This window comes from Streptococcus suis (assembly GCF_024509555.1).
GTDB classification, from domain to species: Bacteria; Bacillota; Bacilli; order Lactobacillales; family Streptococcaceae; genus Streptococcus; species Streptococcus suis_AD.
On sequence record NZ_JAMWEL010000018.1, the window covers coordinates 1 to 47,996 of the forward strand.

Here is a 47,996-nt window from a genome sequence, read left to right on the forward strand (position 1 = left end):
GGTTTCAGGAACTTTGAAAATTTTAAAAAACGTATTTTGATTGCTTTGAACATAAAGAAAGAGAGAACGAACTTCGTCCTCTCTAGGTGTTAGCTTTTCATCTACCCACTACAGTTGACAAAGAGCCTATATATCTCCCTTGCACTTAATATATCTATTGTAAGCGTTTATGTAAAAAAATACCAGTTTTTTGACTGATATTTTTAGTCTATTTTCACCCTTTTCAATCGCAGAGCGTTTAAGAGGACGGAGACTGAGCTCAGGCTCATAGCTGCTCCTGCTAGCATGGGATTGAGCAGGGGACCGCCAAATAAATGAAGAATCCCCATGGCAACTGGAATGCCCAATACATTGTAGGCAAAGGCCCAGAAGAGATTTTGTTTAATGGTGCGCATGGTTGCTCGGCTGAGCGTGAGGGCTCGCGGCACGTCTAACAAGTCACTCCTCATCAAGACCACATCTGCGGACTCGATAGCCACATCGGTACCAGAGCCAATGGCTAGACCCAAATCTGCCTGTGCCAAAGCAGGTGCGTCATTAATGCCGTCTCCGACCATGGCCACTCGCTTGCCTTCTGCCTGCAAGATTTGGACCTGACGGGCCTTGTCTTCTGGCAGGACATCGCTAATCACGCGGTCAATGCCGACTTCTTGTGCAATAGCCTGAGCAGTTTTCTCGTTATCGCCTGTCAGCATGACCACTTCCACTCCTTGCTGACGCAGTTTGGCGATGGCTTGACGACTGGTGGGTTTTACCGTGTCAGCTACGGCGATAAGTGCCAGAAGCTGTCCTGCTCCTGCTAGATACATAGGAGTTTTGCCTTGACTGGCTAATCGCTCTGCCTGCTGGCTGGCAAGTGTAGTATCCACACCTGCCTCCACCATTAGCTTGGCATTGCCAAAGAAAATGGTCTGCTCTGCTATTGTCACCGACAAGCCTCGACCAGCATGGGCCTGGAAGTTGGTCGTCGGCAAGAGCTCCAAATCTGCCTGCTTGGCCGCATCCAGAATGGCCTGACCCAGAGGGTGCTCTGAATTCTGCTCGCTGCTGGCTGCCAGCTGGAGTAGTTCCTGCTCTGTCCGATCCGAGAAGGAAATCAGGTCTGTCACCTGCGGCTGACCTTGGGTGATGGTGCCTGTCTTATCAAAGACCATGACCTCAATCTTGGGCAGGATTTCCAAGGCTTGACCGGACTTGAAGAGGACGCCGTTCTCCGCCCCCTTGCCCGTACCGACCATGATTGCCGTTGGGGTCGCTAGGCCCAGTGCACAAGGACAGGCGATGACCAAGACCGAAATGGTGATGGACAGAGAGAAAATCCAGGAATGTTGCCCCAAGAGCAACCAAGCTAGGCCTGAGAGGACCGCAAGCCCCATGACAATGGGCACAAAGACCGCCGACACCTGATCGGCCAGCTTGGCAATGGGGGCCTTAGAGCCCTGTGCTGCCTCAACCAACTGGATAATCTGAGCCAGACTGGTGTCCTGACCCACACGGGTTGCCTGGAAGCGAAAGGCACCGGTCTTATTGAGGGAGGCACCGACCACCTGATCTCCGACAGACTTGCTGACGGGCAGACTTTCACCTGTCAACATGGACTCATCGACAGTCGATTGCCCCTCAACTACAACACCGTCCACCGCAATTTTTTCACCCGGTCGGACGATGACAATATCACCCACAACCACATCTTCTAAGGCCACCTGCACTTCCTGTCCATTACGCAGGACCTGAGCCGTCTTGGGTGCCAAGTCCATGAGGTGCTTAATGGCCTCTGACGTTCTCCCCTTGGACACGGCCTCCAGATACTTGCCTAGGGTAATCAGAGTCAAGATAACCGCCCCCGACTCGAAGTAGAGCTCTGGGTGCCCACCATGGGACATCACTACCTCGTCTTGGGCGATTAAGGCAATCATGATAAGGCCTTGGGCAATAGCAGAGCTGGTACCAATGGCAATCAGGGAGTCCATATTGGGATGACCTGCTAGCAGGGTCTGAAAGCCCTTGGTAAAGAAGCTTCTTCCAAGATAAACCACTGGTAAAATCAGGATAAACTGAGCCAAGGCAAACACCATAGGTTCATGTAACCACTGGGGCAGGGGCAAGTTAACCATGGGACCCATAGCAATATAAAGTAAGGGGAGGGTGAAAACTACTGACCAGATAAAACGAGTCCAGAGGCTGGCAATTTTCTCATCCTGCCTGTCTGCCACCTTTTCCTGACTCTTTACTTCTGGCTTGATAGCCTTGTAGCCAGCCTGCTCAACAGCAGACAAAATTGCAGCCGCATTCAAGCGGTCCTTGTCATAGGTGATACTGGCCTTTTCTGTCGCAAGATTAACAGCCACTTCTTCTACACCAGCCAGTTTCCCTAGCGCCTTTTCTATCGTCATAGCACAGGAAGCACAGGTCATGCCTTCAATGGCATAGGTTTCTGTGATAAGATTGCGAACCAAACCATAACCTGCCTTTTCAACTGCTTGAGCAATGTCGCTCAGGCTCAAGACATTTTCATCAAAACTGACACTCAATTTTTCAGTTGCCAGATTGACGCTGGCTTCTTCTACTCCTTCCAATTTCCCGATAGCTTTCTCCACTGTCAGAGCACAAGAGGCACAGGTCATGCCTGCTATACGAATACTTTCTTTTTGCATGATAACACTCCTTTTGACTACGTTTGTAATCATATTATACAAAACCTGACTACATTTGTAAACGAATTTGTTTTGAAAAAAGAGAGATTGCCCTCTACTTCTTTCTTGCTAACATGGTCGCAAATCGCATCTTAAGGAAATTACCATTCTCATCACGCTTATGAAGTTGACCAAAATCTTCATTGTACTTGACCAATTCCCAGTCACGATAGTATTCCTTCAACTCCCCTGCTCCAAAGGTAAAGGAGAAATTCATAGGACAAGGGGCATCTTCCGTATCCATGGCTGCTACAATTAAGTTATAACCACTCGGTCTTGTTCGTTCCTGCATATTTTGGATAATGGCGGGTACACGGTCACGCTCCAAGAACATGAAGACCACAGTTGAGATAATCCAGTTGTAGTCCTGCTCCAGACTGGCTGAGTTGATGTCATAGGTCCCAGCCTGCAAATCCAAATCTTCAGCTTCCTTGACCTGCAGAAGTGTCTGGATACTCGGCACATGCTTATCAACTGCCGTCACCTCAAAACCCTGCTGAGCCAAGTAAAGACTGTTACGACCATGACCGCAACCCAAGTCCAAGACCTTACAAGGCTCGATGATTTTCAAGGCCTCCAAGACCTCCGAATGCGTCCGTGTGTAGTCGTACTTTTTGGCAAAATAGTCTTCTGGTTGACAGAAAAATTCCAAGAAAAACTCCGTATCTTCTGTCAACAGGGTCACCCTATGCCAAGCCTGTGGCTCAACAAAGGGAATCTCATCTGTTGGACCATAGACAAATTCTCCCAAAATCTCATTGTCATCAGAAATCGGCTCAAACTTGAGCTGGCCCTTCAAGACCTTGATTTTGGCCCAAGTACCTACCTTGGTATTGTGCTTGGTCAAAAAGTGCTGGGGAACCGTCTCCTGATTCCAAATAGGCATGCGTTTGTAAGGAACTAAAACTGTCATTATCTCTCCTTTTCGTCTACAAAACTTAAAACGTGTTTCTAGTCTATCACAAAGAAAATTGGAATTCAAATTGATTTTTTTCTTGACTTAAAGTGAACTCCAAGGTGTATAATATTTTATATCAATCAGAAAGGACATTTCCTTGTAAATGTAAGTGTATAGTAAATATGAAAGCAGCAATATATGAAAAATCCGGCAAGATGACCCTTGCAGAAATCGAAAAACCAAGACTTCAAGCCAAAGATGATGTCATTATCAAGGTCGTTCGTGCCTGTGTCTGTGGGTCGGACCTTTGGCGTTATGATGAAAATGTACCACATGAACATGGTGACACCAACTCTGGTCATGAGGCAATCGGGATTGTAGAGGAAGTCGGTGAGGACATCACCACCCTTATTCCTGGTGATTTCGTAATTGTACCCTTTACACACGGTTGCGGACACTGTGATGCCTGCCGTGCTGGTTTCGACGGTACCTGTGACAACCACCCTGGTGCACAAAACTTTGGTAATAATTACCAGTCACAATACATCCGTTTCCACTACGGGAATTGGGCCTTGATTAAGGTGCCTGGTCAGCCGATTGATTATTCAGAAGGGATGATTAAATCCCTCTTGACCTTGGCAGATGTCATGCCAACTGGCTACCACGCAGCTCGAGTAGCAGATGTCAAACCTGGCGATAAGGTGGTTGTCATCGGTGACGGAGCAGTGGGACAATGTGCTGTCATTGCTGCAAAAATGCGCGGAGCTTCTCAGATTGTCATGATGAGCCGCCATGCAGACCGCCAGCAAATGGCTCTGGAATCAGGGGCTACTGCCATCGTAGCAGAACGGGGCGAGGAAGGCATTGCCAAGGTCCGTGAAATCCTAGGTGGCGGAGCGGATGCCGCCCTCGAATGTGTCGGAACAGAAGCTTCTATTGACCAAGCCATCGGCGTCCTTCACAATGGTGGTCGAATCGGCTTTGTCGGTGTGCCACACTACAACAACCATGCCCTTGGCTCAACCTTTGCTCAAAATATCATTATCGGTGGTGGCTCTGCTTCTGTCACAACCTATGATAAGGAAATTTTGCTCGATGCTGTTCTCAAAGGCGACATCAACCCAGGTCGAGTTTTCACCCAAACTTACAGCCTAGACAATATTGACCAAGCCTACAAAGACATGGCCAACCGTAAAACCATTAAAGCAATGGTGACGGTGGATTAAGATAAATAATAAGCCCCAGATAGTCTCGAAACTGCCTGGGGTATTTGTTTTCCTATCACAAAAAAGACCAGGATTTCTCCCAGTCTATCGACTATTGATAGCCTTCATGGTTCGTTTGATGTCACGGTCTTGCTCACGGCGTTTGATGGACTCTCGTTTGTCGTAGTCGTGCTTCCCTTTGGCAAGCCCAATCAAGACCTTGGCAAAGCCGTCCTTGATATAGACCTTGAGGGGCACCAGAGTCATCCCTGTCCCTTTGACCTCATTGCCCAGAGATTCGATCTGCTTCTTCCGCAAGAGCAACTTGCGGGTCCGCGTTGGCTCCTGGTTCCAGATATTGCCCTCATCATAGGGAGCGATATGAACATTGACCAACCAAGCCTCGCCCTGCTTGATTTGGGCAAAGCCATCCTTAAGGTTAATCCGCCCCGCACGAATAGACTTAATCTCCGTCCCCGTCAGGACCATCCCCGCCTCCACTGTATCGACAATGGTATAGTCGTGGCGGGCTTTTTTATTCTGTGCAATCACATTGCCCTCACCCTTGGCCATGCCTATCTCCTTTTCTTCTTGTTCTTTTTAGCCATTTCTTTGTAAAATAGTTTCTTTTTCTTGTCTTTTTTGCCACTTTTTGACTTGTGGTCTTTTCCAGACTTGTGATGTTTGCTGTCGCGACCAGCGGCTTCTTGTTTGTGGTGCTTGCCCCGTCCTCGCCCTGACCGATCATCACGGTCACGGTTGGAGTGACTAGCAGTTCTCCTCTTGGCTTTCAGAGCTTTTTCCACAATATCCAGCTCGGACGGCACGTGGGCAAAATCAATCTCCCCTGTCATCTTGTCCGCCCGCGTTAGCTTGATACGAATTGGCTGACCAACACGGAAGACCCGACCAGATTTCTCACCCTGCAAGGTCAGAGTTCGCTCGTGGAACTGGTAGTATTCGTTGAGGTTGGTGATGTGGATCAGACCTTCAACCGTATTTGGTAACTCGACAAAAAGACCAAACTTGACTACGCTAGACACGACACCATCAAACTCTTGCCCGACAAATTCTTGCATGAACTCTGCCTTCTTCATGGCTTCGACTTCCCGCTCTGCCTCAATGGCACGGCGTTCTAAACTGGACGAAGACTTGGCAAGCTCAGGTATAACCTGCTCAAAATGCTCTGCTTTTTCCGCAGGATTGTGACCATAGTCCCGCACCATGCGGTGAACCAGCAAATCGGGATAACGGCGGATAGGGCTGGTGAAATGGGTGTAGAACTCTGCACCCAGACCGTAGTGGCCGTGGTTGTGCTCCGAGTAGCGTGCCTGCTGCATAGAACGCAGCAACATCATGTTGAGGACATCCGCATAGGGTTCATCCTTGACCCGCTCCATGAGATCCTGAAGGGCGTCCTGGCTGATAGAGCTGGCCGTTCCATAGACCGTCAGACCAAAGCTGGTCGCATAGTCGATGAACTTCTGTAACTTGTCTGACTTGGGCTCCTCGTGGATACGATAGATGAAAGGCAGGTCCAACTTAGCAAAATGCTCAGCAACGCACTCGTTGGCAGCCAGCATGAAGGACTCAATCATCCGCTCGGCAATACCTCGCTGGCGCAGTTGAATATCGACTGGCAGACCATCCTTGTTGACGATGATTTTGGCTTCAGCTGTATCAAAGTTGAGAGCCCCACGCTTATAGCGCATGGCTTCTAGCGTCTCATGGAGTTTGACCATGAGCTCAACACTTGGCACGATTGCCTTGTATTTGTCCAGCTTTTCCTTGTTACCTGCAATCATGTCATTGACATCGGAATAGGTCATGCGGAAGGTGGTTTTGATGACCGTCTGGCCAATCCAGTGCTTGACTACCTTGCCCTTGCGGTCAATTTCCATAATAGCCGACTGGGTCAGGCGATCCACATTTGGATTAAGGGAACAGATACCGTTTGACAGGCGTTCTGGCAGCATTGGTACCACACGATCGGTCACATAGACAGAAGTCCCACGCTTGACAGCTTCCTGGTCCAAGGCTGAGCCTTCCGTCACATAGTAGCTGACATCGGCGATATGGACACCCAGTTCCAGATTGCCGTTCTTGAGCTGCTTGATATGAACCGCATCATCCAAGTCCTTGGCATCTGCACCGTCGATAGTAAAGATGATCTCATCTCGCAGGTCCAAGCGTCCTTCAAAGTCTTTCTCAGACGGACTTTCTGGTACACGATTAGCCTCTGCCAAGACTTCATCAGGGAATTCCGACACGATGTCCATGGATTCCAAAACTTCCAAGACATCGATTCCCACATCGTCCTTGTGGCCCACTACGTCCCGAATGGTCGCAACAAAGTGGTCCCGTTTCTTATTGGGATAAGCTTCGATATCAACTTTTAGGATTTCCGTTCCGGTCAATACCAGAGGTGACTTCTTGATATAAATCTTCTGAGCGATTTTCTGGTTTTTAGACTTGATGTAGCCTGCATATTCTGGCTTGTCTTCGTCAAAAACAATTAAGCCCACCGCTGTTTTCAGGCTATGTTCCAAAATATCAATGACTTCCGCTTCCGCAGCTGTCCCCTTGAGTCTGTCCGCCACTTTCTTAATGGCCACTTCCACTCGGTCACCTTCGATAGCAAAGTTAACATCGTCACGGCTGACAAAGAGGTCATCTTCTTCTTCATCAACGGTCACAAAGCCAAAACCTGACTTGTGGGCACGAAAAATACCCTGTAAGGTTACCTTGTTTTTGGACACTTTTGGAACTGGCAGAGCAATTCGACCCGCATTGTCAAAGACAATCTGACGGCTACCTTCCATGCTAGAAACCAGCTTGACCAAGTCTGTAAAGCTCTTAGCAGAACTGGCTCCAAACTGATCTGCCAGCTGATCCATGGTCACAGGACCAACTTCTTTAATATAGTTAATAATATCGTTTTTCATTTTAATGTTTACCAAGATGCTGAGCTCAAGCCTAGCACCGCTCCTCAAAGTTAGTGTCAATATCTCAGCGCAGTGGTTGATTGGCTTTAACAGTCCAGTGGACTGTTAAAGGTTGGAGATAAGATTTGCGAAGTAAATCTCAGCAATTCGTATTTTACACTCCAAATCTGACCATTACGGCTGTTGCGAACAAAGTTCGCTCTATTTCCAACCTCAAAAGGTTCACCGAACCTTTTGAGCTGTGCGGAGGTGGGAGTGAAACAGTCTGGGGATAGACTGTTTCAGCTCAACAACTGGAAACAAGGACTTGTTGTCGAACTCTTCTATGAATGGTAGAGTTCTTTCCCACTCCCATTTCTCTTAATGTTGCTTAGTTTTTCTTTTATTAGTTAGACAAGAGAAGAAACTGCATGTCTGCATTTCCCAATTTCAACTTTCAACCGTCGCCACTATTTTTACATTTCACAGTTCTGGCCTACTCCTAAAAAAATAGACCAAGAACTAGTCCCAGTCTGATTTATCTATTTACTTGAAATGATAACAAGTGCTAGCGCATCCAACATCCATAGGAAAATCAGAATAGCCGTAATACGTTGCATCACAGCCTCAAAACCACGCGCCTTAGTACGCTCAAACAAGGCTCCGCTCGTTGAATCAAAGACGTTGCTAGATTGGTTCTTAGCTGGTTGGATAAAAATCACCGCAATCAAAATAACAGATAAAATCAAAAGAATGGTTAATAATAGTTGATACATATGATTTCACTTTCTACAATAACTTAGCATATTATACCACAAAACCTATTTGGTTTCAAGGTGAAGGGTTACTTTTCTCTCTTTTGGACAGTATTTCAAAACCTCAATCTTATCTGGATGGGTCTTGGCATTCTTACTGGTCAGATAGTTTTTACTCCCACATTCTGAACACTGCAAATTGATTTTAACTCTCACGAAACATCCCTTACTTTCAAGTAATTTCTAAAATTGGTCAAGGACCAGAGTAAATTGAACAAGACCAGACCACTAGATAAGTAAAATACCCAGTCATAGCCCAGTTGAGCAGCCACCGCTGACCCCATCATTGGCCCCACAACAGAACCAAGATTATTAAATAGTTGGTTATAGGAAAAGATTCTAGAAATACCTTCCTTGGGCGTCAGCTTGGTCAAGAGCGAATTGACAGACGGCAATAGGGCTCCTGTTCCAAAGCCATATAGGAAACGTAAAAGTCCAAGCTGAAAAGGATTTTGAGCAAATACACAAAGAACATTGATGATCAGGCTATAGGTCAAAGCCATCAATAAGAGCCTATGATTACCAAATCTATCCCCTAATTTCCCCAGATAGCCAGAAGTCACTAATGAGGCCATTCCAGGCAGGGAAATGATAAAACCAGCAACAAAGAGCAGGTTGTCCGTCTGACCCAGATGCCGTACATAAAGAGTCAAAATCGGCACCACTGCCTGAGCAGCCGCAATGATAATCATGGAAGTTATAAATAGCCCTACCAACATCTGCTTGTCCTTGACCTGACCAAAGACCTCTTGAACGGACATAGCATCACCTTTTTTGACAGGGACAAAATCTTCACGAATATAGAATACTGTCAGTACAACCACCAGAGCATAGAGCAGACCAACCAGCAGAAAGACATTGTGGACACCAACCATCTCCGCCAGAATACCGCCTAGCGTTGGCCCAATCAAGTTTCCCGCTACTGCCCCTGTTGACAAGGTCCCCAGAGCATAGCCTGTTTTGTCCTTTGGCACCTGACTAGCAATCAAGGCCGTCGCATTGGGAATGTAACCTGTAAAGACACCGTTCAAGACCCGCAAGACTATCAACCAAAAGACATTAGGCACAAAGGCCATTCCTCCCATGGTAAAAATCATGGCAAAAGCCGCCCGCACCATCATGGGCTTGCGACCGTAGCGGTCTGCCAAACTGCCCCAGATAGGAGCCATCACTGCCGCCGCAAAGGCATTGGCCGAAACCGCCAAGCCAGCATAGTATTCCACCTGACCAGCTCCCACTCCCAGCTCCTCCACGAAGACCGAGATAAAGGGCATGACCAAGGTAAAACTAGCTCCAGCTAAAAAATTCCCTAGCCAAGCCACCTTCAGATTCTGCTGCCAATATCGACTACCGTCGTCCATCCTTCATTTCCTCCAAACCTTTGGCCACCTGCATCAAGGTTGCCTCTACTGCTCCCCTATTATCAATCACCACTTGGGCTTTGCCCCGTTTTTCCTCTAAAGAAAGCTGAGCAGCCAGACGATTTTCTGCATCTTGAACAGATAAACTATTGCGTTTCATGAGCCGTTCCAACTGCTGCGCTCTATCGACATAAACCAGCCAGACTTCATCTACTTCCCCGCTATAATCCGCCTCGTAGAGCAGGGGAATATCCATGAAAACAACTTGCTCCGTCTGCTTAAGGGCATCCCTTCTGTTTAACAGCTCCTGCCTGATAATTTGGTCCTGCAGGTCAGACAGGCGAGCCCGCAATTTACTATCCGCAAAAACAGCCTGCCCCAGCTTGACCCTGTCTAAATTTCCATCTGCCGACAAGATGTCTTGACCAAACTCTTTCAGCAAAACCTGATAGAGCTTACCACCCTTAGCCTGCAATTCATGGACAACCGCATCCGCATCAATGACTGGATAGCCTTGTTCTCTCAGAAAAGCTGTAACGGTTGATTTTCCAGAGGCAATGCCCCCTGTTAGACCGATAACTTTAGCCATTTTTCACCTGACACTTGGGACAGAAATGTGTCCCCCGTCCGCCCAACTGGATTTTGACAATCTCCGTCTGGCAACGGGGACAGGCCTGTCCTGTCTTTCCGTAAACTTGTAAATAATCCTGCATGGTCCCATCCATGCCCAAGGCATTTTTATAGGTCCGAATGGTTGAGCCACCTTTTTCGATTCCCAGTTGTAAAACTGCTATGGTGGCTTGACGGAGGCTAGTTACCTGCTCTGCTGCTAACTGACAACTGACTTGAGCAGGGTGGACTTGAGCTCTGAACAAGACTTCATCGACATATATATTGCCCAAACCAGCCACTAAGGACTGGTCCAAGAGATGAGCTTTTATGGGCTTTTTCGACTTGGCTAACTTGACTGCAAATTCTTTTAAGTCAAAATCCGCCTCCGTCGGCTCAGGACCAATTTTTCGACTGATAAAATAGGCATCCACATCTGCCTTGCCCAGCAGTTCCATTGTGCCAAACTTGCGGACATCCTGATAAACCAAGATTGAATCGTCCGTAAAGGTGAAAAAGGCATGAAAATGCTTGTTAGCAGGCACCTGATCAGGAAAGAAATTGTACTTACCTTCCATCCGCAAGTGGGAAATAAGGACATGATCCGTCAGGTAAATCAAGAGATACTTACCCCGACGAGCCACATCTAAAATCTCCTGACCAAGCAAGTCCTGACAGAACTCATCCACACCAGTCTTAATCATGGGAGCATATGTCACCTCCACCTCGGCGATGACCTTTCCCTTTACCAATCGATTCAAACCTCGACGAACCGTCTCAACTTCAGGCAATTCGGGCAATGTACGATACCAAGAGCGTAAAAAGCGACTGAAAATTAGGAGAGCGACGCTGTGTGGCTTGCATACAAGGAGCTCTATCTATTTTCCGAGCTTTTAGCTCGGGTTCAAGTACGCAAACACTCGTCCTTTCTAACAAAATTACAAAGCAAATAAGTACCTGACCAACGGTGCAGTGGCACCTAGGTCTCGATTAAGATTTTCACATTGGCCTAGGCGAGTTCAAGGAAACACCTAATCGGCTTTCCTATCTTATTTACTAATTTAAAGATTTCTCTATAACGCAGTAAAAGCCTTTCGGCTTTTCTGCTAACTATTTCTAGGTGACCAGCTGAAACAGTCTATTCCAGACTGTTTCACTCCCCGAACCTTCCTCGCTTTCCCATTTTCAAGCTCGGGTTAAAAACGTCCCCCGGACGTTTTTAATACTCTTTCTCATTATAACCAAAATCGGCGAGGTCGAGTTTTTTGTCACGCCAGTTTTTCTTGACCTTGACCCAGGTTTCGAGGAAGACTTTGTCGCCCAACATCAATTCGATATCGCGACGGGCCATGGAGCCAATTTTCTTGAGCATAGCCCCTTGCTTGCCGATGATGATGCCTTTCTGGCTATCACGCTCTACCATAATCGTCGCTCGGATATGGACCTTGTCGGTAAATTCATCACGTTTCATGGACTCGATGACAACGGCCACAGAGTGCGGAATTTCCTCACGAGTCAGGTGTAGAACCTTCTCCCGAATCATCTCAGATACCAAGAAACGTTCTGGGTGGTCAGTGATTTGGTCCGCAGGGAAATATTGGAAACCTTCGTCCAGATTTTCCTTGAGAATTTCCATGAGGCGATTGACATTGTTCCCTTGGGTAGCAGAAATAGGCACAATTTCCTTGAAGTCCATCTGTTGACGGAAATCATCAATCTGTTCCAAAAGTTGGTCTGGATGAACCTTATCAATCTTGTTAACAACGAGAATAACTGGAACCTTGGCTTGTTTGAGGCGTTCCATAATCATGTCGTCACCCTTGCCTCGTTTTTCATCGGCTGGCACCATAAAGAGGACCGTATCCACTTCACGAAGGGTGCTATAAGCAGACTCCACCATGAAATCCCCCAAAGCCGTCTTAGGCTTGTGGATTCCTGGTGTGTCAATGAAGACAATCTGCTCTTCTTCTGTCGTATAAATTCCCATAATCTTGTTACGGGTTGTTTGAGCCTTATCGCTCATAATGGCAATTTTTTGCCCCATTACATAGTTGAGAAAGGTTGATTTCCCAACGTTTGGACGACCTAAAATCGCCACAAAACCTGACTTAAATGTCATGTATTCTCCTTATATTCTAAAAAATAAAGTCCCAAATTTTCGGCACAAAGATAATCAAACCTGTCAACAAGGCAAATCCTGACACAAACAAGACTGCCCCTGCTGCCATATCTTTTGCATTCTTTGCCAACATGGAAAAATGATAGTCTGACGCCAAATCCACCACATTCTCAATAGCCGAATTCACAATTTCAAAAGCGATAACCAGACTGATGCTAAGCAAGAGGAAGAGCCATTCTGTCACAGATACTTGGAAAATCAATCCCGCAAGTACAACTAGGACAGCTGATGCCAGGTGCTTCTTCATATTGCGTTCTTCCTTGAAAGCCGTCACTAAACCTGTTACTGCAAATTCTAGACTAGCAATCAGTTCTCGGTTCTTCCAGCGATTTTTTGAATTATTCTCTTGTAAGTCCATAGGCCGTCAAAATTTCTTCTTGTAAACCAAACATTTCTGCCTCTTCTTCTGGCGTATAATGATCATAGCCATTAATATGCAGAAAACCGTGTACAGCTAAAAAGCCCATTTCGCGCTCGTAGCTGTGTCCGTAATCTTCAGCTTGCTCACGCGCTTTATCGATAGAAATATACAATTCACCAATATAGGCATCGAAATCTTCCATCATCTCAGCCAATTCAGGATTGTCCAGTAAGTCTTCCTCATCAAAAACAATCTCCGACTCTGGCTTATACTCTAGACTAACGACATCTGTAGGACGGTCGATGCCTCGGTACTCCAAGTTAACCTCATGGACACGTTTATTATCCACAAAGGTCACAGCCATTTCCTTATTTTGCTTGCCAATTTTTTCGGCAGCAAACTGGAGCAATTCCGTAATCTGCTCCTGCATTTGAGCAGAAACCTGCCCTGTTTCATCAATCATTTCAATATACATCTTCTTACACCCCTCTATGTTACTCCTATTATAACATATTTGACTAGAAAGCCAATTTTTTATGATATAATAAAAATAGACCATATTATTACAGGAAGTAAGCATGCTAGTAAGTGAAAAAAATATTTCATCTATCATTGAGTCAAAACTTGATCAAATGACAAAATTAGAAAAGGAAATTGCAACTTATTTTACGAATTTAGACCCCTCAAGTGCAGACCTAAGATTGGAGTCTACCGTCACCCATCTTCATATTTCCCCATCTGCCCTGACTCGTTTTGCCAAAAAATGTGGCTTCTCTGGCTACCGTGAATTTGTCTTCGCTTTTCAAAATAATCAAGAATATGTCAATAAACACTTTGAGAGAGTACAAAACAACCTCACCAAAAAAGTATTGCTAGATTACGAGCAGATTATTCAGTCGACTAATAGTCTGATTGATGAGCAAAAATTAGAAGACGTTGCCAAGATGATTGATAAGAGCAAACGGGTCTACTTTTATGGTATTGGCAGCTCTGGTCTGGTCGCCATGGAAATCAAGTCCCGTTTTATGCGATTGGGTGTAGTTTGTGATGCCATTACTGACAAAAATAATATTATCTGGACAACCAATATCTTGGACAGCCATTGCTTAGTAATCGGACTCAGTTTATCCGGTCAGACCAAAGAAGTCATGGAACACCTAGCCATAGCTTCTGAAAAAGGCGTTCCCACTGTGTTATTAACTACAAAACCATCACAGCCATTACCTCTACAACAAGTGATTCCTGTCGCTTCTGTCCATCAGATTAACCATGGAAATCGCATTTCACCTCAAATACCCCTCCTCATCATGCTGGACATCATTTATTCCTACTTCCAATCAATTGATAAGGAACGGAAGGAAAATATTTTCAAACAATCTTTACGGGAATGATGCCTGCTCCCAAATAGAATCAAATACCCAAGGAAGACAAAACGAACAGAGATTGATTTTTCAATATCAATCTCTGTCCGTTTTTTTTATTACTTATTGAAAAAATGTGCTACCCACTAAATAATCAAAAATATAGTCATTAACTTTCACATGCATGGCATCATGACCATAGTCCGGCATGATTTTCATTTCTCTTGGACCTGCGAGTCGGTTGTAAATGGCAAATTGAGTAGAAGGTGGACAGACACTATCCTCCAAGCCTGTCACCATAGCAACAGGACAGGTAATCAAATGAGCCAGGTTTTTCACATCGATATAAGACAAGGTCTGTAAAACCGCATCTTCTGTCTCGTGAAATGGATCAGAAAACTTGAAATATCGGAAGAGTTCATCATAGGCCTCGCTAGTGTTTCCTAGTTCCAGCACCCGTTTAAAGTCAGAAAGGAATGGGTAGATAGCCACCGTTTTTCCAATCCGTGGATTGAGAGCTGCCGAAACTAGTGCCAAGGCTCCGCCTTGAGATCCTCCATAAGAAACCAGACGCTTCTTGTCTACAAAGTCAAGGCTGGCAATAATTTCCACCAGTTGATAGACATCCAAGTAAACATCCTTGTAAAAGAGGTGGTCGGGACCCTGCAACATACCACGAATAACCTGGCCTTTGACAGTCATCCCATCAAAGCGACCGTGGTCTTGAGAATGCCCCGCCTGGCCTCGAACATCCATAGCAACAACACCAAATCCCGCTGCGACAAACTTAAGTAACTCTGTCCAATCAGGACCTTGTCCTTGGTAACCATGGAAGTAAAAGAGGACAGGAACCGGCTGTTCAGATTTGGGAAAGAGGCATTTAGCAAATACCTTGGAACCATTGGTCCCTTCAAACCACAAGCTAGAACAAGTTACCTGGTCTAGGCCACACTCCTTGTCCACAAATTGATGAACAGGCAAGCCTTCTAGCTTATCTTTTTCAGCCTGCCAAAATTGATCAAAGTCTTCTGGTATCTCATGACGACCTCGGTAGTCCTGCATCTCCTGCAGGGACATTGTATCAATCATAGCTACTCCTATCTCAGACCTTGCTTTTGTTGGAAATGATAGAAGGCACCCAGCATACCAGCAGCATTCTCATGCTCTGCAAAGGCCAATCTTGTCTGATCAACCAGACTCGGTAAGAGATGGCGTTTAAGGGCTTCTTGTAAAATCGGAGCAAGATACTCTTTCTGAGCCATTATTCCACCACCTAGAATGACAATTTCTGGATTTGTCACATAACAAATAGTAGCTATCCCTTTACCCAAATAATCTGTAAGTTGATGAATAGCTGCCTGACATTTCCGATTTCCAGCTTTCGCTTCTTCAAAAATTCGCAAACCATCCCATTCAGATACAGAATCTCCATGCAAGTCTGCCACATGTTGAACTAAGGCTGTCGTAGAGGCTATATCCTGAAAAGCACCTTCAGCAAGAGGCAGGTAGCCGACTTCACAAGCGGCATTGCTAGACCCATGATAAATTTCTTTATTGATCAGCAAGCAACCTCCAATGCCCGTGCCAATGGTCAAGCAGAGACTAATCTGGCAATCCTGACCAGCACCTGAAATCCCTTCTGCTAGACCCGCACAGTTTACATCATTTTCAATCTCACAAGGAAGACCGAAACTTGTTTCAATTTCAGACTTAAACTGGGTACCAGCATAGTTTGGAATTTGTGGTCCTGAGTAGAAAATCTCTCCCTTGTCAGGGTTAACCATCCCAGCTGAAGAAATGGCTACACCAGACAGGGGGGCTTGGGCATGGAAATCTGCCACTAGTTTTTTGACTGTCGCTAGGATATGGGGACCACCCTTGTAGGCTTCCGTGTCCATCTTGTAACTTTCAAGAATTTGACCTGCTGCATCTAGGCGGCCATATTTAATCTGAGTTCCGCCAATATCAATGGCAAGATAGGTTTTCATAGACACCTCCTAGGCACCAAATCTTTCCTTGGCATCCCGAATGACCTGAGCTGCTTCTTGAGCAATGACCAAGTCTGCTTCCGTCAAGGCTGTCAGAGGTTCACGAACAGAACCAATATCCAAGCCATCATTGATACGGATGACTTCCTTGATGACAGCGTACATATGACCATGACCGGATACCAGTTTACCAATAATAGTATTGATAGTCGCCTGCAATTGACGGGCTGTTTCCAAGTCCTTGTCCGCAATCAATTGATTCAAACGCAGGAAGAGTTCTGGCATAGCGCCATAGGTACCCCCAATTCCACCTTTCGCCCCCATGAGGCGACCACCTAAGAATTGCTCATCTGGACCATTGAAGACTACATAGTCCTCGCCACCAAGGGTTACAAAAGTATCTATATCCTGAACCGGCATAGAGGAATTTTTCACCCCAACCACACGTGGATTTTTCAACATTTCCTTATACAGACTTGGTGTCAAGGAAACACCTGCCAGTTGCGGAATGTTGTAGATAATGAAATCGGTGTTTGGTGCAGCTGCACTAATGCCGTTCCAGTAAGCAGCGATACTGTACTCTGGCAAACGGAAGTAAATAGGTGGGATAGCTGCAATAGCATCAACACCCAATTCTTCCGAATGGCGCGCTAGCTCCACGCTGTCCTTCAAATTGTTGCAGGCCACATGGTTGATGATGGTCAATTTGCCCTTGGCAACTTCCATGACCGCTTCAAGAATTTGCTTGCGGTCTGCCACACTTTGGTAAATACATTCACCAGATGAACCGTTGACATATAGCCCTTGAACACCCTTGTCAATGAAATACTGAACCAGGGCTTTTACACGTTCTGAACTAATCTCACCAGCCTCGTCATAACAGGCATAGAAGGCCGGGATAATTCCATGATATTTCGATAAATCTTTCATTCTAATTCCTTTTTAACTGTTTTTATTCTTGACCCAAATTCTCTAATAAATAGAAAGGATAGGCCAGCGTAGGCAAAAAATAGCAGACAAACCAGACCGATTAAAAATGTCAGGTCTGAATAAAAGAGGATAGCAGCTACAAGTAGAAAGACCAGACCAACCATAGCCGTCAAGGACAGCATATTCCCCAGGCATAAAATTCCTTTTAGGAATAAGTCTTTCAACTGCAAATCAAATCGACTGGCTAACGGGTAGATATAGACCCAAAGTAACTGACTAAAGAGCAGGATGGCAATACAGCTTGCACGAAAACTGTCAAATACCAGACCAGCCTGTCCCCAAATCAGATATAGATCCAAGAGGCAAAATGTCGTTAGCCCAATTTCTACCAGTGACAAGACCAGACCCTGTTTCCACTGGCGACCAAAATGACCCCAGTAGGTCGACCAGACCTTGACTTTCCCCTCTTCATTCATGTCCCATAAACTCGCTTGGAGGGCTAGTTTGGCAATTCCCAAGGTAAAAAGAGGAAGACTTGCCAAAACAGTTAAGCCATTTAAGAGCATGAGATCAAAGAGTTTTTCTACCAGTTGCCATGCTGGATGATTGGCATCAAACAAGGACTGAACCAGTGTTCTACCACCCTTTCCTTTCATTTACATCTTCCCCTTTCTATTTTAGTTGAAAACTAATCGTCTAGTAAGACTTTAATGACAAACTTGCGGACAGTCTTTTGTCCACCTGCCCATTGGTTTGGCTGATGAACCTCACCAGGTAGGAAAATGGCAAAGTAATTCCCATCAAGTAGGCAATCCACCCATTTTTCACTCGGAACAAAACCGATATCACTTGTTGGATCAAAACCAGAATCTTCTCCAACCAGACGACAACCGTAAGAAATTTGTTCCTGTCCACTGATAACAAAATGGATATCTGCGTAGGAACGATGGTATTCAAATTCCTCCTTGAACTCTTCTGAAAGAGTATTTTCCTGAAGGAAATAATAGACATCCTGACCAGCTAGTTCATACCTGCCTAGGTCCTGCTCGCGAAAATCACCCTTTTCCAAAACAGCCAAGGCAAGATCCAAGTTGGGATGTAGTCCCTTATATTGTGAACAATTGTCAATATGATCATAAATCATAGTTCTATCTCCATGAATTAGCCAGATTCTTATCCCTTAACTGCTCCCATGGTGATACCTTGAGTAAAGGATTTTTGGAAGACAAGGAAGACAGTAACAATTGGTACTGCAGCCATTGCCGCTCCCGCCATGATAACACCATAGTTGGTTGCCATTTCAGCCTGCATAGTTGCAACACCTAGCGAAATGGTCAAATTCTGACGTGAAGTCAACATAACCAACTGCATGAAATAGTCATTCCAAGAGTTGATGAAGGTAAAGATAGCCAAGGCTGCAAAACCTGGTTTGACAATTGGAAAGGCAACATTCCAGAAGGTTGACAGCTCACCACATCCATCAATCTTAGCAGATTCCAAGAGCTCTGTCGGAATATTTTCTGAGAATTGCTTCATCAAGAAAACCCCGAATGGCCAGCCAACTAGTGGTAGAATCACCGCTGCTAAGGTATCATGAATACCCATAAAGTTGATAATCCGTACCAGAGGTACAAGCACAACCTGTTTAGGTAAAGCCATGGCTGCGATAAAGATTGAGAACAAAATCCGCTGTCCATAGAAGCGTTTCTTAGCCAATACATAACCTGCTAGAGAGGATGTTGAACAAACCAAAATCATGGTCGCCAAGGAGATAAAGACTGAGTTCCAAAGCCATTGCAAGGCTGGGTTTTGGACTGTCAATTTAGTAAAGTTTTCCATGGTTGGCTGGGTTGGCCACCACTGAGGCGGAATCACAATGGTATGAGGTTGTGACTTAAAGGCACCTGTCATAATCCAATAGAAGGGGAAGATGAAAAGGATGGTCAACAAGAGCAAGATAATCGTTGAAATAACACCAAAGGGTGTAATGGTTTTCTTTTTCATAGTTTCCTCCTTTCTAGTATTCCACATCATTACCCAAAATCTTGAATTGGGCAAAGGAAATCAGTGCAATCATAACTGCCAGGAAAACACCCATGGTATTTGCATAACCATACTCAGACAACTTGAAGGCTTTTTCGTACAAGTAGTACATGAGGGTGGACGTTGAATAGTTAGGTCCACCTGAGGTCAAGAGCTGAATAAGGGCAAAACATTGGAAGGAGTTAATGGTAGTAATAACTGCGATGTAAAGAGTGGTTGGTAAGAGGCTTGGCCATTTGATTTGCCAGAAAACCTGATGTTCGTTGGCACCGTCCACACGCGCAGCTTCTACCAAGGAATTATCAATATTTCCAAGAGCTGCAATGTAAAGAATAATGGGCTGACCAACTGAAGTTGTTAAGAGGATAATGATAATGGCTAACAAGGCCCACTGTTTATCCCCTAACCAACTGATATTTTGTTCAATAAGGCCGCCAGATTTCAAAACGAAGTTCAAGATACCTGACAGGGGATCGTAAATCCATTTCCAAACAACCGTTACAGCAACGGAACCCGTTACAACAGGCAGGAAGAAAACTGCACGGTAGAAGGAACGAGCGATGACATTCTTTTCATAGGTCTGCGAAGCGACAAAGACTGAAAAGAAGACAACTACTGGCACTGAACCAACCACGATAATCAATGTGTTAATCAGAGATTTGATAAAGATCGGATCATTAAACATCCGTACATAGTTATCCAGTCCAACAAAGGTGAAATCTGTCATGGTATAGTTAAAGAAACTGGTGACAAATCCCATGATCATTGGAGCTAGTACAAAAATGGTGAAGAAAATGAGAATAGGAGCCAAGAAGGTATAGGATACAATGGTTTCCCGCATTCTAATCTTATTTATCTGCACTTAGAACACCTCAATTCTATTCGTAATCATTCTTTATGAAAATCAAAATACCTACTGAAAAAATAATTCTTGATTTTCACAAAGCATGAAAGGAATGGCTCCTTTTCCATATCTATTGAATAGCTAACAGAGAAAAGGAGCCTCATTCAATTCATTTATTTAATCGTTGCGTTTGCTTGCTCAGTGAATTCTTTCAAAGCTGGTTCTGCTTCTTTCTCGCCATTTGATACAGCTTGAAGCATTGGGAACCAAAGAGTTCTCATTTCAGCAAATCCGTCAATGGTGTTGTAGTATGGTGAGTAGTAGCCAGTCCACTTATCAATCATAGCCATGCGTTCGTCATCATAGAGAGCACCAAATGAAGTACGAACTGGGAAGGCACCTGTACGAACAACGTTCTTAGGCCCCCATTCTTTGTCATCTGCGATGAACTGGATGAATTTCTTAGACGCTGCTACACGAGCTTCGTCGCCATTATTAAAGACTGCAAAGCCGTTTACAAGGTATTCAAGAGCTGCTTTACCATCTTCAGATGGGAATGGTACTTCAAGAACTTCTACTTTAGATGCTTCTAACAATTGTCCTTGGATACCGTTTTGAGCAGGCCCCCAAAGGATAGTGTAAGATGTTTGACCATTTGCAAAGTTTTGGATGTCATCGCCACCTGCGTATTGAGAGCCATTCATCATGTAGCCGTCTTTAATCCAGCCAGCTGCCTTATCCAAGGCTTTGATCATTTGTTCAGAATCAGTTGTATACTTAGTTACGCCTTCGTCTGTGATGCTACCACTGTAAAGGTTTGCCAAGAAGGCACGAGTACCTTGGTCACCACCTTGACCGTTAGAGAAGAGGGAACCTGGGTTGTAGCCTTTGTCTTTCAAAGCTTTGATAACTTTTTCAAAGTCGTCTGTTGTCCAGCCATCTTTGACAAGATCAAGAACACCTGCGTCTTCTAGCATGGCCTTGTTAAATGCCATATAGAAAGGTGCAGAGCTGAGTGGATACATGTAGGCAGTATCACCAGCCTTAGATGCTTGAACAATATTTTGGTTTGCAACATCTTTGACAAATTCATCTGTGAAGAGGTCATTCAACTCAGCCAATTTGCCATTTTTTCCGTAGGTAATGATACGACCTGGTGCATCAAAGAGGACGTCTGGAGCAGTACCTGCTTCGATAGCAGTTGTAATTTTTTCAGGACCAGATGTAAAGTCGATGGTTTCCAATTTTACAGTGATGTCTGGGTTTGCTTCCTCAAAAGCAGCAATAATTTTTTGCTCATAGGTACCAACACCATCTTCTGTATTTTCTTGCGTGAAGACTGGGAAGGCCCACCAAGTGATCTCTGTCTTACCAGAAGCACTAGAATCAGCAGTTTTTTCAGCACTAGTATTGCTTGAACTGCTACCGCACGCTGCAAGTGACAAAACTGCCACACCAGCTAACAATGAATGTATGATTTTTTTCATCATTCTTCTCCTTTATTTTTTGCTTCCCCATATGGGGGTATTAGACTGTGTAACTATTTTTTCAGAGCCTGGATAAACCGCTCTGCTATTTCTTTAGGACGGGTAATAGCTCCGCCAACGACAATACCCGCCACACCCAACTCGTGAATGGTTTTGGCTTGATCTGGATAGTGGATTTTTCCTTCTGCGATAACATCAATCCCTGCTCGACAAAGTCGATCAACCAGCTCAATATCCGGTCCTTCTTCTTGTCGGCTATAAGATGTGTAGCCTGATAGGGTCGTTCCAACAAAATCAATTCCAGCCTCGTGGGCTACAACGCCTTCCTCATAAGTGGAAATATCTGCCATGAAAAGTTGGTTTGGATATTTTTCCTTAATACTCCTAATGAACTCTTCAATAGTCAGACCATCAAATCTTTCCCTTCTGGTACAATCCAGGGCAATGACTGCAATGTCTAGTTCAGCTAGCTCGTCCACTTCTCTCATCGTTGCCGTAATGAAAGGCTCTTGAGGAGGGTAATCTCTCTTGATAATTCCGATAATCGGTAAATCGGTTACCTCTTTTATTTCACGAATATCTCGGACACTATTGGCTCGAATACCTACGGCACCTGCTTCTTCTGCCGCCTTCACAAGCAAAGGCATAATTCCACCCTCTTCCCTATATAAGGGTTCACCAGGCAAGGCTTGACAAGAGACGATTATCCCACCCTTGATCTGCTTGATTAGGTCTTCTTTAACTAGTTTTGCCATTATTTCTCCTTTCTGTTTTAAATAAAGATAGCGCTTACAATATTAATTATATAATATATTGATATTTTTTCAATAGTTTTTTATAAATAAATTTAAATTTCTATTTTATCAAAAAAATAGTCTCATTCTGAAACTACTTTTCAATCCATTTTTTTTGAACACTAAAAAACCAGGTGAGGTATGACCTCAACTGGTTTATCAATCTCTATCATCTCAGAATTAGCTTACAAGGCATATGGTTGCAATTCTGGATTGATTGGTGTATTGATTAAATTATTAGCGTAATTACACAAAGTCGCTAGGCTAACACCAAGTACAACATCCAAGGCACCCTCAGCTGTATAGCCAGCTTGGAAGAATTCCTCAAGCAACTGGTCCCCAATCTTACCTTTTTCATGAATAACTGCCAAAGTAAAGCGTGCCAGTGTATCCAATTTCGCATCTGCCTCAATAGGTGTCCCCTGACGAAGAGCCTGTAAAATCTCATCTGGCATTTTAATCTGCTTGATAGAGATGGCTGTATGCCCCGCTACACAGAAGCCACATCCATTAGCAACCGCTGCTGTGATTTGCACGACTTCACGTTCAGTCGGTGTCAGGCTGTTACGACGGTTGATGCCACCAACTGTCTGATAAGTTTCCAAAGCGGCTGGAGAATTAGCCAGAAGTCCAATTAAGTTTGGAATGTAGCCACCATTATTTTTCTTGACCGTTTCCAAATTTTCTCTCAAATCAGGTCTAACAGTGTCCAAGGTATGAATAGGGAAAATTGCTTGTGTCATAGAAAACTCCATTTCATGCTTTTTTACATCAAGTCATCAATCCTGACTTCCATGATATAGCACTATCCTATCATACCTCTAAAAGGTTTGCTAATATATTTTAACTATCATTCCAATAAAGAAAAACTATAATTTATTGTTTCCTAAACCCTAGATTGAATCTCATGCATCTGGGCATAGACGCCTCCTTGTTCAATCAGATCCTCGTGTCTGCCACGTTCGATAATGCGACCTTGGTCCAAGACCAAAATCTGATCTGCGTTTTGAATAGTAGAGAGGCGGTGGGCGATGATAAAGGTCGTCCGCCCTTCTTTGACAACTTCCATAGCGTGCTGGATAATCTCTTCTGTCTCCGTATCGATATGGGAAGTCGCCTCGTCCAGAATCAAGATTTTTGGATCGGAGTAAAGGGTGCGAGCAAAGGCAATCAGTTGCCGCTCACCGCTGGAGAAGGCTGCACCTTTTTCGACAACGGGCTCATCCATGCCTTTTTCTAATCGAGCCAGCATGGGCCCTGCTCCGACTTTTTCAAGCGACTGGGCAATCTTCTCCCTATCCGCCTCTTCCTCGTTCATGGCTACGTTGCTGGCGATTGTACCAGTGAAGAGATAAGGATCTTGTAGAACAATTCCCATGTGACTCCGCAGGCTCTCCCGTGAAGAATCACGGATGTCTTTCCCGTCAATCAAAACCCGTCCCTCCTGAGGATCGTAGAAACGATAGAGAAGGTTCATAATGGACGACTTGCCCGAGCCTGTGTGGCCGACCAAGGCAATGGTTTCCCCCTTGTCTGCCTGAATGACAATATCCTTGAGAATAGGCTTGCCAGCTTCATAGGCGAAGGTCACTTGGTCAAAGACCACCTGACCGTCTGTCACCATCAATTCAGCACTAGTATCAGACTCCGTTTCTTCTTCCAAGAGGCTCCTGACTCGCTTGCCTGTTTCCACAGAACGCAGGAGGTTGGGGAATTGCTGGACAAGATGCCCCAAGGCAATAAAGACCCCTTCGATATAGTTGATATAGACGAAAAGGCGGCCAGGTGACAGGTCCGACTGTCCCTTGAGAAATTGGTAGCCCACAATGGTCAAAATTCCTGTGATGACCAGATACTTTACAAGCTCGGTCAAGTTCCAGGTCGCAATGGACTGGGCCCAGATAATCTTATTATCCGCCCGCCGCATCTTGTCGGTCGTCGCTTCAAACTCCTCCATGACCCGTTCTTCCTGACCAAACAGTTGAATCAGGCTAGCACCATTCATGGTTTCATTGACCTGGGTATTGACATCACTTCTGGCATCATAGAAGTCCTTCATCGGATTGTCTGTCATCTTCTTATAACCGTACTGAATCCCCATATAGAGGGGAATCAGCACCAGAAGGACAAGACCCAAGGTCGCATTCATATAGAAGAGAATGCCATAGGTGAAAATCAGACGGACGATGTTGTTAAAGACATTGACCAGAGTACCATAAAACTGGGTCCGCAAGGTCTCCGTATCATTGACAATCCGTGTGGCAATCTTACCAGCAGGTTTGTCATCAAAGTAGGAAATGGGCAGCCGCTGCATGACATCGTAGGCTCGATTCCGCAACTGCTCCGCAATGCTATTGGCACAGTACATGAGCATCCGCATAGAAGCATAAAACCCCAAAGCTCCAGCCGCATTCATCAGCATATAGCGTCCCAAGTCCTGCAAAAAGACTGCTTGATCCAAGACCGTTCCCTTACTGATAGCTGTCAAAGGTCCGTCAATCAAGCCCTGCAAGATCAGGGGAGCAAAGCGGACCAGGGTAGAAGCCAGTAGATAGATAGCCACCGCCGCCATAAAGAGCCACTTGACCCGCTTGATTTCTTTTAATAAATAACCGATAACGCTCATTCTTCCCCTCCTTCCTGGCTTTGTTGGCGTTGGTATTGTTCATAGTACCAGCCTTCTTGGACTAGCAAATCAGCAGGCCGTCCTTCCTCGACGATCCGCCCCTCATCCAAGACCAGCACCCAGTCCGCATGGTTGACAGCAGACAGACGGTGGGTCACGATGACATTGGTTTTACCCGCACGTTCTTTTTGAATATTTTGGATAATCTGGCGTTCTGTTCGAGCATCGACTGCCGACAGAGAATCGTCCAGGATCAGCAGATCTGGCTCTCGCAGGAAGGCTCGGGCAATGGAAATCCGTTGTTTCTGACCACCAGAAATGGACACGCCCCGCTCACCAATCATGGTGTCCAGACCGTCACTCATCCGCTCCAAGTCCTTGGTAAAGGCTGCCGTGGCAATAGCTTTCTGGATGTCCTCAGGACTGCTATCCAGCTTGCCCAGAGCAATGTTTTCGCCAACCGATTTGGAAAAGAGGATATGCTCTTGAGGAACGTAGCCGATTTTTTCCTCGATAGACGAGCGTTCAATCTCTAAAACAGGCTGACCGTTAATAGCAAATTCTCCCTGGCCGACTGGATACTGACGGAGCAACTGACGGACCAAGGTGGTCTTGCCTGAGCCAGTCTTTCCAACGATACCGACTGTCTGACCAGCCGTCAGAGTCCAGTTAATGTCCGAAATGCTGGCCCGTTCTGCCTGTGGGTAGCTAAAGCTGTAATCCTTGAAGGAAATGCTAGTCAGCTCTGCTATTGCCTCCAAACCGTCCGCCTCCAAGTCGTCGCCTGTCTCAATGAGCTCCTGCAGCTTCTCAAAGGATGTCTTGCCTGTCTGATAAACCAAGATGAAGTCAGCCAAGGTCCAGAAGGGCTCGAGGAGGGAGCTGACATAGAGCTGGAGGGCGATGACTTGACCAAGACTGAGGTCGCCATTTTGCAGGGCATGGGCTCCTAAGAGGAGAACCGCCGCATTGGACAGGGCCAGAAAGACCGTTGCTAGCGGATTATAGAGAGACTGAAGGGAGGTGATGCGGTTACCACCTTGAGCCAGTCGTCTGGTCTTTTCTTGGAACTTAGCCTCCTGACTAGCCTTTTTGCTGTAAGCCCTCGTTACGCGAATCCCCTCAACCACTTCCAATACTTCTGTGTTAAGTGCCGCAACGGCATCACGGTTTTCATCAATAGCCAGGTCCTGCTTCCGTCCGATGAGGAAGATACAGGTTGCCATTGCAACCATTGGCAAAATCGCCCAGAAGGAAATCTTCCAGTCAATCAGAAACATGGTCGGAATGATAAAAGCCAACATACCACCTGCATAAACCACAATCATGAGGCCGTAACCCACCATTTCCATGAGCCCATCCACATCCGTTGAAAAACGGGTCATGATATCGCCTGAGCGAAATTTTTCATAAAAAGGGGTCCGCATGACGACCATTTTTCGAAAGGCCCGTTGTTGCATCTCAAACTTGAAGTTGACCGAAGCCTGAAAGAGCTTGAGGTGCCAGATAAAAGCCATGGCGTAGTTGAGCAAGGTTACCAAGAAAAGCAGGGTCATATCCTGGACCAAGCGGGATTCTGTCAATCCTTGACTGGCCAAAGTATCCACCATCCGCTGAATAATCTGGGTTGGTACCAAGAGCGTGGCGTCATATATAATCAAAGTCACAGCAACCAACAAGTAAAGCCACTTGTGCTGCTTGACATAGTCAAAAATTAATCGAAACATATAATCTCCTTCTTCGATAGCCTTTAAAAAATCATCCACCTTCAGCTTTTAGACACAAAAAGGCCCGGGATGAATACACTCCAACCCGGGCACCCTCAAGTCCGCAAAAAGAAACTAAGGTGTCAGCTTAGAAAGGAGTGGTTGCTGAAAAAATGCTACTGTCTTTACAAGCAATTGTTTCATGATGTTCTCCTTTCTTTTCTAGTTTACTACCTTGTTCCTATTCTAACATACTGAAACCATCTGTCAAGCTATTTTCCCATTTATAGAAAACTTTGCTTTATCAAACTATTCAGCCTCCCATTCCCCAGACCCGAACAGACTTCTAGCCTTACTTCATACCAGCTAGATCATGGTTCTAGTTCTCACTAGTTATTTGGGGCAGACATAACAAAAACCCTTGTCTATCAAGGGTTTTCGACGTTAATTTATGCTAGTTGCCGGGATTGAACCGGCGACCTCATCCTTACCATGGATGCGCTCTACCGACTGAGCTAAACCAGCATTACTATACTAGTTTATCATATATTTGATATTTGTCAATACTTATTTGAAAATATTTAAAAGTCTTCAGCCAATCTATCAGATGCACCACGTATTTTTCAATCACAGATTTGCTCAGTTTAGCAAAACAAGTTTTTCCTAGAATTTTCTGACATTTTTAAACTTTTGTGCTATACTATTGTTATATATTTCACAAAGGATTGATTATGCAACTTGAAACACTAAAAATTGGGTATAGTTACACCATTTCCAAATGTTTGGCTCAAGAGGATATTCGACGACATCTAGCCCATCTGGGTTTGAAAGAGGGACAAGAAATCCGCTTGATTTCAAAGACTAAGACCAATGCTATTATTCAGATTAAGGCCAGTCGTTTGGCACTGGACCAGGCAGTCATTGAAAGTTTAGTCCTTGAGGAAATTTCAGATAAGCAAGAGCCACTCTCCCTCGATCAATTACCGATTGGAAGCTCTGCCAAGGTTCTAGAAATCTGCGCAACTGGTGCCCTTCGCCGTCGCTTGATGGACATGGGTCTTACCAAGAACACGCAGCTATTTCTCAAAAAAGTTGCCCCCCTCGGTGACCCTATCGAAATCACCTTACGTGGCTACGAGCTGACCCTACGTAAATCCGAGGCACAGATGGTGCAGGTCCGTCTGACGGAGGAAGTAAAATGATAAGCCAAATCGCCCTTGTAGGTAATCCCAACAGTGGAAAAACAACCCTTTTTAACCTCTTGACAGGTACCAACCAGCGTGTCGGAAACTGGCCAGGAGTGACGGTTGAGAAAAAATCAGGTCTGATAAAACATCGCAAACATCTAGTTCTACAGGATTTACCAGGAATCTATTCCCTTTCACCCTACACAACTGAGGAAGCTGTTGCCAGAGATTATCTGATGACTGGCCAGCCTGCTGCTATTCTCAATGTCGTTGATGCGACAAATTTGGAACGCAACCTCTATCTAACCCTGCAATTATTAGAAATGGGTCTTCCTACTGTTATCGCCCTCAATATGACAGATGCTTTGAAGAGTCAGGGAAAAACGGTTAACAGTGACCAACTCGCCTATCAACTAGGAGTTCCAGTTCAGCCAATCAGTGCCTTAAAGAAACTAGGCATTCCCCAACTCCTTCACGAAGTTGAAAAATGTAGCCATCAGCACATCGAACCAATCTTTCCTCAGTATGACAAGCAATTTGAAGCTGCTTTGTCACAAGTATTTGACCTCTTGCCCGACTCCATCCCAGACCATCAAAAACGCTTCTATGCGATTAAGTTACTGGAGCAAGATCCGATTATCTTGGAGCAATGTCCTTTAAATCAACAATCCCTACTCGATTTACAGGAAATTATTACGATTTTGGAAAAAATATACGCAGACGATATGGAAGCCATCATCGTCAATCAACGCTACCAGCTGATTGAGAATATCGCTGAGCTAGTCACCAAAGAGAGCAATACCAGCTTTAACCTATCTGACAAAATCGACCAAGTTGTCACCAACCGCTTTCTTGCCCTACCTATCTTTGCGATTGTCATGTGGCTGACCTACTTCCTCTCTATCCAAACTGTCGGAACCATGGGAACAGACTGGGTCAATGATGTCTTATTCGGTGAACTAGTTCCAAACTATATCCAACATTATCTGAATGTTTTTGACATTGCTGATTGGCTTCAATCTCTGGTGCTCGATGGAATTGTGGCCGGCTGTGGAGCCATACTCGGCTTTGTTCCACAAATTTTTGTTCTCTTTTTCTGTCTTGGAATTTTAGAAGACATTGGCTACATGAGCCGCATTGCCTTTGTCATGGATAGGATTTTTAGACGCTTTGGCTTATCTGGAAAATCGTTCATTCCCATGCTGATTTCCACTGGCTGTGGTGTTCCAGGAGTCATGGCCAGCAGGACCATTGAAAATGAACAAGATCGAAAAATCACCATCATGACAGCTACTTTTATGCCCTGCTCTGCCAAACTTCCCATCATTTCTTTAGTTGCCGGAGCCTTCTTCCCAGACAATCCCTGGATTGCCCCAAGTGCCTATTTTGTCGGCATGGGAGCCATTGTTCTATCTGGTATGGCCCTTAAAAAGACCAAGCAGCTGGGCGGAGTAGCTAGTCCCTTTATCATGGAATTACCCTCCTATCATCTACCAGAAATTAAAACTGTCGGCCGCTATGCTTTCGACAAGGCTCTGAGCTTTATTAAGCGGGCTGGAACCATCATTTTCGTAACCAATATCGTCATATGGCTTGCTAGTTCCTACAACTGGGGTTTGCAGATGGTTGAAACAGAGGAGAGCATTCTGGCTTCTATTGGACGCAGTTTCTCCCTCTTCTTCCAACCGCTTGGATTTGGCAATTGGCGGGCAACTGTTGCGGCCATCACAGGACTACTAGCCAAGGAAACCGTCATTGCCACCTTTGGTATTCTCTACCGATTAGGAGAGACTACTGAAGAAAATCCTGAACTCTGGGGACTGCTACAGCAAGATTACACTGCCTTGTCAGCCTATTCCTTCTTGGTCTTCAACCTCCTCTGTGCCCCCTGCTTCGCAGCAATCGGTGCTATTCATCGTGAAATGGGAGAGGCCAAATGGACCTGGATTGCTATCGGATTCCAGACGGGACTGGCCTATGCAACCAGCCTAATTATCTACCAGTTGGGGCTCGTACTAATTGATGGACAAACTCCAACAGCTTGGACTTTTATCGCTCTTATCTTGCTACTAGCAGCCATCTATAGCTTGCTGAAAAAACCTGCCACTCGGTTACCCATTGTTACCCTAAAAAAACTTGAAAAGGGAGAATACTAATGCCAACACTTATCCTCTTTCTTATCATTGCAGTACTATTTATTCTAGCCGTTCGCAGCCTAGCAAAAGGAAAAAGTTCCTGTGGAGAATGTTCCTGTGATTGTGCCATTAAGCAAGAAATGGGCGATTCTTCACACCACTCTCACTCATAGCCAAACGCAAAAGGTCCGTCACCAAATAAGTGCGGACCTTTTAATATCATTAAATTTTCAAATAACGGTTCATGGAAATAACTGAACCAAGCGAACCAATAAAAATACCAATCAAGAAAAGGGAACCAATCATGCCCGGAATGAAAATATCCATGCTGATCAAAGACAAATCTTGACTAGCAAGACTAGCATTTACTGAACTATATACCATCTGGTATAAGAAATAGATAAGAGTTGCTGGTAATACCGCACCGAGTAAACCAACCCAGGCACCTTCCCAAAGGAATGGACCACGGATATAGCTATTTTTTGCACCAACCAAACGCATTATCTGAATTTCACGACTTCGTGAAATGATGGTAATACGAATGGTATTTGAAATCAAGAAAATAGCTGTAAATAAGAGCAAACCAGTAGCTGCAAGCCCCCAAGTACGAACTAGATTTGCAAGTTTGAATATCCGTTCCGTTTCAACCTCTCCATCCCTTACCTCAGTTACACCATCTATTTTTTCGATTTCAGCAGCAACAGATTTAACATATTGTGGATCTGTGGTATCAATGATATAAGAATCATACAAGGGATTGGCATCTCCTTGGAAAAGATTCCATGTTTCTCCTAGGGTAGCTGTCAATTTTTGTAGTTGCTCATCCTTACTGGAGTAAGTCACCTGTTGAACATTTGGTAGTGCTACTATTTGATTATAGACTTTTTTAAAGTCTGGATTAGCAACAGCCTCACCGGCTTCATTTGCAATCATCTCAGCCTGATCCGTGGAATTCGCTCTTAAATAGACGTTAATTCTCACATTATTTTCCAAATCCGTTGCTAACTTAGCGGTATTCAGAATTACGGAGCCAAAAAGTCCAACTAAGGATAGAGTGATGGTTACTGAAGAGATTGCCGCAATGGTCATCCAACCGTTTCGCTTTAAACTTTTCAGTGACTCTAATAAGTGTTTAAAAAATCGTCTAATCATCGTATCCGTACTCTCCTTCCGCCTCATCTCGTACAACGCGACCATCTTCAATAGCGATAACACGGTGCCGAAGAGTATTCACAATCTGGCTGTTATGTGTCGCCATCAAAATAGTTGTTCCCTGCAGATTGATACGTTCCAAGAGGTTCATGATTTCCCAAGAGTTTTCAGGATCTAAGTTACCAGTCGGCTCATCGGCAATCAATACTTTTGGATTATTGACAATCGCACGAGCAATAGCAATCCGCTGCTGCTCACCACCAGAAAGCTCATTAGGGAAGGAACGAATCTTGTGCTTCAGACCAACCAAGTCCAAGACTTCCATAACACGTTTCTTGATATTCCGTGGTTTTTCACCAATAACTTCCATTGCATAAGCAATATTCTCAAAAACTGTCTTTTTAGGTAAGAGTTTATAATCTTGGAAGACCACTCCTACACTACGACGTAGAAGTGGAACATCCCTTTTCTTAATCTTAGCCAGGTCAAACTTCCCAACCGTCAAACTACCCTTATCAAGCTTTTCTTCACGGTATAAGAGTTTAATAAAAGTTGACTTACCAGCACCCGAAGGTCCTACGATATAGGCAAATTCGCCAGCCTCAACAGATATAGACACTCCTCTAAGAGCAGTTGTCCCGTTCCCGTATTTCTTGGAAACATCTTTCATTTCAATAATTTTCATAAGATATTCTGTACTAGACAGACCTTTCTTTAGATTTTAGCTAATTCTCCATTTTAGATAGGCATCGATAAATCCGTCCAAATCCCCATCCATGACCTTATCTACCTGAGCCACTTCATGACCAGTACGATGATCCTTGACCATGGTGTAAGGTGTAAAGACATAGGAACGAATCTGGCTACCCCAAGTAATTTCTTTTTTATCTCCCTTGAGAGAGTCGACTTCTGCCGCCTTCTTCTCCTGCTCCAATTGATACAATTTAGCTTGCAAGAGTTTCATAGCCCTATCTCGGTTGCCATACTGGGTACGATCAACTGTCGATTGAGTCACAATACCTGTCGGAATATGGGTCAAACGCACACCAGTTGAGACCTTGTTGACGTTTTGTCCACCAGCACCACCTGAGCGGAAGGTATCCATTTTCACCTCATCATCTCTGATTTCAATTTCAATGGTATCATCCAACTCTGGCATAACTTCCACCGATGTAAAGGAAGTATGGCGACGTTTTGCTGAGTCAAATGGTGAGATACGCACCAAGCGATGAACACCCATTTCTGACTTGAGCAAACCATAAGCATTTGGACCTGTAAAGCTAAGGGTTACTGACTTAATACCTGCTTCATCTCCAGCTTGGTAGTCCAAGGTTTCTACTGTAAAACCTTTGGCATTACCAAAACGCTGATACATCCGAAGCAACATTTCTCCCCAGTCCTGAGCCTCGGTACCACCGGAACCTGGATGGATTTCCAAGATGGCATTATTGTGGTCATAAGGTTCTGATAAGAGCAAGGTCATTTCATAGGCAGTCATGGATTTGTCCAATTCTGCTAACTTTTCAACCAACTCATCCCGCACAGACTCATCTTCTGCTAGGAAATCCAAAAGAATTTCAGATTCATCATATAAATCCAACATCTGATGGAAATTTCCGTAGGTATTTTTTAATTCATTCAACTCCTGAGAAGTCTTTTGTGCCGCCAAATTATCATTCCAGAAATCTGGCTCCGTCATCTTATTCTCAAGAATGGCAATCTCTTCTTCCAGACCTTCTAAGTCAAAGAGACCCCCTAAAAGAAGTTAATTTTTTGCCAAGTTCTTCAATCTTTTGGCGAATTTCTGCTGTATCCATAAGTACCTCGTTCAAAATTTTATCTTTTCATTATATCATAGTTGCCTAGATTTCACCAGTTCTAAGAAAGCAGCCTGCTCCGCACGCACATCCTCATGATCAGAAGTCAGACTTGCGATAAAGTCTACCAGCTCCTGATTGGGTTGCTTAACCAGCTGGCTCAGAGCCCAAATCGCTGTCGCCATGTGGATCGGATTTTGCTTCTTATCAATGATTTCAATCAGTTTGGGAATGGCAGAGCGGTCATTTGCATTGGCCAGTGCAATAATAGCATTGCGCTGGAGAATATTTTTCCCCCGCCAAGAACCTGCAATCATGCCAAATTTTTCCTTGAATTGCCCATTGGATAAGTCCAGGAAGGGAATTAACTCCGGCTCAGCCAAATCGGGATCCACTTCTACTACAGGGGGACTGGAAATTCCCTTGTTGTAAGGACAACAAATCTGGCAAATATCGCAACCGTAGATAACGGTCTTGATTTTCTTGCGAAATTCCAAGTCCATCATGCCCTTGTCCTGAGTTTGAAAGGACAGACATCGTCGCGCATCCATGGTCGAATCTCCAATCAGGCAGGAGGTCGGACAGGCCTCAACGCAGCGGTTGCAATCACCACAGTCATAATCAACTGGCTGATCTGGTTCGATTTCTAGATTGGTCACCAGTTCCCCTAAAAACATATAGGAGCCAAATTCCTTAGAGATAACCAATCCATTCTTCCCGATAAAGCCAATTCCTGCTCTTCTAGCAACGGCGGTATCCACCAAGGCTCCCGTGTCTACCATAGCCTTATACTCCAGACCATCCGTCAACTGCTCAATCCCACGGGCCAAACGTTCTAGCTTGTCCTGTACAACATAGTGGTAGTCTAAGCCCCAGGAATTCGGCGTTATTTTACCTCGTTTGAACTGAGTCTTTTGAGGTTTGACAGGCAAGTGTCGTGGATAGGCTACCGCTATAGAAATAATGGTTTTCGCTGATTCTAAAGACAGCTTGGGACGAATCCGTTCTTCGATATTCTTATGTTCAAATCCAGACGAACGCCCCTCTTCCTGGCTAGCACGAAGTGATTTCTCCAAATAAGCAAAATCATCTGCCGTTGTAAAACCTATTTTAGAAATCCCAATTTCCTGAGATAATCTAATAATCTCTTCTTTGATATTCATTATATTCATTTTAACAAAAAGTTCTTATCCTTGGCAAGATTTACACAAAGAAATAAGTTATTAATATAATAACAATCGTTAGAATTAGGCAAAAGATATTCATGCGAGCGTAGGCTTTTTCATGCCAAATACTTGTCAAGACATACATGATATTGATGCCGATTGCACCACCAAATCCATTTGCCAGTAAATCCGTAATATCTGCAACACCAAGCAAAAGAGTGTATTGGGCGACTTCAAAAACCAAGCTAATCAGCATGATGACAAATAGATTAACAATCCAGGAAGCCTTGCGAAACAAGATTTCCATATAAATGCCGAAGGGAATGAAACTAACAATATTAAACAGAATTTCTGGAAAATCCAAAACCCCACCATAAACTGCTGTTCCTGCCAGAGGAATGAGGTTTATGCTAGCAAAACCATAGCGACCATATAAGATGCTCAAATCAAATTTAAAAACAATCATCCAAGCCAATAAAATAAGGTAAGTGCTAAATAAAAATACACTGATTTTTCTAGTCTGCATAAAAACCTCCTTTCCAGCATATTTTATCATTATATCATAAAAGCTAGCTTAAAAAATGTCACTTTTATGACAATGAACAGATCTTGTTACAAGTAGTTTACAAGAGATGAAGAAAAGAGGTTTTGAAAACCTCCTTCCACATTCTATTTGGAAAATGTTCGATTACCATACTGAAAGGCTTTATATTGTTGAATTTGAGCCATAAGCCGTTGATAGTTGGCCTCCTTACAAGCCTTCATAATCAAAAAACAGTCAATGAATTTCCAAATATATAAGCCCATAAACAAGAGAATACCAACGAGAATAAAAAGTGTCACAAAAGAAATACCAAAGGTAATCAACTTGGCCGAGCCCATCCGCTTGTCCCCAATATAAAATCGGTCAACACCAAACTCACCAAAAAAGATGGCTAAGATAAGGGCAATCACTGGCTGGCGCATTTCCACCATCATCAGCGCATTCAAAGCTCCCTCATCCAAATCCTCTAGCTCTTTCTGAAGCAGAATTAACTTATCAGATGGTAAATAACTACTCTTACTAAACACATAATTTTGTAAATAATTCATATAAATCCCTCACTCACAGAAATTATAGCAGTTTCTTATTCTTCAGGCAAGCCTATAGGGTAAAACAGCAGCAGAAACCGTTTACATTTTATATTTTTTTGCTATAATGAAACTAGATTACAAGGAGATTCTTATGAGAGTTATTATTCATTATCCAAAACCTATCAAGCAACTATCCTCCCAAAGACTTCCACTCCTGGTAGATGGAAAAATAGCTGGGACAGTTACTCAAGGAAAAATTTTAAGCCTACCAATTACACAACCATCTGTTACACTAAGCGTTCGAGGGGATAAAAAGTCAGCCATTCAAGTTAAAGAGGGCGATAGGGTTCAAATAGTGGAAAACAGCAAATACTTCACTCTCTACTATTTCAGCTTGGCTATCATTCCCATTGTCTTACTGTTTGACTTACCAACACTTATCAAAATAATTCTCTCCATATTAGCACTAGCCTTCACTTTGTTGGGACAAGCAATCTTCCCAAAATACCTTATCAGTACAGAAAAAAGCTCAGACCACTAAATCTGAGCTTTTTCAAATGATATAGTCTTCAGTTTGCTTTTAGTACAAGGCAATGAGTCGCAGGCTGTACTGAAGTACGGCAAGGCGAGTTAACGAAGTAAAAAAGATAAACTGAATAACTATATTAGATAGCTTTTTCATCCAATCCCATCTTACGTTGAACAAATTTAACAATTTCAACAACGACAACCATGATGCCTGAACCAATAATCGCTACCAACCATTGAGTCGGTGTCAAGATTGAAACCTTGAAGAAGGTATTGAATCCTGGAATTACCAAGGTTGCCATCAAGAGCAAGAAGGCAGCTACGATAGACCAGTTAAAGAGTTTATTCTTAAATGGACCAACTGTAAAGATAGATTGGTAAACAGACTTCACGTTGAAAGCATGCACCAACTGAATCAAACCAAGAGTCAAGTAAGACATAGTAAGAGCATCTGCGTGAATTTCTTCATAGGTGCTGTGTTCTGGGAATAACAAAGCATAGCCATAAACACCCAAAACAAGTGCCGTTTGAAGGATACCTTGGTAGACGATAGAGCTCAAGACACCACCTGAGAAGAAGCTTGAATTACGTCCACGAGGTTTGTGGGTCATAACACCTGGTTCAGCAGGTTCGACACCAAGAGCGATAGCTGGAAGTGTATCTGTTACCAAGTTAATCCAAAGGAGATGAACTGGCTCCAATACATCCCAACCAAAGAGGGTTGCAAGGAAGATACACAATACCTCAGCAGTGTTAGCTGATAAGAGGTACTGGATTGTTTTTTGAATGTTAGAGAAGACCTTACGTCCTTCTTCCACCGCAACGATAATGGTCGCAAAGTTGTCATCTGCAAGGACCATATCAGAAGCACCTTTCGAAACTTCCGTACCAGTAATACCCATACCGATACCGATGTCGGCTGTCTTAAGCGACGGTGCATCGTTTACACCGTCACCTGTCATGGCAACAACCTTACCATCATTTTGCCAAGCCTTAACGATACGAACCTTGTGTTCTGGAGATACACGCGCATACACAGAGTATTGCTTGAAGACTTTCTGGAACTCTTCATCTGTCAACTCATTGAGCTCAGCACCAGTGAAGACATGGTCTTCTGTATCATGTTCATCGATGATACCAAGACGTTTGGCAATAGCCTCAGCTGTATCCTGGTGGTCACCAGTAATCATGATTGGACGGATACCAGCTTCCTTAGCAACACGAACTGCTTCTGCTGCTTCAGGACGCTCAGGGTCAATCATACCAACCAAACCTGAGAAGACAAGATCGTTTTCAACGATGTCAGATTCCAATTCAGGAATAGCATCCACATACTTGTAAGCCATCATCAAGACACGAAGAGCTTGCTTGGCCAAGGACTTGTTGGTTGTCAAGATCGCTTCTTTATCTGCATCCGTGATTGGGCGAACAGTACCATTCTCTTCGATTTGTGTCACACGTTTGAGCAATTGGTCTGGAGCACCTTTAACAGCTACAAAGAAGTTTCCAGCAGCTTGTTGGTGAATGGTTGACATCAATTTACGTGTTGAGTCGAATGGCAGTTCAGCCACACGAGGCTCAGAAACCAAGACTTCACGAACATCAAAGTTTTGATCCAAACCAAATTGAACAAGGGCTGTTTCAGTTGGGTCACCGATTAATTTACCAGTTGGGTCAACTTTTGTATCGTTGGCAAAGTTCATCACGCGAAGCGTTGTATTGCTTGCATCCAAAGCTTCTTTTGCATCAATCAATTGACCATTTGTATAAACCTTCTCAACCGTCATTTGGTTCATAGTCAAAGTACCAGTCTTATCTGATGCGATAATTTCAGTTGAACCAAGTGTTTCTACGGCTGGTAACTTACGGATGATGGAGTTACGCTTAGCCAGTACTTGAGTACCAAGTGAAAGAACAACAGTAACGATAGCTGGCAAACCTTCTGGAATGGCAGCAACCGCAAGTGCTACAGAAGTCATAAGAGCAGGCAAGATTCCTTCTCCACGAACAAAGACTGATACAGCCATTGTAATCACTGCGATAACCAATACTGCATAGGTCAAGACTTTAGACAACTGGTGCAAGTTCTGTTTCAATGGAGTATCTGTTTCATCTGAATTGGCAAGCATGCCTGCGATATGCCCCACCTCAGTGTACATACCAGTGTTGGTAACCACACCAAGACCACGTCCGTAAGTAACGTTTGAGTTTTGATAAGCCATGTTGACACGGTCACCGATTGGTGCATCTTCAGCCAAAACTGCTGACAAATCTTTATCAACTGGTACAGACTCACCTGTAAGAGCGGCTTCTTCGATTTTGAGGGAGTTAGCTTCCAACAAACGCATATCCGCAGGAACAACATCACCCGCTTCAAGCAAGACGATATCACCAGGAACCAAATCTTTTGAATCAACCTCAACAACGTGACTATCACGAAGAGCACGCGCAACTGGGCTTGACATGTTCTTAAGAGCTTCAATAGCTGCTTCCGCTTGACCTTCTTGATACACACCAAAAGCAGCATTCAAGATAACCACGGCCAAGATGATGATAGCATCTGTCAAACCATGTGAACCTTCTGTAATCACCGTCAAGATGGCTGCTGCAATCAAGATAATGATCATCAAGTCCTTAAACTGATCCAAGAATTTCGCTAAGAGTGTACGCTTTTCACCCTCATCTAATTCATTACGACCATAGTCTGCTAGGCGCTTGCTAGCTTCACTGCTAGACAAACCGTCTAAAGAAGACTCCATGCTTGACAATACTTGCTCTTCGCTTTGTGTATAAAACAAATCGCGTTTTTGTTCTTTTGACAATTTCCTTCTCCTTTTCGGCCTCTTCTCTACCTTGTACAATAAAAAAGAGACCTGTTTTATTAAAACAAGTCTCGCTATTTAAGATAGTGCCGGAAACGATTTTCGGAATGACGACACTACCACGGAAAGTTCCGTTAGCTACTCCCTCGATTTGCTAACTATTATAACAAATTTCTAGGGAATTTCAAAGAATATTTTCTATGAAAACGTTTTTTATTTCCATTCAATATGCATCTTATAGCTAGCAAATTTCTGGTGATTTTCTAGCCCATTTAAATCATAATGAAGGATTAGTTCTTGTTGCTCCAAAGATAGCTTATAAAAATCAGTTTGTGTCACAAAATGCTGGATCCCCATAGGTGTAGGAATAGTCACAATAGCATCTTGTTCCTTTACAAATCGCATGATAGACTTGGGGCTGGAAAAGCGTGTCATAACCAATTCTTTTCCATCACACTTTATCACAACCTTTTCTTCCTCTTCGTTTTGATAGATAAGATAGAGCTTCCCTTCTTTCTCCTTCACTTCTACCGGGAAAGACTGGTCAATTACTTCCAATTGTCCATCTAAATCAATTTCATTTTGCAAATAAATCTTCATACAAACTCCTTAACTTATTTCACAGTTTTTATGAACGAGGAACGTAAGAGAGTAATTCCTGTATAGGATGCAATAAAAACAACTAGAACTTTTAAATTATTCACATCTAAGCTTGACAAGAAGAAGGCTGCAGTCAAGACTCCTAAGACCCCACCCACTATGATTCCAGGAACCCCTGGCCAGTTGACACGACCAGACTGGATAAATTGCTTGGCTCCAGCTGACAACATCATGGCCGCGTTCAACATCATAACAGGCAGTGCCACCGCTGGACTAATGCCCATCAGAGAGAAAAAGATCAATTCCGGTGCGTAGTTGCCCAAACCCATGCTCAAAAGCATACCGATAAAAAAGTCAAAGACAATCCCAACAAGCAACTTCCAACCCGTCAACCCACGAACATCATTGGCCAAATCAGCGCCCGGATTGGTTACCATCCGATAGACCATAATCCCTGCGGCGATAATAAGTAAAATCCCTAATACTCGTTGTACTTTTCTGGTATCCCAATCTTGCGTCACGCGGGCACCAACTGAAGCACCTGTAAAAGCAGCAATAGCTAGAGAAATCAAGGTTGTCATTTCTACTTCTACAATGGTGATGAATAGCAGAGCTTCCAACAAGATCGGAATAATATGGGCCGTCGTCATAGTTGCTGGAATCCGTCGGTCATCCTCTATCAATTTTGTCGCCTTCAGCAAACTTGTGGTCGTTGCAAAGGTGCCAATCCCCAAGGTGTCCAACAAGTCTGTTACATAACCAATTGCAAAGCCCGTCCAAAATCTGTCCTTCAAGGAAATCTTATGTTTTCGAGCATAGCTAACAATCAAGTAAAGCATCCAAGCAATCATCCCCACAAGGATAAACTGGATAGTATGTAAAATAAGTTTATTTGTCATTCCTCCATTATACTCAAAAGATACATTTTGTACATATCTTTATCCTTGCATAGTATAAAATAAGAAAAATACTCAATTATTTGCTATAATGGAAGTTATGATTGAAAAAGTATTCCGCGATCCAGTCCATAACTATATTCATGTCGATCTTGAACTAATTTATAAACTCATCAATACAAAAGAATTTCAGCGACTACGCCGTATTAAACAATTGGGAACTACCTCCTATACCTTTCATGGTGGTGAGCATAGCCGCTTTTCGCATTGCTTAGGTGTTTATGAAATTGCACGACGGATAACCCTAAAATTCGAGGAAAAATACCCTGACTTATGGAATCCTGCCGAAAGTTTAGTCACAATGGTTGCTGCACTTTTACACGATATCGGTCACGGTGCCTACTCCCATACCTTCGAACGACTGTTTGACACGGATCACGAAGAAATGACCTGTACCATTATCACTAGTCCAGAAACAGAAATCAATGCTATCTTAAAGCAAGTTTCACCTGATTTTCCAGACAAGATTGCCAGTGTCATTAATCACACCTATCCAAACAAACAGGTGGTTCAACTAATCTCTAGTCAGATTGATGTAGACCGGATGGACTATCTGCTAAGAGATTCCTATTTCACTGGTACTAATTACGGGGAATTTGATTTAACTCGCATCCTGCGGGTTATCCGCCCTACAGAAAATGGTATTGCCTTCAAAGAATCAGGTATGCACGCAGTCGAAGACTACGTTCTCAGTCGCTATCAGATGTATATGCAGGTCTACTTCCACCCAGCCAGTCGGTCCATGGAAGTCCTCTTGCAGAATTTACTTAATAGAGCAAAATTACTCTACCAGAGCAAGAAGGAATTTTTCGCAGCTACCTCTCCACGTCTGGTTCCTTTATTTGAACAACAGGTTACCCTGTCTGATTACTTGGCCTTGGATGACGGTGTTATGAATACCTATTTCCAATCTTGGATTGACGGTCCTGACCGTATCCTATCTGACCTGGCACAACGCTATATTAATCGAAAAGTTTTTAAATCAATCACCTTCAAGAAGGATGATGAAGAGGCTTTGGAATGCTTACGAATCCTAGTAGCTGATGTAGGATTTGACCCTGAATATTATACAGCCATTCATCATAATTTTGATTTACCTTATGATATTTACCGTCCGAATGCTGAAAAAAAACGAACACAAATTGAAATTTACCGTAAGGATGACACCAAGGTTGAGTTATCTACCCTTTCACCGATTGTCCACTCTCTATCTGGAACAATCCATGGGGATAGTCGCTTCTATTTCCCGAAAGAAATGTTAGAAGAAACTGGTATATTCACCCTTCAAACTACTGATTTTACTAACCATATTTACAACGATCATTTTATTACTGGAGAAAAAGATGTCCATTAAACTTGTTGCCATCGACATTGATGGAACTTTATTAAATAGCCAACATGAAATCACACCTGAAGTCTTTTCAGCCATTCAAGATGCCAAAAAGGCTGGTGTGAAAATCGTTATTGCTACTGGTCGCCCCATTTCAGGCGTCCGTGCGATTTTAGAAGAACTCAATCTGACAGAAGTTGGCGACTACGTCATCACATTTAACGGTGGTTTGGTTCAAGACGCCTCAACTGGTGAAGATATTGTCAAGGACACCTTAACCTATGACGACTATCTAGACATTGAACTGGCTGCCCGTAAACTCAAACTTCCTATGCATGCTAGCACAAAAGAAGGCATGTACACTGCCAACCGCAACATTGGTAAATATACCATTTATGAATCTATGCTTGTTAGCTCCCCTGTCTTCTACCGTACTCCAGAAGAGATGGCTGACAAGGAAATTATCAAGGTCATGATGGTGGATGAACCTGACGTTCTTGATGCTGCCATCCCTCAGCTTCCAACTAACCTGACTGACAAATACAATGTTGCCAAATCTGCACCATTCTACTTAGAAATCACACCAAAAACCGTTAATAAAGGGCAAGCTATCATCCAATTGGCTGAAAAACTAGGTCTGACAATGGATCAAACCATGGCTATTGGCGACCAAGAAAATGACCGCCCAATGCTAGAAGTCGTCGGTAATCCAGTTGTCATGGAAAACGGTAATCCTGAACTAAAGAAAATTGCCAAATACATCACCAAATCAAATGATGATAGCGGTGTGGCACATGCTATTAGAAAGTGGGTACTAAACTAATGAAATACACCTATACATTAGAGGTTTCAACTCAAGAGCATGACGATTTTGTAAAAAAAAGTGATCAAACTAACCTATTTCAAAGTAGTTCTTGGGCTAAGATTAAAGACAATTGGGGCAATGAGCGCATTGGTTTTTACAAAGATGGTCAACTAGTAGCCAGCGCCAGTATTCTCATTCGTCCTCTCCCACTTGGATTTAGCATGCTCTATATCCCACGTGGTCCCATCATGGATTATACAAACAAAGAACTTGTATCTTTCGTTCTCAAAACTCTCAAGAAATTTGGCAGAAGCAAACGTGCTCTTTTTGTCAAATTTGATCCTTACATCTTACTTAGCCACCGTCAGATCGATCAAGAACCTATCACCAATACACAAGCACAAGCAATCGTAGCAAACCTACAAGAAGCTGGCTGCGAATGGTTTGGACTCACAACTGATATGGCTGAAAATATTCAACCTCGCTTTCAAGCAAATATTCTTAAAGAGTATTTTTCTGATGATCAATTATCCAAAAGTACCAAGCAAGCTGTTCGTACCTCTTTGAATAAGGGTGTACAAGTCAGTTTTGGTCACTTGGAATTTCTCGATCAATTTTCGGAATTAATGAAAAAAACAGAGAACAGAAAATCCATCTCTCTTCGAGGAAGAGAATACTATAAAAAATTGTTAGAAACCTATCCAGATTCATCTTATATCACACTGGCTCAATTGGATTTAGAAAAACGGCAAGAGGCTCTTCTTTTTCAGAAACAAAAATTAGAAGAAGAAATGGCAAAATTCACAGAAAAAACAAAGGCCAGTAAAGTTAAAAATCATCAACAAGAACTCGATCGTATATTGGATGAACTCACTTTCTTGGAGCCAAAACTACAAACTGGTCAAAAAACAGTAAGCCTTGCTGGCACTTTAACGATTGTTTTTGAACAAGCATCTGAAAACCTTTATGCAGGTTTGGATGAAGAATTCCGCCGTTATCAACCGGCAATCGTCACCTGGTATGAAACAGCTAAACACTCTTTCTCTCGTGGAGCTATATACCACAATATGGGAGGGATAGAAAACAACCTTGACGGTGGTCTTTTTAACTATAAATCCAAATTTAATCCTGTAATCGAGGAATTTATAGGAGAATTCAACCTTCCTGTCAATACTCTCCTCTATAAACTGTCCAGCAAATTATACACATTAAGAAAACAATTAAGGAATAAGAACTGATGTCACTAATCGAAATAAGAGCCGAAGAATTCTCAAAGATTATTCAAGTAGCTAGTGAAAAATCATTTTTGCAATCTATTGAGATGGCTAATTTACTAAAAAAGAGAGGAATGAACACTCATTTTTTAGCATATCGCACAAATAACCAATACAAGATTGCGGCACTCGTTTTCAGTAAAGCAATGACTGGCGGTCTCTATATGGAGCTCAACTCTGGACCAGTTTGCCTTGATGAAGCCTACCTTCAGGATTTCTATCGTGCATTAAAAGATTATGCAGGTAAGAATGGTGTTTTGGAACTGGTTGTCAAGCCCTATCAAACTTATCAAACTTTTGATACGAGCGGCGAAGCAATCTCACCAGCGAAAACAGAGATAATTTCGACCTTAACAGATATCGGGTATCAGCATGATGGTTTGCAAACAGGTTATCCAGGAGGTGAACCAGATTGGCACTACGTTAAGGATTTGACCGGCATTACACAAGAAAACTTAATCCAATCCTTTAGTAAAAAAGGTCGTCCCTTAGTCAAAAAAGCACAGACATTCGGGATTCAGTTAAGACGATTGGAGCGGAATGACTTGCACCTTTTCAAAGAAATTACCAGCTCAACATCGGAACGCCGTGAGTACAGTGATAAAACATTGGATTACTATGAACATTTTTACGATAGCTTTGGTCAACAGGCAGAATTTATGATTGCTAGCTTAAATTTCCAGGATTATTATAAGCACCTTGAAAAAGATCAAAAGAAACTAGCAGACAAACTCTCAACTTTACAAGCGAAACTTGAAAGTCAGCCTCAATCCAAAAAATATCAAAATCAAATCAATGAGTTTTCCCAACAGTATGATACCTTTACGACAAGAATGCAGGAAGCTAAAGATTTCATAACCAAATATGGTCAACAAGATGTCATCCTAGCAGGAAGTTTATTCATTTATACTCCCCAAGAGGCAGTTTACCTTTTCAGCGGTTCTTACACGGAGTTTAATAAATTCTATGCTCCTGCACTCCTTCAAGAACACGTTATGTTAGAAGCCATTAAACGAGGAATTTCATTCTATAACTTCCTAGGAATTACTGGTGTTTTTGATGGCTCTGACGGCGTTCTTCGCTTCAAGCAAAATTTCAATGGATACATAGTTCGTAAAACTGGAACCTTCCGCTATTATCCAAGACCTCTTCGGTATCGTATCATTCAGATTATCAAAAAAATTATCGGCAGAAAGTAGTAAGAAACAATGACCTTAACAATTATTTCAGCAGAATCTTTTCAAAAGCATATTGATCAGGCTGAATTTCAGTTCTTTGAACAGTCTCCACAGATGGCTCTACTTTTAGAAAAAAGAGGCTATGATGTCAAAATAGTTGGCTATGAAGTCGCTGGAGATATTAAAGTTTCTGGTATTCTATTCAGTACCCCAATAGCAGGTGGTCTGCATATGGAATTACACAATGGGCCCATATTTACTGATCGAACTTATCTCAAAGACTTCTATCAAGCACTACAAATATTTGCAAGGCAAAACAATGCAATAGAGTTAAAGGTAAAACCATATCTAACCTATCAACAATTTGATACAGATGGTAGCCCTATCGCCGAACCAGATTCAACTGTTATTACTGACTTGACAAGCATTGGTTATGAACACCATGGATTACAGACTGGGTATAAAAGTGGAGATTGGTACTACATCAAAGACCTAACAGGCTTGACACAGGATACTCTCTTCAAGTCCTTCAGTAAAAAAGGTAAACCACTTGTTAAAAAAGCTAAAACATTTGGTATGAAAATCAAGAAATTAGAGCGTAATCAACTATCCCTATTTAAAGAAATTACCTCTGCCACATCCAACCGTCGTGAATTTGATGACAAGCCACTTGAATATTACGAATACCTTTATGATAGCTTTGGTGAAAAGGCAGAATTTTTAGTCGTAACATTAAATTTCCAGGATTATTGGCAAAATCTCTCTCGTGACCAAGAAAAATTGAAAGAAAAAATTGATCGCCTTGCCTCAGATTTAGAACATAATCCAAATTCTGAGAAAAAACAGAATCAACACAGAGAGCTTTCCAGCCAATACGATACATTTGAAGTGAGAAAACAAGAAGCGCAGGAGTTTATCAATCGTTATGGACAGAAAGACGTTCATCTCTGCGCCAGTCTCTTTGTCTATCTTGATAAAGAAGCCTATTATTTACACAGTGGCTCTTATCCAGAATTCAATAAATTTTATGCCCCAGCTATTCTTCAAGAACATGTGATGTTGGAAGCGATCAAGCGTGGTATCACCTCTTACAATTTTTTAGGGATTATGGGCATCTTTGATGGTTCCGATGGAGTGCTTCGCTTTAAGCAAAATTTTAATGGCTACATCGAACATAAGCCAGGAATTTTTATGTATTATCCTAAGCCAATAAAGTTTAAATTCTATCGTTTTATCAAAAAATTGCTGGGTAGAATATAACAATTACTTAAAATTACAAGTCGAAAGAGGACAGTCTATGTCAACAGAAACAACTAGTAGCTCTCAAAAAGAGAAAATGCTACGCGGTACCTTTTGGTCTACGGTAAGTGATTTTGTCAGTCGATTGCTCGGTGCCCTTTATATTATTCCATGGTTCTATTGGATGGGACAATATGCCAACGAAGCAAATGCCTTGTTTTCCATGGGATATAACATCTATGCCACCATCCTGCTTTTTTCCACTTCAGGCATCAACGTAGCCCTCTCCAAACAAATTGCAAGGTACAGTGTTTTGGACCAGGAAGAAAAAATTGCAGCTCTCGTCAATAGTTTTCTCAAATTGATGATCTTATCTGGTCTATTTTTTGCCAGTCTCATGTACTTTGCAGCACCTTTCCTGTCAGAATCGATGGGAATCGGGCGTGACTTAGTTCCTGTCTTATATAGCCTTTGTCTATCGGTACTAGTATTCCCTGCAATGTCTACTATTCGTGGAATTTTTCAAGGCTATGCAAATTTGAAACCATCTGCCTTAAGTCAAATCTTTGAACAATTGATTCGTGTCATTTGGATGTTGTTAACAACTTTCTTTATTATGAAAGTTGGAGACGCTGATTACAAGCAAGCCGTTACACAATCTACTTTGGCAGCCTTTATCGGGATGATTGCCAGCCTACTGGTTCTATTTTATTTCCTACGTAAAGAAAATCTTATTAGTTTATTACGTAAACCAAAGAAAGTAACTGCTGATTTACAAGTTCGTGAACTAGTAATTGAGACTTTCAAAGAAGCCATTCCTTTCATTATTCTCGGTTCTGCCATTCAAACTTACCAATTGATTGATCAATTTACCTATATAAATTTCATGACAAAAATAACGGATTTGGATCTCAGACGTCTAACAGTACTCTATTCCTACATGTCTGCAAATCCGAATAAGATTATTATGATCTTGATTTCCATAGCTACTTCAATTGGTGCTGTCGGCATACCACTGTTAACCGCAAACTTTTTGAAAAAGGATAAAGAGGCCATATCTTCTCTCATTGTCAATAATATAAAAATGTTAAACATCTTTATATTCCCTGCACTGACTGGAAGTTTGATACTTGCAAATGAAATCTATTCTATTTTCTATTCAAAACCAGAACAGATTGCCCTTGATTTATTTGTTCACGCTATTCTTCAAACATTCTTGTTAGCTGCTTATAACATCGCCTCACCTACATTACTAGCACTTTTTGAAAGTAGAAAAGCTATTCAATACTTCTTGATTGGTGTACTTGTTAAGTTAGTACTTCAACTTCCATTTATCTACCTATTCCAATCAAATGGTCCTCTAGCCGCGACAAGTATCGCAACACTTTCCTCTGTCATTCTTATGTACTGCCACATACATCAGATTGTCGGTTTCAAGCAAAAAACTATTATCAGGCATCTTATAAAAGTTGGTCTCTCAACATTATTAATGGCACTTACTGTTATGATTGGAAAAGTACTACTTGACGCAATACTACCTGGTAATGATAAATTTAGCATGCTAATCAAGTTGATTCTACTAGGCACAACTGGTATTGCTACTTATGCCTACCTCACTCTTAAGAATCGACTCATTGATGACTTATTGGGAGAGAGAGCTGATAAACTACGGACTAAACTAGCTATCAAATAAACACATAGTTTCATTCGGAGTTATTCTTCGGATCAATAGTAAAAACACAGACAGAATAATGTTGACTTCATCAATTCAACTGATCTGTCGTAACCGCCCAATAACAAGGTATCTATCCACTCACTCCTTCCTCCGGTATACTGTTATAAAAAACAAACTGGAGGATTTATTATGTCTCAGCCCATCGTCCCATTGACTATTCCCCAATCTCGCCGC

Annotated in this window: 44 protein-coding genes and 1 tRNA gene; 11 read left to right on the forward strand and 34 right to left on the reverse strand. The window is 43.1% G+C overall.

Annotated features, from left to right (window positions below; translation table 11 throughout):
- Nucleotides 1-203: 203 nt before the first annotated feature.
- Both NF418_RS07910 and tehB read right to left on the reverse strand, forming a co-directional pair.
- A complete protein-coding gene (locus NF418_RS07910; protein ID WP_256779127.1) occupies nucleotides 204-2,654 on the reverse strand; it encodes a heavy metal translocating P-type ATPase in 2,451 nt (816 codons plus the stop codon).
- 94 nt (nucleotides 2,655-2,748) lie between these two features.
- On the reverse strand, nucleotides 2,749-3,606 hold the full coding sequence (gene tehB, locus NF418_RS07915) for an SAM-dependent methyltransferase TehB (protein WP_256779128.1): 858 nt from the start codon (nucleotides 3,604-3,606) through the stop codon (nucleotides 2,749-2,751).
- 167 nt (nucleotides 3,607-3,773) lie between these two features.
- Here tehB and NF418_RS07920 point away from each other — a divergent pair, with 167 nt between their 5' ends.
- Nucleotides 3,774-4,817 (forward strand): zinc-binding dehydrogenase, encoded by a 1,044-nt coding sequence (locus NF418_RS07920; protein WP_256779129.1) that lies wholly within the window; start codon nucleotides 3,774-3,776, stop codon nucleotides 4,815-4,817.
- An 84-nt stretch (nucleotides 4,818-4,901) separates the two neighbouring features.
- Here NF418_RS07920 and smpB read toward each other — a convergent pair whose 3' ends face one another.
- The 10 genes from smpB to ybeY form a co-directional block, all read right to left on the reverse strand.
- Nucleotides 4,902-5,369: an SsrA-binding protein SmpB gene (gene smpB / locus NF418_RS07925; RefSeq protein ID WP_002935771.1), complete on the reverse strand. Its 468-nt coding sequence runs from the start codon at nucleotides 5,367-5,369 to the stop codon at nucleotides 4,902-4,904.
- A gap of 2 nt (nucleotides 5,370-5,371) precedes the next feature.
- Nucleotides 5,372-7,741, reverse strand: a complete 2,370-nt coding sequence (rnr, locus tag NF418_RS07930) for a ribonuclease R (RefSeq protein WP_256779130.1) — start codon at nucleotides 7,739-7,741, stop codon at nucleotides 5,372-5,374.
- A gap of 521 nt (nucleotides 7,742-8,262) precedes the next feature.
- Complete coding sequence (secG, locus tag NF418_RS07935) at nucleotides 8,263-8,496, reverse strand: preprotein translocase subunit SecG (protein WP_029943597.1); 234 nt, start codon at nucleotides 8,494-8,496, stop codon at nucleotides 8,263-8,265.
- A 45-nt stretch (nucleotides 8,497-8,541) separates the two neighbouring features.
- On the reverse strand, nucleotides 8,542-8,691 hold the full coding sequence (gene rpmG / locus NF418_RS07940) for a 50S ribosomal protein L33 (RefSeq protein WP_012775228.1): 150 nt from the start codon (nucleotides 8,689-8,691) through the stop codon (nucleotides 8,542-8,544).
- The gene (locus NF418_RS07945) at nucleotides 8,688-9,896 is read right to left on the reverse strand and encodes a multidrug efflux MFS transporter (RefSeq protein WP_256779132.1); all 1,209 of its coding nucleotides are present in this window, start codon (nucleotides 9,894-9,896) and stop codon (nucleotides 8,688-8,690) included. The genes rpmG and NF418_RS07945 overlap by 4 nt, the downstream gene beginning before the upstream one ends.
- Nucleotides 9,883-10,485, reverse strand: coding sequence for a dephospho-CoA kinase (gene coaE / locus NF418_RS07950; protein ID WP_256779133.1), 603 nt, complete (start codon nucleotides 10,483-10,485; stop codon nucleotides 9,883-9,885). The genes NF418_RS07945 and coaE overlap by 14 nt, the downstream gene beginning before the upstream one ends.
- Entirely contained in the window at nucleotides 10,478-11,305 is an 828-nt protein-coding gene (gene mutM, locus NF418_RS07955) for a DNA-formamidopyrimidine glycosylase (RefSeq protein ID WP_256779135.1), read from the reverse strand. Before mutM ends, coaE begins: the two co-directional genes overlap by 8 nt.
- A gap of 419 nt (nucleotides 11,306-11,724) precedes the next feature.
- Nucleotides 11,725-12,624, reverse strand: a complete 900-nt coding sequence (gene era / locus NF418_RS07960) for a GTPase Era (protein ID WP_002935752.1) — start codon at nucleotides 12,622-12,624, stop codon at nucleotides 11,725-11,727.
- Between the two features lie 16 nt (nucleotides 12,625-12,640).
- Nucleotides 12,641-13,042: a diacylglycerol kinase family protein gene (locus NF418_RS07965; RefSeq protein WP_256779136.1), complete on the reverse strand. Its 402-nt coding sequence runs from the start codon at nucleotides 13,040-13,042 to the stop codon at nucleotides 12,641-12,643.
- A complete protein-coding gene (ybeY, locus tag NF418_RS07970) occupies nucleotides 13,023-13,520 on the reverse strand; it encodes an rRNA maturation RNase YbeY (RefSeq protein WP_002935749.1) in 498 nt (165 codons plus the stop codon). The genes NF418_RS07965 and ybeY overlap by 20 nt, the downstream gene beginning before the upstream one ends.
- A 103-nt stretch (nucleotides 13,521-13,623) precedes the next feature.
- On the opposite strand from ybeY, the gene NF418_RS07975 reads away from it, so the two are divergent.
- Nucleotides 13,624-14,436, forward strand: a complete 813-nt coding sequence (locus tag NF418_RS07975; protein WP_256779137.1) for a MurR/RpiR family transcriptional regulator — start codon at nucleotides 13,624-13,626, stop codon at nucleotides 14,434-14,436.
- Between the two features lie 93 nt (nucleotides 14,437-14,529).
- On the opposite strand, the gene NF418_RS07980 is transcribed toward NF418_RS07975, so the two are convergent.
- The 13 genes from NF418_RS07980 to NF418_RS08040 form a co-directional block, all read right to left on the reverse strand.
- Nucleotides 14,530-15,495, reverse strand: coding sequence for an alpha/beta fold hydrolase (locus NF418_RS07980; protein ID WP_256779138.1), 966 nt, complete (start codon nucleotides 15,493-15,495; stop codon nucleotides 14,530-14,532).
- A gap of 8 nt (nucleotides 15,496-15,503) precedes the next feature.
- The gene (locus tag NF418_RS07985; RefSeq protein ID WP_256779139.1) at nucleotides 15,504-16,394 is read right to left on the reverse strand and encodes an ROK family protein; all 891 of its coding nucleotides are present in this window, start codon (nucleotides 16,392-16,394) and stop codon (nucleotides 15,504-15,506) included.
- Between the two features lie 9 nt (nucleotides 16,395-16,403).
- On the reverse strand, nucleotides 16,404-17,324 hold the full coding sequence (locus NF418_RS07990) for a dihydrodipicolinate synthase family protein (RefSeq protein ID WP_256779140.1): 921 nt from the start codon (nucleotides 17,322-17,324) through the stop codon (nucleotides 16,404-16,406).
- Entirely contained in the window at nucleotides 17,321-17,980 is a 660-nt protein-coding gene (locus NF418_RS07995) for a DUF624 domain-containing protein (protein ID WP_256779141.1), read from the reverse strand. Before NF418_RS07995 ends, NF418_RS07990 begins: the two co-directional genes overlap by 4 nt.
- A gap of 32 nt (nucleotides 17,981-18,012) precedes the next feature.
- Nucleotides 18,013-18,468 (reverse strand): YhcH/YjgK/YiaL family protein, encoded by a 456-nt coding sequence (locus NF418_RS08000; RefSeq protein ID WP_256779142.1) that lies wholly within the window; start codon nucleotides 18,466-18,468, stop codon nucleotides 18,013-18,015.
- Between the two features lie 29 nt (nucleotides 18,469-18,497).
- Nucleotides 18,498-19,328 carry a carbohydrate ABC transporter permease gene (locus tag NF418_RS08005; RefSeq protein ID WP_024378605.1) on the reverse strand — a complete coding sequence of 277 codons (831 nt, stop codon included), beginning with the start codon at nucleotides 19,326-19,328 and terminating at the stop codon, nucleotides 18,498-18,500.
- A 13-nt stretch (nucleotides 19,329-19,341) separates the two neighbouring features.
- On the reverse strand, nucleotides 19,342-20,229 hold the full coding sequence (locus NF418_RS08010; protein ID WP_024380549.1) for a carbohydrate ABC transporter permease: 888 nt from the start codon (nucleotides 20,227-20,229) through the stop codon (nucleotides 19,342-19,344).
- A 155-nt stretch (nucleotides 20,230-20,384) separates the two neighbouring features.
- The gene (locus tag NF418_RS08015) at nucleotides 20,385-21,698 is read right to left on the reverse strand and encodes an ABC transporter substrate-binding protein (RefSeq protein WP_105108376.1); all 1,314 of its coding nucleotides are present in this window, start codon (nucleotides 21,696-21,698) and stop codon (nucleotides 20,385-20,387) included.
- 53 nt (nucleotides 21,699-21,751) lie between these two features.
- Nucleotides 21,752-22,453: an N-acetylmannosamine-6-phosphate 2-epimerase gene (locus tag NF418_RS08020; protein ID WP_172083157.1), complete on the reverse strand. Its 702-nt coding sequence runs from the start codon at nucleotides 22,451-22,453 to the stop codon at nucleotides 21,752-21,754.
- Nucleotides 22,454-22,677: 224 nt separating this feature from the next.
- Nucleotides 22,678-23,247, reverse strand: a complete 570-nt coding sequence (locus NF418_RS08025) for a carboxymuconolactone decarboxylase family protein (RefSeq protein ID WP_256779143.1) — start codon at nucleotides 23,245-23,247, stop codon at nucleotides 22,678-22,680.
- A gap of 131 nt (nucleotides 23,248-23,378) precedes the next feature.
- Entirely contained in the window at nucleotides 23,379-25,118 is a 1,740-nt protein-coding gene (locus tag NF418_RS08030) for an ABC transporter ATP-binding protein (protein ID WP_256779144.1), read from the reverse strand.
- On the reverse strand, nucleotides 25,115-26,845 hold the full coding sequence (locus NF418_RS08035; protein ID WP_256779145.1) for an ABC transporter ATP-binding protein: 1,731 nt from the start codon (nucleotides 26,843-26,845) through the stop codon (nucleotides 25,115-25,117). Before NF418_RS08035 ends, NF418_RS08030 begins: the two co-directional genes overlap by 4 nt.
- Nucleotides 26,846-27,276: 431 nt before the next feature.
- Nucleotides 27,277-27,349, reverse strand: a tRNA-Thr gene (locus NF418_RS08040).
- Between the two features lie 206 nt (nucleotides 27,350-27,555).
- On the opposite strand from NF418_RS08040, the gene NF418_RS08045 reads away from it, so the two are divergent.
- Both NF418_RS08045 and feoB read left to right on the forward strand, forming a co-directional pair.
- The gene (locus tag NF418_RS08045) at nucleotides 27,556-28,026 is read left to right on the forward strand and encodes a ferrous iron transport protein A (RefSeq protein WP_256779146.1); all 471 of its coding nucleotides are present in this window, start codon (nucleotides 27,556-27,558) and stop codon (nucleotides 28,024-28,026) included.
- On the forward strand, nucleotides 28,026-30,167 hold the full coding sequence (feoB, locus tag NF418_RS08050) for a ferrous iron transport protein B (protein ID WP_256779161.1): 2,142 nt from the start codon (nucleotides 28,026-28,028) through the stop codon (nucleotides 30,165-30,167). Before NF418_RS08045 ends, feoB begins: the two co-directional genes overlap by 1 nt.
- Before the next feature lie 201 nt (nucleotides 30,168-30,368).
- Here the strand turns inward: feoB and ftsX are convergent, their stop codons facing one another.
- From ftsX to NF418_RS08080, 6 genes are all read right to left on the reverse strand, one after another.
- Nucleotides 30,369-31,298 (reverse strand): permease-like cell division protein FtsX, encoded by a 930-nt coding sequence (ftsX, locus tag NF418_RS08055; RefSeq protein WP_256779147.1) that lies wholly within the window; start codon nucleotides 31,296-31,298, stop codon nucleotides 30,369-30,371.
- Nucleotides 31,291-31,983: a cell division ATP-binding protein FtsE gene (ftsE, locus tag NF418_RS08060; protein WP_105108367.1), complete on the reverse strand. Its 693-nt coding sequence runs from the start codon at nucleotides 31,981-31,983 to the stop codon at nucleotides 31,291-31,293. Before ftsE ends, ftsX begins: the two co-directional genes overlap by 8 nt.
- A gap of 36 nt (nucleotides 31,984-32,019) precedes the next feature.
- A protein-coding gene (gene prfB, locus NF418_RS08065) for a peptide chain release factor 2 (RefSeq protein WP_105108366.1) occupies nucleotides 32,020-33,115 on the reverse strand; the annotation gives its coding sequence in 2 pieces (ribosomal slippage) (nucleotides 32,020-33,042 and nucleotides 33,044-33,115; 1,095 coding nt in all).
- A gap of 35 nt (nucleotides 33,116-33,150) precedes the next feature.
- Nucleotides 33,151-34,278, reverse strand: a complete 1,128-nt coding sequence (gene queG, locus NF418_RS08070; RefSeq protein WP_256779148.1) for a tRNA epoxyqueuosine(34) reductase QueG — start codon at nucleotides 34,276-34,278, stop codon at nucleotides 33,151-33,153.
- Nucleotides 34,279-34,318: 40 nt separating this feature from the next.
- Nucleotides 34,319-34,807, reverse strand: coding sequence for a VanZ family protein (locus NF418_RS08075; protein ID WP_172083164.1), 489 nt, complete (start codon nucleotides 34,805-34,807; stop codon nucleotides 34,319-34,321).
- Between the two features lie 143 nt (nucleotides 34,808-34,950).
- Nucleotides 34,951-35,373 carry a TM2 domain-containing protein gene (locus NF418_RS08080; RefSeq protein WP_256779150.1) on the reverse strand — a complete coding sequence of 141 codons (423 nt, stop codon included), beginning with the start codon at nucleotides 35,371-35,373 and terminating at the stop codon, nucleotides 34,951-34,953.
- A 133-nt stretch (nucleotides 35,374-35,506) separates the two neighbouring features.
- On the opposite strand from NF418_RS08080, the gene NF418_RS08085 reads away from it, so the two are divergent.
- The gene (locus NF418_RS08085) at nucleotides 35,507-35,896 is read left to right on the forward strand and encodes a hypothetical protein (protein WP_256779151.1); all 390 of its coding nucleotides are present in this window, start codon (nucleotides 35,507-35,509) and stop codon (nucleotides 35,894-35,896) included.
- A 124-nt stretch (nucleotides 35,897-36,020) separates the two neighbouring features.
- Here NF418_RS08085 and NF418_RS08090 read toward each other — a convergent pair whose 3' ends face one another.
- From NF418_RS08090 to NF418_RS08100, 3 genes are all read right to left on the reverse strand, one after another.
- Nucleotides 36,021-38,705, reverse strand: coding sequence for a cation-translocating P-type ATPase (locus NF418_RS08090; RefSeq protein ID WP_256779152.1), 2,685 nt, complete (start codon nucleotides 38,703-38,705; stop codon nucleotides 36,021-36,023).
- 213 nt (nucleotides 38,706-38,918) lie between these two features.
- Nucleotides 38,919-39,305 carry a DUF1934 domain-containing protein gene (locus NF418_RS08095; protein ID WP_256779153.1) on the reverse strand — a complete coding sequence of 129 codons (387 nt, stop codon included), beginning with the start codon at nucleotides 39,303-39,305 and terminating at the stop codon, nucleotides 38,919-38,921.
- Between the two features lie 14 nt (nucleotides 39,306-39,319).
- Nucleotides 39,320-40,204, reverse strand: coding sequence for a sulfite exporter TauE/SafE family protein (locus NF418_RS08100; protein ID WP_256779154.1), 885 nt, complete (start codon nucleotides 40,202-40,204; stop codon nucleotides 39,320-39,322).
- Nucleotides 40,205-40,301: 97 nt separating this feature from the next.
- Between NF418_RS08100 and NF418_RS08105 the strand changes: the two genes are divergently transcribed.
- The 6 genes from NF418_RS08105 to NF418_RS08130 are packed head-to-tail and all read left to right on the forward strand — an operon-like array spanning nucleotide 40,302 to nucleotide 47,780.
- On the forward strand, nucleotides 40,302-41,615 hold the full coding sequence (locus NF418_RS08105) for an HD domain-containing protein (protein WP_256779155.1): 1,314 nt from the start codon (nucleotides 40,302-40,304) through the stop codon (nucleotides 41,613-41,615).
- Complete coding sequence (yidA, locus tag NF418_RS08110; protein ID WP_256779156.1) at nucleotides 41,605-42,414, forward strand: sugar-phosphatase; 810 nt, start codon at nucleotides 41,605-41,607, stop codon at nucleotides 42,412-42,414. The genes NF418_RS08105 and yidA overlap by 11 nt, the downstream gene beginning before the upstream one ends.
- Nucleotides 42,414-43,634: an aminoacyltransferase gene (locus tag NF418_RS08115; protein ID WP_256779157.1), complete on the forward strand. Its 1,221-nt coding sequence runs from the start codon at nucleotides 42,414-42,416 to the stop codon at nucleotides 43,632-43,634. Before yidA ends, NF418_RS08115 begins: the two co-directional genes overlap by 1 nt.
- Complete coding sequence (locus NF418_RS08120; RefSeq protein ID WP_256779158.1) at nucleotides 43,634-44,869, forward strand: aminoacyltransferase; 1,236 nt, start codon at nucleotides 43,634-43,636, stop codon at nucleotides 44,867-44,869. Before NF418_RS08115 ends, NF418_RS08120 begins: the two co-directional genes overlap by 1 nt.
- A 9-nt stretch (nucleotides 44,870-44,878) precedes the next feature.
- Nucleotides 44,879-46,108: an aminoacyltransferase gene (locus NF418_RS08125; RefSeq protein ID WP_256779159.1), complete on the forward strand. Its 1,230-nt coding sequence runs from the start codon at nucleotides 44,879-44,881 to the stop codon at nucleotides 46,106-46,108.
- Nucleotides 46,109-46,145: 37 nt separating this feature from the next.
- The gene (locus tag NF418_RS08130) at nucleotides 46,146-47,780 is read left to right on the forward strand and encodes a putative polysaccharide biosynthesis protein (RefSeq protein ID WP_256779160.1); all 1,635 of its coding nucleotides are present in this window, start codon (nucleotides 46,146-46,148) and stop codon (nucleotides 47,778-47,780) included.
- Nucleotides 47,781-47,996 lie beyond the last annotated feature (216 nt).

Excerpts from the sequence above, each read along its gene's own strand:
- NF418_RS07910 (WP_256779127.1), bottom strand. The coding sequence starts at position 2,654 with ATGCAAAAAGAAAGTATTCGTATAGCAGGCATGACCTGTGCCTCTTGT.
- tehB (WP_256779128.1), bottom strand. The coding sequence starts at position 3,606 with ATGACAGTTTTAGTTCCTTACAAACGCATGCCTATTTGGAATCAGGAG.
- NF418_RS07920 (WP_256779129.1), top strand. The coding sequence starts at position 3,774 with ATGAAAGCAGCAATATATGAAAAATCCGGCAAGATGACCCTTGCAGAA.
- smpB (WP_002935771.1), bottom strand. The coding sequence starts at position 5,369 with ATGGCCAAGGGTGAGGGCAATGTGATTGCACAGAATAAAAAAGCCCGC.
- rnr (WP_256779130.1), bottom strand. The coding sequence starts at position 7,741 with ATGAAAAACGATATTATTAACTATATTAAAGAAGTTGGTCCTGTGACC.
- secG (WP_029943597.1), bottom strand. The coding sequence starts at position 8,496 with ATGTATCAACTATTATTAACCATTCTTTTGATTTTATCTGTTATTTTG.
- NF418_RS07945 (WP_256779132.1), bottom strand. The coding sequence starts at position 9,896 with ATGGACGACGGTAGTCGATATTGGCAGCAGAATCTGAAGGTGGCTTGG.
- coaE (WP_256779133.1), bottom strand. The coding sequence starts at position 10,485 with ATGGCTAAAGTTATCGGTCTAACAGGGGGCATTGCCTCTGGAAAATCA.
- era (WP_002935752.1), bottom strand. The coding sequence starts at position 12,624 with ATGACATTTAAGTCAGGTTTTGTGGCGATTTTAGGTCGTCCAAACGTT.
- NF418_RS07965 (WP_256779136.1), bottom strand. The coding sequence starts at position 13,042 with ATGGACTTACAAGAGAATAATTCAAAAAATCGCTGGAAGAACCGAGAA.
- ybeY (WP_002935749.1), bottom strand. The coding sequence starts at position 13,520 with ATGTATATTGAAATGATTGATGAAACAGGGCAGGTTTCTGCTCAAATG.
- NF418_RS07975 (WP_256779137.1), top strand. The coding sequence starts at position 13,624 with ATGCTAGTAAGTGAAAAAAATATTTCATCTATCATTGAGTCAAAACTT.
- NF418_RS07980 (WP_256779138.1), bottom strand. The coding sequence starts at position 15,495 with ATGATTGATACAATGTCCCTGCAGGAGATGCAGGACTACCGAGGTCGT.
- NF418_RS07985 (WP_256779139.1), bottom strand. The coding sequence starts at position 16,394 with ATGAAAACCTATCTTGCCATTGATATTGGCGGAACTCAGATTAAATAT.
- NF418_RS07990 (WP_256779140.1), bottom strand. The coding sequence starts at position 17,324 with ATGAAAGATTTATCGAAATATCATGGAATTATCCCGGCCTTCTATGCC.
- NF418_RS07995 (WP_256779141.1), bottom strand. The coding sequence starts at position 17,980 with ATGAAAGGAAAGGGTGGTAGAACACTGGTTCAGTCCTTGTTTGATGCC.
- NF418_RS08000 (WP_256779142.1), bottom strand. The coding sequence starts at position 18,468 with ATGATTTATGATCATATTGACAATTGTTCACAATATAAGGGACTACAT.
- NF418_RS08005 (WP_024378605.1), bottom strand. The coding sequence starts at position 19,328 with ATGAAAAAGAAAACCATTACACCCTTTGGTGTTATTTCAACGATTATC.
- NF418_RS08015 (WP_105108376.1), bottom strand. The coding sequence starts at position 21,698 with ATGAAAAAAATCATACATTCATTGTTAGCTGGTGTGGCAGTTTTGTCA.
- NF418_RS08020 (WP_172083157.1), bottom strand. The coding sequence starts at position 22,453 with ATGGCAAAACTAGTTAAAGAAGACCTAATCAAGCAGATCAAGGGTGGG.
- NF418_RS08025 (WP_256779143.1), bottom strand. The coding sequence starts at position 23,247 with ATGGAGTTTTCTATGACACAAGCAATTTTCCCTATTCATACCTTGGAC.
- NF418_RS08030 (WP_256779144.1), bottom strand. The coding sequence starts at position 25,118 with ATGAGCGTTATCGGTTATTTATTAAAAGAAATCAAGCGGGTCAAGTGG.
- NF418_RS08035 (WP_256779145.1), bottom strand. The coding sequence starts at position 26,845 with ATGTTTCGATTAATTTTTGACTATGTCAAGCAGCACAAGTGGCTTTAC.
- NF418_RS08045 (WP_256779146.1), top strand. The coding sequence starts at position 27,556 with ATGCAACTTGAAACACTAAAAATTGGGTATAGTTACACCATTTCCAAA.
- ftsX (WP_256779147.1), bottom strand. The coding sequence starts at position 31,298 with ATGATTAGACGATTTTTTAAACACTTATTAGAGTCACTGAAAAGTTTA.
- ftsE (WP_105108367.1), bottom strand. The coding sequence starts at position 31,983 with ATGAAAATTATTGAAATGAAAGATGTTTCCAAGAAATACGGGAACGGG.
- queG (WP_256779148.1), bottom strand. The coding sequence starts at position 34,278 with ATGAATATCAAAGAAGAGATTATTAGATTATCTCAGGAAATTGGGATT.
- NF418_RS08075 (WP_172083164.1), bottom strand. The coding sequence starts at position 34,807 with ATGCAGACTAGAAAAATCAGTGTATTTTTATTTAGCACTTACCTTATT.
- NF418_RS08080 (WP_256779150.1), bottom strand. The coding sequence starts at position 35,373 with ATGAATTATTTACAAAATTATGTGTTTAGTAAGAGTAGTTATTTACCA.
- NF418_RS08085 (WP_256779151.1), top strand. The coding sequence starts at position 35,507 with ATGAGAGTTATTATTCATTATCCAAAACCTATCAAGCAACTATCCTCC.
- NF418_RS08095 (WP_256779153.1), bottom strand. The coding sequence starts at position 39,305 with ATGAAGATTTATTTGCAAAATGAAATTGATTTAGATGGACAATTGGAA.
- NF418_RS08100 (WP_256779154.1), bottom strand. The coding sequence starts at position 40,204 with ATGACAAATAAACTTATTTTACATACTATCCAGTTTATCCTTGTGGGG.
- NF418_RS08105 (WP_256779155.1), top strand. The coding sequence starts at position 40,302 with ATGATTGAAAAAGTATTCCGCGATCCAGTCCATAACTATATTCATGTC.
- yidA (WP_256779156.1), top strand. The coding sequence starts at position 41,605 with ATGTCCATTAAACTTGTTGCCATCGACATTGATGGAACTTTATTAAAT.
- NF418_RS08115 (WP_256779157.1), top strand. The coding sequence starts at position 42,414 with ATGAAATACACCTATACATTAGAGGTTTCAACTCAAGAGCATGACGAT.
- NF418_RS08120 (WP_256779158.1), top strand. The coding sequence starts at position 43,634 with ATGTCACTAATCGAAATAAGAGCCGAAGAATTCTCAAAGATTATTCAA.
- NF418_RS08125 (WP_256779159.1), top strand. The coding sequence starts at position 44,879 with ATGACCTTAACAATTATTTCAGCAGAATCTTTTCAAAAGCATATTGAT.
- NF418_RS08130 (WP_256779160.1), top strand. The coding sequence starts at position 46,146 with ATGTCAACAGAAACAACTAGTAGCTCTCAAAAAGAGAAAATGCTACGC.